General features: G+C 53.9%; 42 protein-coding genes and 4 pseudogenes (2 of these 46 cut by a window edge). 25 read left to right on the top strand and 21 right to left on the bottom strand.

What is annotated here, in order from left to right:
• The 4 genes from livG to EO763_RS00475 form a co-directional block, all read right to left on the bottom strand.
• A protein-coding gene (gene livG / locus EO763_RS00490; protein WP_095700963.1) for a high-affinity branched-chain amino acid ABC transporter ATP-binding protein LivG crosses the window boundary here: on the bottom strand, window positions 1-342 show its start. Its footprint begins 429 nt before the window's first position; 342 of the gene's 771 nt are visible here — the first part of the coding sequence; it begins with the start codon at window positions 340-342; the stop codon falls past the left edge of the window.
• A complete protein-coding gene (locus EO763_RS00485; RefSeq protein WP_161527754.1) occupies window positions 339-1,613 on the bottom strand; it encodes a high-affinity branched-chain amino acid ABC transporter permease LivM in 1,275 nt (424 codons plus the stop codon). Before EO763_RS00485 ends, livG begins: the two co-directional genes overlap by 4 nt.
• Window positions 1,610-2,536, bottom strand: a complete 927-nt coding sequence (livH, locus tag EO763_RS00480; protein ID WP_039275912.1) for a high-affinity branched-chain amino acid ABC transporter permease LivH — start codon at window positions 2,534-2,536, stop codon at window positions 1,610-1,612. Before livH ends, EO763_RS00485 begins: the two co-directional genes overlap by 4 nt.
• Window positions 2,537-2,695: 159 nt before the next feature.
• Window positions 2,696-3,808 (bottom strand): branched-chain amino acid ABC transporter substrate-binding protein, encoded by a 1,113-nt coding sequence (locus tag EO763_RS00475; protein ID WP_044204169.1) that lies wholly within the window; start codon window positions 3,806-3,808, stop codon window positions 2,696-2,698.
• Between the two features lie 404 nt (window positions 3,809-4,212).
• Here EO763_RS00475 and panM point away from each other — a divergent pair, with 404 nt between their 5' ends.
• On the top strand, window positions 4,213-4,659 hold the full coding sequence (gene panM / locus EO763_RS00470) for an aspartate 1-decarboxylase autocleavage activator PanM (protein ID WP_161527753.1): 447 nt from the start codon (window positions 4,213-4,215) through the stop codon (window positions 4,657-4,659).
• 89 nt (window positions 4,660-4,748) lie between these two features.
• Here the strand turns inward: panM and rpoH are convergent, their stop codons facing one another.
• From rpoH to ftsY, 4 genes are all read right to left on the bottom strand, one after another.
• Window positions 4,749-5,606: an RNA polymerase sigma factor RpoH gene (rpoH, locus tag EO763_RS00465; protein WP_039275909.1), complete on the bottom strand. Its 858-nt coding sequence runs from the start codon at window positions 5,604-5,606 to the stop codon at window positions 4,749-4,751.
• Window positions 5,607-5,961: 355 nt separating this feature from the next.
• Complete coding sequence (gene ftsX / locus EO763_RS00460) at window positions 5,962-6,930, bottom strand: permease-like cell division protein FtsX (RefSeq protein WP_161527752.1); 969 nt, start codon at window positions 6,928-6,930, stop codon at window positions 5,962-5,964.
• Entirely contained in the window at window positions 6,920-7,591 is a 672-nt protein-coding gene (gene ftsE / locus EO763_RS00455) for a cell division ATP-binding protein FtsE (RefSeq protein ID WP_010306560.1), read from the bottom strand. The genes ftsX and ftsE overlap by 11 nt, the downstream gene beginning before the upstream one ends.
• 5 nt (window positions 7,592-7,596) lie before the next feature.
• Window positions 7,597-9,072 carry a signal recognition particle-docking protein FtsY gene (gene ftsY / locus EO763_RS00450; RefSeq protein WP_161527751.1) on the bottom strand — a complete coding sequence of 492 codons (1,476 nt, stop codon included), beginning with the start codon at window positions 9,070-9,072 and terminating at the stop codon, window positions 7,597-7,599.
• A gap of 349 nt (window positions 9,073-9,421) precedes the next feature.
• Between ftsY and rsmD the strand changes: the two genes are divergently transcribed.
• On the top strand, window positions 9,422-9,997 hold the full coding sequence (gene rsmD / locus EO763_RS00445; protein ID WP_161527750.1) for a 16S rRNA (guanine(966)-N(2))-methyltransferase: 576 nt from the start codon (window positions 9,422-9,424) through the stop codon (window positions 9,995-9,997).
• A 29-nt stretch (window positions 9,998-10,026) separates the two neighbouring features.
• Complete coding sequence (locus EO763_RS00440; RefSeq protein ID WP_161530308.1) at window positions 10,027-10,302, top strand: DUF1145 family protein; 276 nt, start codon at window positions 10,027-10,029, stop codon at window positions 10,300-10,302.
• 3 nt (window positions 10,303-10,305) lie between these two features.
• On the opposite strand, the gene EO763_RS00435 is transcribed toward EO763_RS00440, so the two are convergent.
• Together EO763_RS00435 and EO763_RS00430 are read right to left on the bottom strand one after the other, a co-directional pair.
• On the bottom strand, window positions 10,306-10,665 hold the full coding sequence (locus EO763_RS00435; RefSeq protein WP_161527749.1) for a DUF2500 domain-containing protein: 360 nt from the start codon (window positions 10,663-10,665) through the stop codon (window positions 10,306-10,308).
• Window positions 10,665-10,985: a DUF1820 family protein gene (locus tag EO763_RS00430; RefSeq protein ID WP_010306578.1), complete on the bottom strand. Its 321-nt coding sequence runs from the start codon at window positions 10,983-10,985 to the stop codon at window positions 10,665-10,667. Before EO763_RS00430 ends, EO763_RS00435 begins: the two co-directional genes overlap by 1 nt.
• A 191-nt stretch (window positions 10,986-11,176) precedes the next feature.
• On the opposite strand from EO763_RS00430, the gene EO763_RS00425 reads away from it, so the two are divergent.
• Window positions 11,177-11,806, top strand: a complete 630-nt coding sequence (locus tag EO763_RS00425) for a lysoplasmalogenase (protein ID WP_161527748.1) — start codon at window positions 11,177-11,179, stop codon at window positions 11,804-11,806.
• A gap of 91 nt (window positions 11,807-11,897) precedes the next feature.
• On the top strand, window positions 11,898-14,252 hold the full coding sequence (locus tag EO763_RS00420; protein WP_161527747.1) for a zinc/cadmium/mercury/lead-transporting ATPase: 2,355 nt from the start codon (window positions 11,898-11,900) through the stop codon (window positions 14,250-14,252).
• A 59-nt stretch (window positions 14,253-14,311) separates the two neighbouring features.
• On the opposite strand, the gene tusA is transcribed toward EO763_RS00420, so the two are convergent.
• Window positions 14,312-14,554, bottom strand: a complete 243-nt coding sequence (tusA, locus tag EO763_RS00415; RefSeq protein WP_010309387.1) for a sulfurtransferase TusA — start codon at window positions 14,552-14,554, stop codon at window positions 14,312-14,314.
• Window positions 14,555-14,787: 233 nt separating this feature from the next.
• Here tusA and EO763_RS00410 point away from each other — a divergent pair, with 233 nt between their 5' ends.
• The gene (locus EO763_RS00410; protein ID WP_039508183.1) at window positions 14,788-15,465 is read left to right on the top strand and encodes a 7-cyano-7-deazaguanine/7-aminomethyl-7-deazaguanine transporter; all 678 of its coding nucleotides are present in this window, start codon (window positions 14,788-14,790) and stop codon (window positions 15,463-15,465) included.
• 355 nt (window positions 15,466-15,820) lie between these two features.
• Entirely contained in the window at window positions 15,821-16,387 is a 567-nt protein-coding gene (locus EO763_RS00405) for a DcrB family lipoprotein (RefSeq protein WP_161527746.1), read from the top strand.
• A gap of 41 nt (window positions 16,388-16,428) precedes the next feature.
• Here EO763_RS00405 and EO763_RS00400 read toward each other — a convergent pair whose 3' ends face one another.
• A complete protein-coding gene (locus EO763_RS00400) occupies window positions 16,429-17,625 on the bottom strand; it encodes an MFS transporter (RefSeq protein ID WP_161527745.1) in 1,197 nt (398 codons plus the stop codon).
• A gap of 140 nt (window positions 17,626-17,765) precedes the next feature.
• Here EO763_RS00400 and yhjD point away from each other — a divergent pair, with 140 nt between their 5' ends.
• Window positions 17,766-18,782, top strand: coding sequence for an inner membrane protein YhjD (gene yhjD, locus EO763_RS00395; RefSeq protein WP_161527744.1), 1,017 nt, complete (start codon window positions 17,766-17,768; stop codon window positions 18,780-18,782).
• Window positions 18,783-18,949: 167 nt separating this feature from the next.
• Entirely contained in the window at window positions 18,950-19,882 is a 933-nt protein-coding gene (gene kdgK, locus EO763_RS00390; protein ID WP_010301193.1) for a 2-dehydro-3-deoxygluconokinase, read from the top strand.
• An 81-nt stretch (window positions 19,883-19,963) separates the two neighbouring features.
• On the opposite strand, the gene EO763_RS00385 is transcribed toward kdgK, so the two are convergent.
• From EO763_RS00385 to bcsE, 6 genes and pseudogenes are all read right to left on the bottom strand, one after another.
• Window positions 19,964-21,466 (bottom strand): M16 family metallopeptidase, encoded by a 1,503-nt coding sequence (locus tag EO763_RS00385; RefSeq protein ID WP_161527743.1) that lies wholly within the window; start codon window positions 21,464-21,466, stop codon window positions 19,964-19,966.
• Window positions 21,467-21,826: 360 nt separating this feature from the next.
• Window positions 21,827-23,119 carry a dicarboxylate/amino acid:cation symporter gene (locus tag EO763_RS00380; protein WP_039491980.1) on the bottom strand — a complete coding sequence of 431 codons (1,293 nt, stop codon included), beginning with the start codon at window positions 23,117-23,119 and terminating at the stop codon, window positions 21,827-21,829.
• Window positions 23,120-23,437: 318 nt separating this feature from the next.
• A complete protein-coding gene (locus EO763_RS00375) occupies window positions 23,438-24,589 on the bottom strand; it encodes a diguanylate cyclase domain-containing protein (protein WP_161527742.1) in 1,152 nt (383 codons plus the stop codon).
• Window positions 24,590-24,957: 368 nt separating this feature from the next.
• Window positions 24,958-26,619, bottom strand: coding sequence for a cellulose biosynthesis protein BcsG (gene bcsG, locus EO763_RS00370; RefSeq protein ID WP_161527741.1), 1,662 nt, complete (start codon window positions 26,617-26,619; stop codon window positions 24,958-24,960).
• 1 nt (window position 26,620) lies between these two features.
• Complete coding sequence (gene bcsF / locus EO763_RS00365) at window positions 26,621-26,839, bottom strand: cellulose biosynthesis protein BcsF (RefSeq protein ID WP_161527740.1); 219 nt, start codon at window positions 26,837-26,839, stop codon at window positions 26,621-26,623.
• Window positions 26,836-28,426, bottom strand: a pseudogene (gene bcsE, locus EO763_RS00360) (cellulose biosynthesis protein BcsE). Before bcsE ends, bcsF begins: the two are co-directional and overlap by 4 nt.
• Window positions 28,427-28,749: 323 nt before the next feature.
• On the opposite strand from bcsE, the gene bcsR reads away from it, so the two are divergent.
• The 7 genes from bcsR to EO763_RS00325 all read left to right on the top strand — a co-directional run bounded on the left by bcsR (window position 28,750) and on the right by EO763_RS00325 (window position 40,680).
• Complete coding sequence (bcsR, locus tag EO763_RS00355; RefSeq protein ID WP_161527739.1) at window positions 28,750-28,959, top strand: cellulose biosynthesis protein BcsR; 210 nt, start codon at window positions 28,750-28,752, stop codon at window positions 28,957-28,959.
• Window positions 28,960-28,961: 2 nt separating this feature from the next.
• The gene (gene bcsQ / locus EO763_RS00350) at window positions 28,962-29,699 is read left to right on the top strand and encodes a cellulose biosynthesis protein BcsQ (RefSeq protein WP_161527738.1); all 738 of its coding nucleotides are present in this window, start codon (window positions 28,962-28,964) and stop codon (window positions 29,697-29,699) included.
• Entirely contained in the window at window positions 29,696-32,395 is a 2,700-nt protein-coding gene (bcsA, locus tag EO763_RS00345; RefSeq protein WP_161527737.1) for a UDP-forming cellulose synthase catalytic subunit, read from the top strand. Before bcsQ ends, bcsA begins: the two co-directional genes overlap by 4 nt.
• A gap of 74 nt (window positions 32,396-32,469) precedes the next feature.
• Window positions 32,470-34,773: a cellulose biosynthesis cyclic di-GMP-binding regulatory protein BcsB gene (bcsB, locus tag EO763_RS00340; protein ID WP_161527736.1), complete on the top strand. Its 2,304-nt coding sequence runs from the start codon at window positions 32,470-32,472 to the stop codon at window positions 34,771-34,773.
• Between the two features lie 6 nt (window positions 34,774-34,779).
• Window positions 34,780-35,895: a cellulose synthase complex periplasmic endoglucanase BcsZ gene (bcsZ, locus tag EO763_RS00335; RefSeq protein WP_161527735.1), complete on the top strand. Its 1,116-nt coding sequence runs from the start codon at window positions 34,780-34,782 to the stop codon at window positions 35,893-35,895.
• Window positions 35,877-39,356 (top strand): cellulose synthase complex outer membrane protein BcsC, encoded by a 3,480-nt coding sequence (bcsC, locus tag EO763_RS00330; protein WP_161527734.1) that lies wholly within the window; start codon window positions 35,877-35,879, stop codon window positions 39,354-39,356. The genes bcsZ and bcsC overlap by 19 nt, the downstream gene beginning before the upstream one ends.
• A 289-nt stretch (window positions 39,357-39,645) precedes the next feature.
• Window positions 39,646-40,680 carry a hypothetical protein gene (locus EO763_RS00325; RefSeq protein ID WP_161527733.1) on the top strand — a complete coding sequence of 345 codons (1,035 nt, stop codon included), beginning with the start codon at window positions 39,646-39,648 and terminating at the stop codon, window positions 40,678-40,680.
• A 300-nt stretch (window positions 40,681-40,980) separates the two neighbouring features.
• Here EO763_RS00325 and ggt read toward each other — a convergent pair whose 3' ends face one another.
• The 3 genes from ggt to EO763_RS00310 all read right to left on the bottom strand — a co-directional run bounded on the left by ggt (window position 40,981) and on the right by EO763_RS00310 (window position 45,268).
• Window positions 40,981-42,774, bottom strand: coding sequence for a gamma-glutamyltransferase (gene ggt, locus EO763_RS00320; RefSeq protein WP_044204089.1), 1,794 nt, complete (start codon window positions 42,772-42,774; stop codon window positions 40,981-40,983).
• Window positions 42,775-42,985: 211 nt separating this feature from the next.
• Window positions 42,986-43,897 (bottom strand): EamA family transporter, encoded by a 912-nt coding sequence (locus tag EO763_RS00315; RefSeq protein ID WP_044204087.1) that lies wholly within the window; start codon window positions 43,895-43,897, stop codon window positions 42,986-42,988.
• Between the two features lie 162 nt (window positions 43,898-44,059).
• Entirely contained in the window at window positions 44,060-45,268 is a 1,209-nt protein-coding gene (locus EO763_RS00310) for an aldose 1-epimerase family protein (RefSeq protein ID WP_103157831.1), read from the bottom strand.
• A gap of 392 nt (window positions 45,269-45,660) precedes the next feature.
• Between EO763_RS00310 and EO763_RS00305 the strand changes: the two genes are divergently transcribed.
• The 9 genes and pseudogenes from EO763_RS00305 to EO763_RS23835 form a co-directional block, all read left to right on the top strand.
• On the top strand, window positions 45,661-46,911 hold the full coding sequence (locus EO763_RS00305) for a valine--pyruvate transaminase (protein ID WP_161527732.1): 1,251 nt from the start codon (window positions 45,661-45,663) through the stop codon (window positions 46,909-46,911).
• 522 nt (window positions 46,912-47,433) lie between these two features.
• The gene (locus EO763_RS00300; RefSeq protein WP_039276651.1) at window positions 47,434-47,952 is read left to right on the top strand and encodes an Hcp family type VI secretion system effector; all 519 of its coding nucleotides are present in this window, start codon (window positions 47,434-47,436) and stop codon (window positions 47,950-47,952) included.
• Window positions 47,953-48,072: 120 nt separating this feature from the next.
• Window positions 48,073-49,925: pseudogene (locus EO763_RS00295) on the top strand (type VI secretion system Vgr family protein).
• 8 nt (window positions 49,926-49,933) lie between these two features.
• Window positions 49,934-50,341 carry a DUF1795 domain-containing protein gene (locus EO763_RS00290; RefSeq protein ID WP_161527731.1) on the top strand — a complete coding sequence of 136 codons (408 nt, stop codon included), beginning with the start codon at window positions 49,934-49,936 and terminating at the stop codon, window positions 50,339-50,341.
• 11 nt (window positions 50,342-50,352) lie between these two features.
• Entirely contained in the window at window positions 50,353-54,732 is a 4,380-nt protein-coding gene (locus EO763_RS00285; RefSeq protein WP_244322037.1) for an RHS repeat-associated core domain-containing protein, read from the top strand.
• Window positions 54,733-54,740: 8 nt separating this feature from the next.
• Window positions 54,741-55,184 carry a DUF6386 family protein gene (locus tag EO763_RS00280; protein WP_103165142.1) on the top strand — a complete coding sequence of 148 codons (444 nt, stop codon included), beginning with the start codon at window positions 54,741-54,743 and terminating at the stop codon, window positions 55,182-55,184.
• Window positions 55,185-55,274: 90 nt separating this feature from the next.
• Window positions 55,275-57,050, top strand: a pseudogene (locus EO763_RS00275) (RHS repeat domain-containing protein); the annotation flags it as partial.
• A complete protein-coding gene (locus tag EO763_RS00270) occupies window positions 57,037-57,366 on the top strand; it encodes a hypothetical protein (protein WP_161527730.1) in 330 nt (109 codons plus the stop codon). The pseudogene EO763_RS00275 and the gene EO763_RS00270, both read left to right, overlap by 14 nt.
• A 303-nt stretch (window positions 57,367-57,669) precedes the next feature.
• Window positions 57,670-57,671 (top strand): annotated as a pseudogene (locus EO763_RS23835) (RHS repeat-associated core domain-containing protein) (its annotated part continues 254 nt past the right edge of the window); the annotation flags it as partial.

Genomic DNA, 57,671 nt, shown 5'->3' with positions numbered 1-57,671 from the left:
TACGCCGCTTTTCAGGTGCTGATGCTGTGCCACCAGCAGGTTCTCGATCACCGTCATTTCACGGAACAGGCGAACGTGCTGGAATGTGCGCACCACGCCCATTCGGGCAATCGCCTGTCCGGGTAACCCTTCCAGATGACGATCGCGCAACATGATAGTGCCGCCGCTTGGGCGATAAAAACCGGTCAGGCAGTTAAAGACCGTGGTTTTCCCCGCCCCGTTCGGGCCGATCAGCGAGACGATTTCGCCAGCATGAATGTCCATTTCAACGTTGTTGACTGCCAGCAGGCCGCCAAAACGCATCATCAGACCTCTGACTGATAAGAGTGGCTGCGTGCTCATGCTTGCTCTTCCTTCTTCGCGACTTTCAACTTCATCTCAGGACGCTTCATCGGCAGCAGGCCTTGCGGACGCCAAATCATCATCAGAACCATCAACGCCCCCAGCAACAGCATGCTGTATTCATTCAGATCGCGCATCAGTTCGCGGGACACGACCAGCAAGATTGCAGCAAGAATGACCGCAAACTGCGAGCCCATTCCACCCAGTACAACGATGGCCAGCACAAAGGCAGATTCAGCGAACGTGAATGACTCTGGGCTGACGAAGCCCTGACGCGCGGCAAACAGCGTACCGGCAAAACCGGCGAACGCGGCGCTGATGGTGAAAGCAGTCAGCTTGATGCGCGTTGGGCTCAGCCCCAGAGAACGACAGGCGATTTCATCATCGCGCAGCGCTTCCCAGGCACGCCCTAACGGCATACGCAGCAGGCGGTTAATCACAAACAGGGTTAACACGACCAGCAGCAGCGCGACCAGATACAGGAAGATGACGCGATCGCTGGGGTCATATTGCAGACCGAAGAAATTGTGGAACGTATCCCAGCCGCCATCGCGCGCACTGCGGCCGAATTCCAGACCAAAGAAGGTCGGTTTAGGGATCTGGCTGATACCGTTCGGCCCACCGGTAATTTCGGTATTATTCAGCAACAGGATACGAACAATCTCGCCGAATCCGAGCGTCACAATCGCCAGATAGTCACCGCGCAAACGCAGCACAGGGAACCCCAGCAGGAAGCCGGACAGCGCCGCTACCATTCCTGCCAGCGGCAGACTTTCCCAGAAGCCCAAGCCGTAATAGTGATTCAGCAACGCATAGGTATACGCACCAATGGCATAAAACCCGCCATAGCCCAATACCAGCAGACCGGACAGGCCAACCACAACGTTCAACCCCAGACCCAGCATCACGTAAATCAGCGTGAGCGTGGCGATATCCACCGAACCGCGCGATACCAGAAACGGCCAGGCGATAGCCGCGATAATCAACGCCGCCGCTACTATCTTCTGCCGTGGCGTACTGCCATCAAAGCTCGGCAGCACCAGTGACGGGGCGGAAAATTTCTTGATGCTTTGCTGGAAGAACGGGCGGATCAACTGGAAGAAGAACACCACGATGCAGCCCGCACCAATCCAATACCAGCGCACTTCATCGGCACCGCGCACCACCAATTTGGTGCCATCCAGCGCCAGTTGCATGCCCATTAAGAACGAGGCCAACACCAGCAGCATGAACGCGGAAACCAACGCATTAAACAGGTTGAGCTGTTTCATACTTTCTCAACCTCCGGGCGACCCAGAATACCGGTTGGCATCACCAACAGCACTACAATCAGCAGCGCAAACGACACCGCATCTTTGTATTCCGTGCTCAGGTAAGCAGACGTCAGCGCTTCGGCTACGCCCAGAATCAGCCCACCGATCATCGCACCAGGAATACTGCCGATTCCGCCCAGTACCGCCGCCGTAAAGGCTTTCATCCCAGCCATAAAGCCGATATAGGGGTTGATAACGCCGTAGAATTGCCCCAGCAGCACGCCTGCAACGGCGGCCATGAGCGCACCAATGACGAAAGTCAGGGAGATCACGCGATCGGTGCTAATCCCTAACAGGCTAGCCATTTTCAGGTCTTCCGCACAGGCGCGGCAGGCGCGCCCCATACGGGAATAGCGAATAAATAGCGTCAGTGCCAGCATGGCGAGGAACGTCACAATCCAGATGGTCAACTGCATGGTGCTAATGGTGGCGGCAAAGCCATTGCTTTCGCCCAGCACCCACTGGCCGGTCACTAGACTCGGCAGCGCAACATCACGCGAGCCCTGATTCAGGCTGACGTAGTTTTGCAGGAAAATTGACATCCCGATGGCAGAAATCAGCGCAATCAGACGCTTTGACGTTCGAACAGGTCGGTAAGCCACCCGTTCGATACTCCAGCCGTAGGCGCTGGAAATGACCACAGCGGCAATGAAAGCGGCACCAATCAGGAGCCAGCCAGCATCGATACCCATCATCATCAGGGCCGCAATCACAATAAAGGAGACGTAGCTACCGATCATATACACTTCGCCGTGTGCGAAGTTAATCATGCCGATAATACCGTAAACCATGGTGTAGCCAATGGCGATCAGCGCATAGGTGCTGCCCAACGTCAGGCCGTTGAACATCTGCTGAAAAAAGTAAAGGAACTGCTCGGACATACCTTAAACCTTAAATGCTGCCCCCCGCGCCTTGCGGCACAGGGGGGCTTCGGTATTGAGGGATTATTATTGGTACACACTCTGCGGGCGGAGAATACTCTTCACGCTGGGAGGCAGACAACGGCATCTTCATCCGTTACTCGCCTCCCAGCGTGATGATTATTTCACTGCGCTGGACGTACCGTCTTTGTGCCACTCAAATACGCCAAATTCAAACCCTTTCAGGTCGCCTTTTGCATCCCAGCTTAATGGTCCCATTACGGTATCCACGGAGTTCGCTTTCAGATCCGCGGCCAGTTTTTCCGGTGCATCGCTACCCGTACGTGTCATCGCGGTGGTCAGCGATTGCAGCGCGGCATAGGTCGTCCAGACAAACGGACCGGTTGGATCCAGCTTCTTGGCTTTCAGCGCATCGACAATCGGTTGGTTAGCAGGAACCTGATCGTAACGCTTCGGCAGCGTCACCAGCATACCTTCAGACGCATCGCCTGCGATGTTGGACAGCGACGAGTTACCCACGCCTTCTGGGCCCATGAATTTGGTGGTCATGCCAGCCTGACGCGCCTGGCGCAGAATCTGCCCCATTTCTGGGTAGTAGCCGCCGAAATAGACGAAATCGACGTTCTCTTTCTTCAGACGCGCAACCAGCGTGGAGAAATCTTTATCACCCGCCGTCACACCTTCAAACAGCACAACATTCGCACCGGCTTTTTTCAGGCTATCCTGAACAGAGCGGGCCAGGCCTTCACCATATTGCTGTTTGTCATGAACCACGGCGATACGCTGCGGTTTGAGGGTTTCGACAATGTATTTTGCTGAGGTTGGCCCCTGATCGGAATCCAGCCCCGTCGTGCGCAGCACCATTTTGTAGCCGCGCGTAGTTAAGTCGGCGTTGGTTGCCGCAGGCGTAATCATGATCACGCCTTCTTCTTCATAGATATCAGACGCAGGTTGCGTGGAGGAGGAACACAGATGGCCAATTACATAACGGATACCGTCATTGATGACTTTGTTCGCGACGGCAACCGCCTGCTTAGGGTCGCACGCGTCATCATATTCAACACCAACCAGCTTGTTACCGTTTACGCCGCCTTTTGCGTTAATGTCTTCAATGGCCTGACGTGCGCCAATGAACTCCATATCGCCATACTGTGCAACGGGGCCAGACATGGCACCCACAACGGCAACCTTAATATCGGCAGCGCTGACCGCGTGACTCAACGCCGCAGCCATACAACCCATCAGCAATACTTTACCTTTACTGAATTTCATTCTTTTTACCCCATCTGTCATTATGGATATTGCCGAAAACCTGACCGCCTTCTGCCATAACCAGCTATTTTCTTATAAGTAAGAAAGGCTTAGGTTATTATTAGTAATGATTTCTAATAAGGCTTTATTTTTCATATTATTAAACAGGAATATTATGCTGCAAATCAACTCACATTGTCAGAAACAAGCGGAGCAAACAGCACAAAATGCCAGATGCAAAAACCAGCATTCAATTTATATATAGTCAGATATTCTGCTTTGTGCATTAATTGTTGATGGATTACTCGAAAAACAAAGAATGAGAAAAACATTTGCCCTATTAACCATAACACTCAAATTACACAACTGATCCACTACAAAACAACTACATTATTCTTCACTCATATGATGGAGTGCCGATAAAAATGAAACTAACCGTTGAATGTCTCACCCGATTCAGCCCTCAGGATAAAATTGATCTGGCAAAAATTTGGCCGCATCAGAACATTGGTTTACTCGAAGAAGGGCTCATGCTCGATCGGCGATTATTTGCCGCCCGTTTTAACGATCGGTTGTTAGGCGGCGTGCTGGTCGAGATTGAAGGGGAATATGCAGAACTGAGCGATCTGATGGTGCGTGAAGTCACGCGGCGACGTGGCGTAGGGCAACTTTTGCTTGATGAAGTGCGACGTCAGCTTCCTGATGTTAAAGAGTGGTGGCTGGCAACGGCCGATCATGCAGCGATCAAAGAGGAAGTGCTGGCGCGATTTATGGTGTCTTGCGGCTTTTCACCCGTATCCGGTGGATGGCGCTATATTCGCAGAAAAGAAACACCTCTGATTCTTGACGAACTCAACCCAGAGAAACCCTAAACACAGTTCTACGGCCTGAGATTCACATCAGACAAAAACAAAACGACCGGGCATTACCCGGTCGCTACAGAAAGAGAGGATAAAAGCGATTAGGCTTCTATCGCCGCTCGCAGTTTTTTCATCGCATTCTTTTCTAACTGACGCACACGCTCTGCGGAAACGCCGTATTGATCGGCCAGTTCCTGCAAGGTGGATTTGTTGTCATCATCCAACCAGCGGGCGCGAATAATGTGCTGGCTGCGTTCGTCCAGCCCTTCCAGCGCGTAGGTGAGCTTATCGGCCGCATGCGTTTCCCAGTTATCTTCTTCAATGCCATCAGCAAAGTCAGACGATTTATCCTGTAGGTAAAGCATCGGCGACATCGCCTTGCCGTCGTGCGAATCTTCTTCCGGCGTCGGATCGAACGTCATGTCCTGCGCCGCCATGCGGGATTCCATCTCGCGCACATCTTTGCTGGTCACGCCAAGTTCACGCGCCACCAGTTCGACTTCATCCTGATTAAACCAGCCAAGGCGCGTTTTTGACTTACGCAGGTTAAAGAACAGTTTACGCTGTGCTTTGGTGGTCGCGACTTTCACGATACGCCAGTTACGCAGTACGTATTCATGAATTTCGGCTTTGATCCAATGCACGGCGAAAGAAACCAGACGCACGCCAACTTCAGGGTTAAAGCGACGTACCGCCTTCATCAGGCCGATGTTCCCTTCCTGAATCAGGTCCGCCTGCGGCAAGCCGTAGCCGGAATAGTTACGGGCAACGTGAATAACAAAACGCAGGTGTGACAGAATGAGGTGCTTAGCCGCATCCAGATCGCCCTGATAATGCAGCCGTTCAGCCAGCGCCCGCTCTTCCTCCGCCGTCAGCATCGGATAGGCATTGGCGGCACGAATATACCCTTCCAGACTGCCCTGGGGAACTAAGGTGAAAGTTTGCATATCTTTGGTCATTCAACCCTCTCAGTTGCTCTACTCGTCATATTGCAGTCGGCTATCTTAGCACTGCTTCACCGCATCGTTTTGCGCGAAGATGGCAAAACGCAGCACCTTAAAGATTACTTTTATTAAAAACCTTAAAACCGGATTACTTAAATCCTAAAATCTGTCTATTCAGACTGTGATTTCGCTCGCAAGTTCCTATCATTTTATTCACCTCATGCCAGAGATCAAGCAGGAGAAAAACGAGTCACTCACACACGCTAAACCGAAGGGAAACACAGCGAGAAGAACAAAGAAGAGATGTCGCTGAGGAGATTTCCCCTGCAATACGGTCTGAATTACAGGGGATAATTATACCAGAAAACGCCTACTGTGGTGTAAAACGGCGTAAATGTTGCACGGTTGCCAGCCAGGCGGCCAACCAGCCAATCATGCCAGCAATGAGCAACAGCAACAGGGATTCATCCCAGCTCAATCCTTTGACGGCAAACGTCGTACCGAACACAGCGGCAACCTGTGCCACCACCGCATCCAGCTTCCAGACCAGCGCCTGCGATAAAATCAGCGACAACACCGCGCCGCCCACACCCATTGCCGCCCCACCATTCAGGAATGGACGCAGAATAAAGCCGTCCGTCGCACCGATCAGCTTCATCACATTGATGGTTTCACGGCGGCTGAAAATACTCAGGCGCACGCTGTTGCCGATCACCAAAAAGACGGCAACAATCATCAGGACACCAATCGTCGCGGAAATTTGCCCAACCAGAGTAGTCAACGCCACCAGCCGCGCAAACCAGCTGTCGTCCATCCGTACTTCATCCACGCCCTGCGTCGCCGCCACACGGTCGCGTAACGTCGTCAACGTGTTGGAATCCTGAAAGCGCATTTTCGGCGTGATAATCGCTACTGCTGGCAGCGGATTCTCTTCCAACATATCCAGCGCGCCGCCAAAACCGGACCAGTTGCGGAACTCGCCCATCGCTTCATTGCGCGACAGATAATTGACTTTATCGACGCCGTCTTCAGATTGAAGCTGCGTGATAACCGCCTGCGCCGCGTTGTCATCCAGTGATTTATCCAGATACACCGTCAGTTGCGGCGAGGGATACCACTGCGTGGCCGCCTGACTGACGTTTTTCCAGACCAGATAGCAGATGCTGGGCAACGCCAACGAAATAGCGATGACCATCACGGTCAGAAAGGTAGCCAGCGGCTGGCGCAGCATATCAGCCAGCGTATTGGTCCAGGCATAGCGCCACTGTTCCTGCCAGCCGCCGCGCAGCGCTTTCGCTTTTGCGACAGGCTTTTTCGCATTACGGACATTATTCGCCATTATGGTTTCCCCCCACCATGCGGCCATCCGACAGCGTCAGCACACGGTAATTACGGCGGGCGATAAGCCCAGTATCATGCGTCGCCATCAGGACCGTGACGCCAACACGATTAAATTCTTCAAACAGGCGCAAAATGCCTTCTGACAGCGCTTCATCCAGGTTGCCGGTCGGCTCATCCGCCAGCAACACCGCAGGTTTGTTCACCACCGCGCGCGCAATGCCAACACGCTGCTGTTCACCGCCGGACAGCTGGATAGGATAGTTCTTCGCTTTATCCAGCAGGCCAACCTTGTCCAGCGCGGCGGATACCCGGCGACGGATATCCTCACTGCTGGCGCCCGCGATGATGAGCGGCATCGCGACGTTGTCATAGACCGTGCGTTCCATCAACAGGTGGTGATCCTGAAAGATCATGCCGATCTGGCGTCGCAGGAACGGGACTTCGCGTTTTTTCAGGCGGCTGATATTGTGACCGCCAAACAAAATCTGACCCGCGCTGGGACGTTCAATGCCACAAATCAGTTTCAGCAGGGTACTTTTCCCTGCGCCGGAATGGCCGGTCAGGAACGCCATTTCCGCTGGGCGCAGATGGAAATCCACCCCTTGTAATGCCTGACGCCCACCGAGGTAAGCTTTACTGACCTGTTCAAAACGAATCATCCGTTTTAATCCTCTCGGGCAAAAAGTGCCTCAATAAAATCGTCGGCCTTGAATGGCCGTAAATCTTCAATACCTTCACCTACCCCAATATAGCGGATAGGAATAGCGAACTGGTCGGCAATGGCGAAAATAACCCCGCCTTTCGCGGTACCGTCCAGCTTAGTTAAGGTAATTCCCGTCAGCCCAACCGCTTCATTAAACAGCTTGGCCTGACTCACCGCGTTCTGTCCGGTGCTCGCATCCAGCGTCAGCATCACTTCATGCGGCGCGTCTTCGTCTAGCTTTTTCATCACGCGCACAATCTTTTTCAGCTCTTCCATCAGGTGCGCTTTGTTCTGCAAGCGACCCGCGGTATCCGCGATCAGGACATCAACGCCGCGCGCTTTCGCTGCCTGAATCGCATCGAAAATCACCGATGCTGAATCCGCACCCGTATGCTGTGCAACCACCGCCACGTTATTGCGCTGTCCCCAGACTTGCAACTGCTCGACCGCCGCCGCACGGAAAGTATCCCCCGCCGCCAGCATCACGGACTTGCCCTGCGCCTGGAACTGGCGTGCCATTTTCCCGATGGTGGTGGTTTTACCCACGCCATTAACGCCAACCATCAGAATGACATACGGCGTTTTACCTTCGATATTCAGCGGGGCGTCCACCTTAGCAAGAATCTCCGCCATTTCTTCTTTCAGCTTCACAAAAAGCGTATCAGCATCTTTCAGTTGGCGGCGGCTGGCGTGCTCCGTCAGGCTGCCGATGATTTTGCGGGTCGTCTCGACCCCGACATCCGCAACCAGCAGTTGTTCTTCCAGTTCGTCAAACAGATCGTCGTCGATTTTCTTACCGCGAAACAATCCGATAAATCCTGAACCGAGGTTCTGGCGCGTTTTTACCAGACTGCGTTTCAGGCGAGCGAAGAAACCTTCTTTCGTCGGGCGTTCCTGCTCTTGCGCCACAGCCGGAACATCATCTGGCTGTGCCTGCTCTGGTTCTTCGTATTCTTGCTCTTCCTGCTGCGCAACGTCCGGCTCAGCATCAGTCACCGTCGTGCTTTCGGCGATCTCGGTGTGCACGATCGGATCGACGATATCCCGATCGAAACCGTCATGATCGATCGCGTCACGATCGTCTGTTTCAGAAACAATGGATTCAGAAGCATTAGCTTCTGGGGCGGAAATGGTTGATGCCTCTGCCGCTGCGGTAACCTCACGCTCGGCGACCGGTTGGGCCAATTCTTCCGCTTCAACCTTGACCTTTTCTTCAACGACAGACTTTTCCAGAACAACAGGCGCTTCCGGCAGCACTGGCTCCGGCGCGTGTTCAACGGTCTGCTTAGTTTGTTCAACGGCCTGCTGAGTTGATGCTGCAATATCCGACTCTGCCGCTGACGGCTGTTCTTCGACAACCGGTTGCTCTTGTTGTTTTTCTTCCTGTTTCCCTAATCCCAGCCAGGAAAAAAAACCGCGCTTCTTTTCTTTTGACATGTGCGATCGCGCTCCACGCTGCTCACCGCAGCGAATCAATCAATGAAAATCATATTTAAACAACAAGTTTAACACTTTCCTGCCGACAGCAACACGCGGCCAACGGGGGCAATGGCAGACAATTCTCCGCGCTGCCGACAATCTTCGTAACGAAAGGCAATGTCCGTAACGAAGTGTGTCAAACACCGTACGTGATCGAAAGGCCGCAGACAGCACAAAATTTTGGGTTAAGCGCCTTAACATCCATCTTAACATTCCCTCTACACGTAACCGCCGCTAGAATAGCGCCAGAAATTTCCTGCCCGCATCCACACCATGATGATGCGGCACAACAATAACCCTGTGAGCTATGGCTAAAAAAAATGCATCGTCAGCCGCCGGACAAATCCGAATCATCGGTGGTCAATGGCGCGGCAGAAAACTTCCGGTTCCTGATAGCCCCGGTTTACGTCCCACCACCGATCGCGTGCGGGAAACGCTGTTTAACTGGCTGGCTCCCGTCATTCAACAGGCGCGCTGTCTGGACTGTTTTGCTGGCAGCGGCGCGCTCGGGCTGGAAGCCCTTTCTCGTTATGCTGCGCACACCACATTATTGGAGATGGAGCGTGCAGTCGCGCAGCAGTTAACGCAAAATCTGGCGCTGCTTCGGGCGGAAAACGCCGAGGTGGTCAATACTGATGCCCTGAGCTGGCTGGCGAAGCTGGGCACACCGTTTGACGTTGTGTTTCTCGATCCGCCGTTTCGCAAAGAACTGCTGAACAATACGCTTGCTCTGCTGGAACAACAGGGCTGGCTGGCACCAGACGCGTGGATTTACGTAGAAACAGAGGCGGAAAATGCGCAGCTGACTATCCCGGAGAATTGGCAACTGCACCGTGAAAAAATTGCGGGCCAGGTCGCCTACCGTTTATACATCCGTCAGTGATCTTCGCAGTGACGTAAGGGTAAGAGATGATTTTGATTAACCTTGGCAGATTATTGATGCTGGGCGTGTGGGGATTTTTGTTGCTTAACCTGATTCAGCCGTTTCCCAAGCCGTTGAATATCTTCATGACCGTGGCGATGGTGTTTATGATCCTGATGCATGGTTTTCAACTGCTGCTGTTAAAATCCAGCCAGCCGAAAGACAGTCCCGCGCTGACCCGCGCGCTTCAGGCACGCATTTTCCTTTTTGGCGTGTTTGAACTGCTGGCGTGGCAGAAAAAGCAGCCTAAGCCACCGAAGCCGTAATCGCTACTTCTGCTGGGGCATAAAGCGAATAAAGCGCGTGCCCTTTAGCTGCAACGAGCCCTGCATGCCGGTATCAAGCGGGTGATAATCCGCGTGCTCAAGGCGCAGCGTGATAGTCGCACCGCCGGTAATCGGCCTGAACGTGACCTCATAAAGCATATCTTCTACAACCATCACCTGATGTTCGCGCGCCCGTCGACGACTGCGGGGAAATTCGCGTTTGTGTTTCACCTCGGCGGCAACAATACGCAGCGGAGCCGCGTCATTCTGCGCTTCCCGCTGACGTTGGCGTCGATATTGCCGCGCCGCCAGCACCAAAATCGCACCAACGGCCAAGGCCAACAGCCAGGGAAAATCATTCATCAGGGTTTCTTGCCGGGAAGATAAGGGAACGCGGCAACGTTATCGCCTAAATCAGAAATACGAGCGCTGCCCTTTTCCGTCACGGCATCAATGCGAATAATCGCCTGTAGAGGGATGAAACTGCGGCTAACGCCAGAGAATTCCGTTTTCAGTTTCTCGGTTGACGGGTCAACCAACACCGTAGACTGGCTATCAAACACGAAGTCGGCAATTTCAATAAAACCGAACAGGCTGCTCTGCACCAACTCACGCACGTAAAGCTGGTAATTCTTACCGTTATTTATAAATTGAATACGATAAAGCGCGGATTCATTACTCATTCAACACAATGCTCCCTTCAAGACTTCACGGCGCCCATCTACAATAAAAACAGGCGATAACATAACATGAAGCTCACAGAAGTCGCATCCGTCTCCCCCCGTGTTGTTTAACTTCCCCACAATCCCCTACACTGAACAAAGAACGGTTTATTTTTATTCTGACACAAACAAAAACACAAAAAGGACACGCTATGCTTTGGTCATTTATTGCTGTGCTTTTTTCTGGTTGGTTGTATGTAGACGCCAGCTACCGTGGTCCAACATGGCAGCGTTGGTTATTCAAACCCGTCACGATGCTACTGCTGCTGGCTCTGGCCTGGCAGACGCCGCTGCTTGGTGTGCCGGGCTATCTGATTGTGCTGGGGCTGCTGGCCACGCTGGTCGCAGACACCCTGCTGTTGCTGCCGACTCAGCGCCTGCTCTACGCATTTGGCGCTTATTTCCTCTCCCATCTGCTGTACACCATTAGCTTTTTTACCGGACAGATTTCGCTCACGTTCTTCTGGCCACTGGCATTAACGCTCGTCATTCTGGCCGCGATCCTGATCGCCATTATCTGGGGACGGTTGGACGCACAGCGCTGGCCTGCTTGCGCCTTTATCATCATGACGACGCTGATGGTCTGGATTGCTGGTGAGCGCTATTTTGCGCTGGGGACAAACGCGAATTTCTCCCTGCTGACGGGCACCGTATTGCTGTTTATCGCCCATGCGGCCTGGCTGATTCACCATTACCGTTTTCCGTTCCGCGCCCATCAGGCGATTGTCGCGGCGGGCTATTTTGGCGGCCATTTCCTGATCGTTCGCTCCCTCTATTTCTGACGTTCGCGGCGCTCACGAAAATCTGGCTAAGCATTAAGCGGCGGTGTAAAGTTCCTGATGAGAATGTAAGTCACTAACAACGGAGGAAGATATGCACTCTCATCAGCATAACCACAGCGCTGAGAAATCAGCCTGCTGCAATAACAGCGTTCACCACGCGCCACGCAGCACCAAAAGCTGCTGCAACGAGCACACGCAGCATTCAAACCACGCCGACCACAGCTGCTGTTCAACCAAACACACGTCTGACGCCGTAGTGCAGAGCGCGTGTGGCACAGATCAGTCGTCGTCAGACAGCGGCGGTAGCGCGGATTCAGACGACCCCGACGGCGGAGACAGCGACAGGCCCCGATCCCACCAGCGTTTCAGCTGGAAAATCAGCGGGATGGATTGTCCCAGCTGCGCACGTAAAATTGAAAATGCAGTAAAAAATCTCACCGGAATTGAACAGGCCAAAGTGCTGTTCGCCACCGAAAAATTGGTTGTTGATGCCAACACCGATATCCGACTTCAGGTTCAACATGCCGTTCAGCAAGCGGGTTTCACCTTGCAGGACACCGCACTCCCTCTCGCTCCACCCGACACCTCGACCGTACGTCGTTTTGTACATGAATATGGTTTCTTAATACTTTTCACTTTGCTGGCTGCTGCAAGCTGGGGACTTTCCCTGCTAAGCGAGCGCAGCGGGCAGATCGCGTTTATCGCGACCACGATTGTCGGGCTGATTCCGATCCTGAAAAAAACGGTGCAGCTCATTCGCACGGGTACCCCTTTCGCGATTGAAACGCTGATGAGCGTGGCTTCCATTGGAGCGCTCTTGATTGGCGCCACCACCGAAGCCACCGTCATCCTGCTGCTGTTTATGCTGGGCGAACATCTGGAATCTTACGCGGCAAACCGCGCACGACGGGCCGTAACAGCGCTGATGGCGTTGCTTCCCGAAGATGCTACGGTCGTCGGCAACGGGCAGCGACGCCTCGTTCCCGTCGCCAGTCTGGTTCCCGGTGACGTGATTGAAGTCGCGCCCGGTGGGCGGCTCCCCGCCGATGCGGAGCTTTTGAATAGCGACGCCAGCTTTGATGAAAGCGCGCTGACCGGTGAATCGGTTCCCGTTGAACGTACGCCCGGTGAAAAAATTGCCGCAGGCAGCCTGTGCGTCGATCGGGTTGTACAGCTACGCGTGGTGTCACAGCCGGGCAACAGCGCTATTGACCGCATTCTGCAACTGATAGAAGAAGCGGAAGAACGCCGTGCGCCGATAGAGCGCTTCCTCGATAAGTTCAGCCGCTACTACACGCCAGCCATCATGCTGCTGTCGCTGCTGGTGATTCTGGCACCGCCGCTACTGCTGGCGCAGCCGTGGCAAGAGTGGATTTATCGCGGCCTGACGCTGCTGTTAATTGGCTGTCCGTGCGCGCTGGTGATCTCAACGCCTGCGGCGATTACGTCGGGGCTAGCCGCCGCAACGCGTCGTGGGGCGCTGATTAAAGGTGGTGCGGCGCTGGAATCGCTGGGCAGCATCAAAACTATCGCGTTCGATAAAACAGGCACGCTGACAGAAGGCAAGCCTCAGGTGACGGACGTGTTACCCGCAGTGGGCATTAGCGAAACGGCGCTGCTGACGCGAACCGCTGCGGTGGAATCCGGTTCGCACCATCCGCTTGCCAAAGCGATCGTCCAGCATGCGTTGTCCACGAGCACATTCCTGCCAATGGCGGAAAACCGTAAAGCACTAGCGGGTGTCGGTGTTGAAGGCACGATAGGCGGCAAGCGGATTCAGGTCAGCGCGCCGGCTCGCATCACGCCCGGTTTACTTGATGTAAGTTGGTTGCAACGGATTGATGCGCTGGAGAACGAAGGGAAAACCGTCGTGGTGGTGCAAGAAGACGACAAGCTGCTCGGCGTGCTGGCACTGAGCGATACATTGCGCCACGATGCACGTGAAGCGCTGGATGCTTTGCAGCAGTTAGGGATTCGTGGCGTCATGCTCACGGGCGATAATCCCCGCGCGGCGGCAGCCATTGCGGCGACATTAGGGATCGATTACCGCGCCAGCCTGCTCCCTGCTGACAAGGTCACGGCAGTCAGCGAATTGAGCAAGCAGCATCCCGTCGCGATGGTTGGTGATGGCATCAACGACGCACCGGCAATGAAAGCGGCAACGATCGGGATTGCGATGGGAAGCGGTACCGATGTGGCGCTGGAGACGGCCGATGCCGCCTTAACGCACAGTCGCCTGACTGGGCTGGCCGCCATGATTAGCCTGTCGCGGGCAACGCAGCGCAATATCCGTCAGAACATTACTATCGCGCTGGGGCTGAAAGCAGTATTTCTGGTTACCAGTATTCTGGGTATTACCGGACTGTGGCTCGCCGTGCTGGCGGATTCCGGCGCAACCGCGCTGGTCACCGCCAACGCGCTACGGCTGTTGAGAAAACAGGACTGATAGCGGTCTACGGTGCGCGGTGCAACACCGCGCACCTGCGGCTTGAAGTATGACGGGTATTACCCTTTGCGCAGCAGATACCGATAGGGAACCTGCTCGGTCTCCTGTGCCAGAAGCTCATGCTCCATGTACACGCAAAAACCGGGAATATCGCGGGTGGTGGCCGGATCGTCGGCAATAATCAGCAGCGTTTGCCCGGTTTCCATCTGGCGTACCGTCTTACGCACCATCATTACAGGCTCAGGGCAGCGCAGCCCCTGCGCATCAAGGGTTTTATCCGGGTTGGTAAAGGGATCGGTCATCAACGTTCTCAGTGCTGGAATCAAAAAACCGCCTTAGTTTACGCTGAGGATTTCCCGACGCAAGCGACGACAACGTTTGCGCAGAAAACAACCATCTTTTTCTGGCAAAACACATGGTCGTAGCGAAATAATTGCATTAGCGAAGCAATTGCGTATTATGCCGCCGCGTTGCAGCATAAATCTGCACGTTATCTCTTGGGTTCCCTAACCCCAATAACCAAAAAGGTCACATTATGTATCGTTTTACTCCCCAGCAGCGGCTTACGGCGCTGATCTGGCTATCGTTGTTCCATGTCCTGATCATTACGTCGAGTAATTATCTGGTCCAGCTCCCGGTATTGATTTTCGGTTTTCATACCACCTGGGGCGCGTTTACCTTCCCGTTTATTTTTCTGGCAACTGACCTGACGGTTCGGGTTTTCGGTGCGCCGCTGGCGCGTCGTATCATTCTGACCGTGATGGTGCCTGCGCTGGTGATTTCCTATCTGGTGTCGTGCCTGTTTTATCAGGGTTCGTGGCAATCATTCGAGGCGTTAAGTCAGGTGAATATTGTCGTGGCGCGTATCGCCTGCGCCAGCTTCATGGCTTATGTTCTCGGCCAGATTCTGGATGTTCACGTCTTCAACCGCCTGCGCCAGAAGCGTGCATGGTGGGTCGCGCCGGCTGTGTCGACCGTGTTTGGTAATTTCAGCGATACGCTGGCCTTTTTCTTCATTGCGTTTTACCGCAGCACCGATGCCTTCATGGCGGCAAACTGGGTTGAAATCGCGATGGTGGACTATGCCTTCAAGCTGCTGATCAGTCTGGCGTTCTTCCTGCCGATGTACGGTGTCATGCTGAACATGGTGCTTAAACGTCTAAGCGAGCAGAAAGACTCAGCCGACTACCGTTCCGTCAGCAGCCACCATTAATGGCAATCGGGCGGCTATTCACGCCGCCTGAGGTTGCTGACAAAGTCCATCGAGCGGTAGTAACGGATAGATCGTAAAGACGCTGTAAACACATCCCTGTGCGCTCGGCTTGCGCCATCCCTGGCGCAAACGCTTTACTCTTCTATTCCGTTACTCCCGTTGTCGTTATGCAAATAGGTTTGTCAACAGTCGGTGGCGGCTATTCACGCCGCCTTTTCTCATCAAATCACTCATCGTTTTGTAAAAATAACGCAGGTACTAACAACGGTTTGCAACAACAAAATGCTTGTTTTTGCTATCTGAATAGGGTGCCATACTGTTATTACCTGTTTCAAAAACGAGAGAAAGGGATCCCATGTCGAATGTAATCAAATACCTCGGTGTCGGCTTGCTTGTCGGCCTGCTTGCTGCCTGTGATGGCAAAACGGATGACGCAGCAAAAGCTGGCGCACAAGATAAACCTGCCGCAGAAGCCAGCGCAGGTCAGAATATTGAATTAATGAATGGCAAGGTGGCATTTACCCTGCCAGCCGATATGCGTGATCAAAGCGGTAAAGTTGGTACGCAAGCGAACAACATGCACGTTTACGCCAATGACAATGGACAGAAAGCAGTCATCGTGATTCTGGGCGACAACACCACAGAAGAGTTGACCGTGCTGGCACAGCGTCTGGAAGACCAACAACGCACGCGTGATGCCAATCTTCAGGTCGTCACCAACAAAACCATCGACGTTGACGGCAAGAAGCTGCAACAGCTCGACAGCATTATCACCAGCAGCGGACAGCAGGCTTATTCCTCTGTCGTGCTGGGCAAAGTGGAAAACCAACTGCTGACCTTGCAGATCACGCTGCCTGCTAGCAATCAGCAACAGGCACAGAGCGAAGCAGAAGGCATCATCCACACCCTGAAGCTGAAATAATCGGTGTTATCGTCTAACAGTAGCCACTGAAGTGGCTACTGTTATTCGATGGCCGTGCGCTGGGTCAGTCGCCACGTCAGTGCCAGACCGCATAGCCCCAACAGCGCCGCCGCCAGGTAAATAGAGGCGATACCGGTATAGGCCATCAGCACGCCCGCCACCGGTCCGACGATGCCCAGCGACAGGTCAAGGAATATGGTATAGGTTGCCAGCGCGCTACCCTGATTCTGCGGCGATACAGCTTTAACGGCGACAACACCTAATGCTGGGAACACCAGAGAGAAACCCGCCCCCGCGAGGAATGCACCGACTTCTGCCATCAGCGGCTGCGTCGCCCCCCAGACCAACAGCAACCCCACGATCTCAACCACAAAGCACGCCATCGCCACGCGCAATCCGCCAAATCGCTGAATACTGTTAGGAAACACCAATCGTGCACCGACAAAGGCAACGCTGAAAATGGTCAGCGTCAGCGCCGCACCTTCCCAATTCCGGTCAGCATAAAACAGCGTGATGAAGGTGGCGATCACACCAAAACCCGCAGAGGCGATCGCCAGAATAATGCCGTAAACCCAGACTTTCCCCAGCACTTCGCGGAAGGGAATCTTTTTCCCCGGTGCGACCTGCACCGCCGGGCGCGGTAGCGCGAGGACAATCGCCACGGCTGCGATCAGGATAATGCATACGGAAAGCAGCTTTAGCCCACCGATATGGTTGAGCCAAACGCCGAGCGGTGCGCCAATTGCCATCGCGCCATAAGTCGCAATGCCGTTCCATGAAATCACACGCCCAATATGTCGGGACCCCACCACACCAACGCCCCAGAGCGTTGCACCTGTACCCGCAAAGCTCTGTCCGGCACCGAGCACAATACGCCCGAGGCACAGTAACAACAGCGTAATCACGGGCGAGGCGTCGCTAAAGGCGGCCAGCAGGTAAAACATCCCGCTCAGCATGACGCCAGCTAATCCCCAGACGACGATTTTCTTCGGCCCTTTTTCATCGGCGCTGCGACCCGCGTGCGGGCGGCTTAATAGCGTAGAGAAATATTGCAGGCTGATCACCAGCCCAGCCCAGAATGCGCTATAGCCAAGATGATCATGTACATATCCCGGCAGCACCGCCAACGGTAGGCCGATATTCAGATAGCTGGCGAAGTTGAACGCCACAATCGAAACAATACGTAAGTTGAGACGCAGACCGCTCAGCGCCGGTTCGGATGGGGAAGGTGTTGGCATGGAAAATTCACTCGCTTAACGTCCGTGTATGACGTACGTTCAAAAAAACATCGAAAAGCAACATTGTTATATTGTTGGTTATAATCAAACTTATATCTTGTCTCTATCCATAAACTAATCCTGAACACAGGAGAAACGCAATGCCTGTACCGGCAGATCCGGATCGCCAGTCAACATCGTCAACCCCAGAAGGGGACAAATCACCGCAGAAAAACCTCTCATTTCTGGGCAAAAGCAAACGTCTGGCCGCGCGGATTCAGGCGATTCCCAGCGTGGCGCACCTGATTCGCGCGGGCGAACGTTTCAACGATCGTATGGGGAATCAGTTTGGCGCGGCCATTACCTATTTTTCCTTTCTGTCGCTGATCCCTATCCTCATGGTGTCTTTTGCCGCCGTGGGCTTCGTGCTGGCTTCTAATCCCGATCTGCTGACGGAGCTGATTAACCGCATCGTTAACAGTATCAGCGATCCCAATCTGGCTAACACGCTGAAAAGTACCGTCAACACCGCCGTTCAGCAGCGTACCACCGTCGGGATTACCGGTTTGCTGATCGCACTCTATTCCGGCATCAGTTGGATGGGAAACCTGCGTGAGGCGATTCGCGCCCAATCGCGCGACGTGTGGGAGCGTAACCCGAAAGATGAAGAGAAGATTTACTTTCAGTACACGCGGGATTTCCTGTCGCTGACCGGTCTGGTTATTGCGCTCATTATTACGCTTTTCCTGACCTCCGTTGCCGGCACCGCGCAGAACATGATTGTGACCGCGCTGGGGCTAGATGGCATCGAGTGGCTGCACCCCGCGTTAACGCTGATTGCCCTGTCAATCTCCATCTTCGCCAACTATCTGTTATTTCTGTGGATATTTTTCGTTTTACCGCGCCATAAACCCAAACGCAAAGCGCTCTTTCGCGGCACGCTGATCGCCGCCGTGGGCTTTGAAATCATCAAATTCGCGATGACCGTCGCGCTGCCTAAACTGGCTAGCTCACCTTCCGGTGCCGCGTTCGGTTCGGTCATTGGCCTGATGGCGTTCTTCTATTTCTTCGCTCGTCTGACGCTCTTCTGCGCCGCTTGGATCGCAACGGCAAATTACAAAGGCGACACCTCGTCAGATCAGAATGAGCAGGAGAAAGAACCGTCCTCCGATCGCTAAAAGCAGCGTGAAAGCACTGGTTTTCCGATCTGCGTCATGAAAAAATAAAACATCGTTTCAAGGCTATTGACTCAGTCTCGCGTAATGTTGAGACTGACGTTAATTTCCGCATTTTTTATCCCCAATAACATCAGGTGCAGGGTACCTTTTCAAACAGGCCAAAAGTGATGACAACTACTAACATTGCCGTAATCGGCGAATGCATGATCGAACTGTCGCAGAAGGGCACGGATCTTAACCGTGGATTTGGCGGCGATACGCTGAACACTGCCGTTTACATTGCCCGTCAGGTAAACGCCGATAAGCTGGGCGTGCATTACGTGACCGCCCTCGGCACCGATAGCTTCAGTACCGAGATGGTGGCTGCCTGGCAGAAAGAAGGGGTGAAAACCGACCTGATTCAGCGACTGGACAACAAGCTGCCCGGTTTATACTTCATTGAAACCGACGATACTGGTGAGCGTACGTTCTACTATTGGCGTAATGATGCCGCTGCCCGCTACTGGCTGGACAGCCCGGAAGCAGAAAAAATCGGTCAATCACTGGCACAATTTGACTATCTCTACCTGAGCGGCATCAGTCTGGCGATTCTGAACGCCGAAAGCCGTCAGCGTCTCCTCGCCCTGCTGCGCGCCTGCCGCGCCAACGGCGGTAAAGTGATTTTTGATAACAACTATCGCCCACGCCTGTGGCAGAGCAAGGAAGAAACGCAGCAGGCCTACACCGACATCCTGTCCTGTACCGATATCGCTTTCCTGACACTGGATGACGAAGACATGCTGTGGGGCACGAAGCCGCTGGAAGCGGTGCTGGATCGGACGCACGGTTTGGGCGTTAACGAAGTGGTCATCAAACGCGGTGCTGATTCCTGCATCGTGTCAGAACGCGGGCAAGAATTGGTTGATGTTCCTGCAATCAAATTGCCAAAAGAGAAAGTGGTCGATACCACCGCCGCAGGCGACTCTTTCAGCGCAGGTTATCTGGCAGTACGTCTGAATGGCGGTAGCACGCAGGAAGCCGCACAGCGCGGTCACCTGACAGCCAGCACGGTCATTCAATACCGCGGGGCGATTATCCCGCTTGAGGCAATGCCTGCATAAACAGGATGCCGCGTGATATAAGTTAAAGGCCGCAATCGCGGCCTTTTCTATTTTCTGATTAAAGACTTACTGATTAATAACTTACTGTGCAGCGGGCGCCGTTTCCTGCGGTTTTATTCCTTCAGGTGCTGCCGCAGCAGCGCTGGCAACAGGCTCGACGGCCGGCGTCATAATCTGGTCGTAGGTTTCCTGCAACGCTTTCATATTCGCTTCGGGTTCACCCGGCTGCTGGATCAACAGCATCGTCGTATCTTGTACCAGTTGCTGGTGCAGTTCCTGATTCAGGATATCGAGCGTTAAGGCGGACAGATAAGTCTGGCGCAGTTTCTGGTACTGCTCGGGAGCAATATCCACTACACCATTCTGCTGGGATCGCAAGCGCTGATCCATCAGGATGTCTGTGCTGGTACGCGCATAGGTGGCAAACAGCTTGTTCAGTTCGTCCGTCTTGCGCGCAATCAGCGCATCAAACTCTTGTTGTGTCAGCCCTTTTTCACGCAACGTCGCCAGCTCACGCGCCATAAACGTCACACCCGGCTCGACGCTCTCACTATTCGGTACATCCATATGAATTGCGCACTGAGAACGGGTATAAAACACATTGCAGTCGAAGCGAAGGTTGTTGCCCTTCAGTGAACTCTTCTCCAGCGCCTGCTGTAGATGCCAGAACATCGCTTCCCGCGTCATATCGCCCAGCCAGTAACGAACCAGCGCCTGCGATTCACGAATCGGGTGCCACGGGGCATCCCACATTAGTGATAACGTATCCTGCTGGACGTTGTTATTCATCAGGCTGATCGCCTGCGGCGGTAGCGGGCTTAATGTCGGCAACGGCGCTGGTGCTTCACGTTTCCCTTCCAGCGGGGAGAAGACTTTCCCGATTTGCTCGATCACGCTGCGGTTATCCACATGACCGACGATGTAGAGCGTCATCGCATCTGGCGTGTACCAGGTTTTATAAAACTGCTGGAGCTGCTCGCCATTTAACGGCGGTTTGACGTCCTGGGCAGGATCGTGCGCCAACAGGGGTGAGCCTTTCAGGCGGTAGCGCCAGCTTGGATCTTGTGGGTTAACCGGAAAGGTTGCCACTTGATCGGGTACCTTCAACGCAGCCTGTAGGCTTTTTTCGTCGAACGTCATCTGACCTGCGCTTTCCGCCAGCCACGTCAGTGCTTCTTTCAGCAGTTCGGGGCGATTATTCGGTAAACTCAGGTTATACGACGTGAAGTCGTACGAGACAATGACCGGAGGTAGAACGCGTAAGCTGTTAGCCTCCCGCGTCAACATGGAAGGTCGCTGAGCGGCGGACAGTTTATCGCCGGGCGCTAAGGCCAGACGGGGAAGAAAATGGGCAAAGCCTACCTGCTGAGCGTTTTCCAGCAGCGACCCAGCATTAACAACCAGACGCAGCTCAACCCGATCGCCGGGGCGCTGTGGCGTGGTTAATAACTGCCAGGTAAAACCATTATCAAGCTTACCCTGCTGCCAGGCAGGATCGGGCTGTAGTGCTTCAGCCTGCACGCCGCTGCTGACCACGGCCAGCAACAAACCACCAACGAAAAGCGCCTTTTTGGTGCCCTGCATGTGAACCCCTACTCATAGCTATCCAACATAATAATGTGGTTATTGTTGATCATTATGGTGGCCTTGCGTCTGCCACCGCACACTCTCGTGGATATATCACGGAAAAAATTAAAGACGCGAAGTGTACCATTCCCTTAGACCGCGCGCTTTTGTCTATGTCACTCCAGAAGACGAAATAATCTGCAAAAAAGGTAAAAATAGTCATATTTAACAATATTTTTACGTTTCATGGCGGGCAAGAAAAGGAAGGGAAACAGTTTGGTTCGACGTATCGGCAGGCAAAAAAATTCCCCACGGGGCGCTAGCGCCGTGGGGAATTAGTATAGAACACTATGCTGGTACTATAACGGCATCCTGGAATTATGACTGCGCAGTTGGTGTAGCTGCGTTATCGTTCTTGTTGGTGCCAGACAGCTCAGCATCCAGTTTCTTCTCATCCAGCTCGCGGCAGTATTTCGCTACCACGATGGTCGCCACACCGTTACCAATCAGGTTAGTCAGCGCACGGGCTTCTGACATGAAGCGGTCAATACCCAGAATCAACGCCAGACCAGCAACGGGCAGGTGGCCCACGGCAGACAGCGTTGCCGCCAGCACGATGAATCCACTTCCCGTCACGCCCGCTGCACCTTTAGAGGACAGCAGCAGCACCACTAGCAAGGTAATCTGATGCCAGATATCCATGTGGCTGTTGGTCGCCTGAGCGATAAATACCGCGGCCATTGTCAGATAGATGGAGGTGCCATCCAGGTTGAACGAGTAGCCGGTAGGAATCACCAGACCCACGACCGATTTTTTACAACCGACCTTCTCCATCTTCTCCAGCATACGTGGCAGCACGGATTCAGAAGAGGATGTACCCAGTACGATCAGCAGTTCTTCACGGATGTAGCGGATGAATTTGAAGATGCTGAAGCCCGTCGCTCTGGCAATACTGCCCAGCACCAGGAACACGAACAGCACACAGGTGATGTAGAAGCAAGCGATCAGCTGTCCCAGTTGTATCAGCGTACCGACACCATATTTACCGATGGTGAAGGCCATTGCACCGAACGCACCCAGCGGAGCCAGTTTCATGATCATGTTAATGACGCCGAAAATGACTTTCGAGAAGCTGTCGATTACGTCAAAAATCACTTTGCCTTTTGGCCCTAAGCGGTGCAGCGCAAAGCCGAACATCACAGCAAACAGCAGAACCTGCAAGATATTACCGCTGGCAAACGCCCCAACCACACTCGCTGGAATCACGTCCATCAGGAACGGAATCAGACCCTGCTGCGAAGCCTGTTGGGTATAAACCGCCACCGCAGACGCATCAAGCGTGCTTGGATCGATGTTCATGCCCACGCCAGGTTGCACCACGTTGACCACGACCAGGCCGATAATCAGCGCAATCGTACTCACGACTTCAAAATACAGCAGGGCGACTGCACCAGTACGACCGACCGACTTCATACTTTCCATGCCTGCGATACCGGTGACTACCGTACAGAAGATAACCGGCGCAATAATCATTTTAATTAATTTAACAAACCCATCGCCCAGCGGCTTCATTTGCTCACCAAGCTGGGGGTAGAAATGCCCCAACAGTATCCCTATTGTAATGGCGGCAAGAACTTGAAAATAAAGACTTTTAAAAATTGATGTTTTCATACATACGTCCTATGGTGGGGAAAACACAGGAGGGGAATAGGGTACGAAAATGCCGCCTGTGATTGCGCCGGAAAGTAACATTGCAATAACAAGCTGAGAATGTTTTATAAGTTTAGTTTGTGAACGATAGGTTAAAAACAAGAGCTGAATCACGTCAGCAGGAATGATAAAGAAACATCAGTGCAATTTACTTGTAACAGATGCACATTTTTACAGCAGACAAACTCCCTTTAAAAGCCCTCAAAGCCCCGCCATACGGGGAAGCAGCATTCAGGAAACCGATCTACGAAAAATAACATTTGCGTTACCTGTAAATACTCAGGAAGGCATGGTGAAATGATGAATACCGCATTTTTTATCACGCCGCGCCAGCTGCATAGCAAAGCGTGCCTGTGATAAAAGCAGCGCCGCGTCCTCGGGTCGAGGATCGGTAACGGTGAGGATACCCACGCTGGCAGCCCGCACAGGCTGCGAGCCCGCAGGTAAAAACGGTGAATTAATCGCCAGTATCACGTTTTGCACCCAATCTTGCGCCTGTCCCGCGGATTCCAGCGTCTTCCCAATGATAGCGAACTCATCACAATCGAGACGCGCCAGATAGATGAGCGCTGCCTCATTTTGTTCTTCAATCGCCGCGCTGAGCTGCTTCGCTAGCGTGTCTACCTTGCCCTGTTTGCTGGCGGAAGAATCAAGTCCGAAAACCAGCAGACTGAACGGTGTTGCGTCGGCCAGACGCTGTTCAAGGCGTCGCATGAAGTGTGCGTTGTCTGGCAGCCCCGCCCCTTCCGTTCCGGCGGAAAGCGACTGCGCCAGCAGTTGTTGATTGCGGTTATAGCTGCGCACCAGCGCGCCCAGCTCATCATCCTGATGCCAGGGCGGCAGCGTAAGTTGACGGTGGAGCATGTCGTCCGGCGGTAGATTCTGTAACTCGACAATAATCCCACGCAGCGGGTGTATCAGCAGGCGGTTAATGCACCAGGTAATGGCGATCGACATAATCAACGCCAGCAGCAGATACGTCGCCAGCATGGTTGAAAAGGTGCTGACGATAAATTGATACATCCGGTAGGAATCCGCCTGCAACACCAGATGCGCCAGCGGAGCCGAATACTGCGTCTGTGGCGGTGAATAAAGCGGAATAGAGATACGGATCGGCAGCTTAAAGACCCGTGCGATCCAGTCTGGCACCGGACGCTCTTTCGGGAAATTCGCGTGCAGCGTCTGGAAATCATCCGGCAGTAGCACATCTGCCCGGCTCAGAAAAGCAACCGGTAATAGGCTATCCAGAATATTGCCCGCCCGCCGCACTTCCCCTTGTAACACCGCATCTGTCAGCGGTTGGCGCACAGAATACGCGATGCTCTCCAGTTGCTTGGCATAATCTTCACGGCGCTGATGAACGAAGTGAAAGAGCTGTATGACGATAAACAGGCTGATCGTCACCAGTGCCACGGCTGACACGGCTGTCATCTGTTTAATCGTTAATGAACGTCTGAGCCGCAAGCGCTTTCTCCGTCAACCTGTTATGCAGACCTGAATACCTGGCCCACCAAACCACAAACAGGTGAGCACTATACAACGCGAAAAATGCGCACGCGTTACACCCAGCAACGCGATTTACACGCGGCAAATAGTATAAGGCAGCTTATCGCCGCCTTAACGCTGTTTTCTGCTGATGTTCGGGGGATTTCATCTTAATCCTAGGCTACCTTTGGCAACAGCGGTAACGCGGCCTCAGAATAGGGGATATCCCCTGCATAAGCTAGCGCGGTCATTCGGGGAACAGACAAGGGAATCGGGCAGGATTCTCGCCTGCCCGATAACGTGATGGGATGACGTTATTGCGGGTAAGGCACCCAGTCTCCGCCGTTCAGGCGAATATAAGGTTTTCCCTGATATTGCATCACGATCGCGTTCTCATTTTCCGAGATCGCTTCCGTTTGCGGCAGTGCGTTCGTCAGCGTTTGCCAGTCAACAGAAGGCGCGGTGAACACCTTGCCGTCGACCATGCGCGCCACCAGTTCTGAAATCGCCAGATAGCTGCTCGGAGACGTAATCTCCAGCGCGTCGCCCTGATGCGGCGCCTGTAGGCCAAACAGTTTCACACCGACCGGAATATGCGTGATGCTCGGGCTAGGAATATCGCGCAGCCCGGACATTTGCATTTTATCCCCAGCCAGCGCCGCGCCGTGCTCCGGCACCACAATCACCATGACTTTGCGGCCGGATTTTTGCAACTCGTCAAAAAACGTATCCAGTTGGTCAAACAGCGTTTTCGCGCGTGGTGCATAGTCTGCCGACTGGTTCGTACCCACAAAGCGGTTACCGTCATGGAGTGGAATCAGGTTAAAGAAGGTCGCGTTACGCGTCGTCGTCGCTTTACCCCGTTCGCCCAACCAGCGATTTAACAGCTCCAGATCGTTATAAATTGGCTCGCCGTCGAACGACGTAATCTGGTGACTGATGCCCTCCTGCGACAGCATCGGGATCTGAATATCACCCTCTTCACGCACCTCACGCAGGTAATTCCCAAAGACGCCGGAATGGTCGAGCATCAGTTGCTCTTCAAAGCCCAGCTTCACCAGATTACTGAACAGGTAACACTGCTGGTTCACTGGCTGATACAAATCGGTGTGGGACTGCTGGCCGCAGCTTGCGCGCAGCAGGCGAATGGATGCAGGCCCGCTATACGCAGTGGCAGAGTTAAACTCACGGAACAGGATATCGAACTTCTTCCACAGCGGATGGTTTTCCAACTGCGCCACTTCCAGATCCGACCATGACAGCGAACAGATATTAATAATCAGCAGGTCAAAAGGCTGCGCATCCTGCGGCAATGTAGCCGGGAATGCCGTGGTTCGTGCTTTTTCTCGTGTATAAAACTGGTCCAGATAAGCCGTCAGGTTCGCGTTCGTTGGCGGTAAGGTGGCCTCGGGTAACGCAGCGTCTCCGCCCGTTGGGGACGACGCCGCTGACGATGTTGATGCCGTTGATATCGCTGGCATCAGCGATACCGCCGGGCCCGCCAGATTGACGATGTTTAACCACGCCAGCGCCGCTACGGTAAACACCGTAATACGAATCCACTGCGCGAAGAACAGATAGGCCACGATAATGACCGCCGCCGCCCCAACCATTTGCCAGTTAATAAAGCGATTGAACAGCTCCAGCAAATAGGCGGCGCTAAAGCCCGCAACCTGTGACCCCTGACTGAGAATACTGTTGATGCCCGGCAGCCAGGTATCGTGGTAAAACAGCCCGATACCGAGCGGGATGGCGATAATATGACGCCAGCGGTGCAGCGTAACGTTGGGAATCGGGAACAGCAAAAACGCCAAAAACACCAGATTAAGCAGCGGATGAAAATTCAGGTAGCCAAACCATAACAGGGCAAATTTCAGCAAGAAATACACATTCCAGGCACCGAGCCCACGCCAGTAGCGCCATGTATTCTGCTGTTGTGGCGTATGCGGTTGCTGCTTACGTGATTTGTCGTCCATTTTATTTTTTAGTCTCTGCTGAAGTCGGCTGGGTTGAGACCGTCTTTGTTGAAGAAGAACTACGCATCCAGACACTCGCAGGCTTCAGGTAGCGCGGCGACAATAGCCTATTTTTCCAATACTGAAGCCAGTGGGGAATCACACGGTGCGCCAGGTAGCCAAGCGTAAAAAAGATGACCGAGCTCAACAACACCAGTTGAACGATATCAATCAGGTTCATGACGGTTCTCCCGGTGCGCGGGCCCGTAAATTGGAACCCAATAGATCAGGCTCCAGTAAATTAATAGCAACAGGCTCACGCCGCGGCGTCTGGCTACGCGGTGCCGATTCGGCCTGCTGCAAGTGGACATAATCGTTAATCTGCCGCTCCTGCTCCAGCGTATCGTCCTGCACCAGCGACTTCACTTCTGCCAGAATCTGTAAGTCTTGTGACCAGACAATCCGATTGCTGAACACTTCATCCACCGGCAGACGGAAAATAGATTTCAGCGCGATATCCAGTTCATTCAGACGGCAATTGGACAGGAACAAAAAAAGACGACCCTGCGCGATCGTGACGACATCACCAAAGCGTCGCAGTGTACACAGCGTCAACGCCTGCGCCGCCCGTACGCCCGGCACGGGGCGCAATGCGACCAGCACACCCTTGCTGCCTTCTGGCATCAGCGTGCTATCAATCAACATCTGCACAGACTGCCGAAAGGTCTCAGGAGGCTGATAGCCCTTAATCTGTAGCGGCCGCATGGTGGTCAGCAAGACCTCGACATCGACAGGAACATGCTTGGTAAAGCGCTGTCCCTGCACGCTTTCAACTCGCGTCAGGAAACGGGATAGCGGTTCTGAATGCGAGACAATACTATTCGCGCCACATGCCAATAACAGGCGCTCGTCGCTGGCGCGCAGACAAGGCTTCATTTCTCGCACCACAATCTTCAGTAATTCACCGCGCTGCCGCCGCAGGCTATGAACCTGTTTGACGAGCGTATCGACCTGGCTGGTTTGATTGAGCGCAAAAACGAGGGTAGCCGAGTTCGTCAGCATGCCGGTTTGTACCAAAATGGCGTTGTCGTCCAGTAGCTGCCAGTTTTCTGACAGCGCAGGTGCGCCTTCCATCACGCTCTTTTCCATCAGGAACAGCCCATCATCATCCAGAGACGGCGTGAGGGTTAGCTCCTCTTCCTTCAGCATGTGCCACCCGTCACTGTCGGATTGCAGCATCTGCACCTTATTCGCCCGTACGCCTCTTTCCGTTGCCCACCATGACACCAGATACTGTGCGCGATCCTGTTGCCATTGCAGGCTAGCCAAACCGTAGAGCCCGCGATGTTGAGAAATCAGCATATTCCTCAAACGGGTTACGCCGCTGCTGTGGCTGATAACGACCAGCGTACACTGGCGTTGATGCAGCCATGCCGCCGTATCATCCACCCAACGCTGGAGCCTTTCTGGCGAGATATCCCGCCACAGGCTGGCAGGAGCATAAAGCACCAATAGACGGTTTTTGGGGCGCAGTGCGCGCATTACATCATCGGTTAAATTCAGCAACGCGGCTTTATTTTCTGGAAGTGAATAGCAAGCGGCAGGATTTTTTTTCGGCAGTAAATAACGCCGTCAGCAGCGCATCAGATCGTTCTCCACAGCCGATTAACGCCACTCTCGCATCGTTATTTTGGCTGTGCATGACTTGTTGGCAAAATAATGCGGCATCAACCTGTCGGTCAACATTAACCCAATAAAAGCCAGCCTGCTGGAGCGTAGCCAGCTCATCCCAAAGGTGACGAATACCTAATGAAAAGTTCTGCTTCATAGACTGATTTTCTTTTTCGTTAATGGCGGCAATCCACCAGTCAAAATAAACTCTAGCAGCCCCTTGCGGGATCACAACTGTCCGCCATGAATTATTCCTATCCTTTGATAAATCAGCTCATTACTATTTTTGGCTATTCACATTGCAATCATAAATTCATTGCTATAGTTAATTGGCACACCTGACTCCTGATTAAAGGCAGCAGAGGCGTAACCTTTCATCTGCCAGACTGCCTGTTATGGGTGCAAAAAGAAGCACCTCATCTGCCATTCAGATGCTCTTCTTTCTCAATGATAATGGATAGCCTATTTCAGAGGCATGGGATGAATAACGAAACGGCTCGTATAGATACCAGCACTCGCGCCAATTTTACCGAGGATGCAAGAACCGATGACGATCTACGAGTTCTCAGTCAGGCGTTTTCTTTACCTGAAATAAACTATGTCGATATCGCTCGTCAGGCGCGTCTCAGACAAATGATGGCTCGCTGGCCGCTACTGGATGAATTAAAAGAACCGGCTGGGAGCGACTGACGATGCCCGTAATTGCATTGCAGGGAATTCGCGGAGGCGTAGGCACCACTTCGATCGCCGCTGCACTGGGATGGGCCTTCCAACGCCTGGGCGAATCCGCGCTGGTGATTGATTTTTCGCCGGACAATTTGCTGCGCATTAACTTTAATATGCCGTTTGAACAACGCCGCGGCTGGGCGCGGGCCGAAGCCGACGGCGCGCCGTGGCAGACCGGTGCCATGCAGTATCTCCCCGGACTGGATTTTCTGCCATTTGGTCGCCTGAACGCGCAGGAAGTCGCGACGCTCCAACAGCATTACCACCAGCACCCCGCACTCTGGCAAAACAATCTGGCACAGCTCAGTGCTGCGGGTCGACATCGCTGGATACTGATCGATGTACCGGCAGACAATAGCCCGCTCACGCGACAGGCGTTAGCCACCGCGAATACCGTTTTTCAGGTGGTGGTGGCGGATGCCAACTGCCATTCACGCTTACACCAGCAGGCGTTGCCACGTCAGTGCCATTTTCTGGTTAATCAATTTTCTACTCTCAGCACGCTCCAGCAGGATTTACACCAACTCTGGCTGCACACGCTGTCACACCTGCTGCCGCTGGTGGTACACCGTGACGAAGCCTTGGCAGAATCGCTGATGCTGAAACAGCCGTTGGGCGAATGCCGCCCGGACAGCGTGGCAGCAGAAGAGATCATGACGCTGGCAAACTGGTGCCTGATTCACGTTAAGGAAAGTGGCGTATGAGCGGGATTCTGCGCCTCTTTCTCGTTCCGCCCGCCAGACAGGCGATACAGCAGCGCTACTGCGGCTATCGCCAGCAGGGTGCCTCCGCCTTTGCGGCATTTCTCGCCACGCTGTTTGCGATACTCGGCTGGATCTTCCTGCGGCTGGAGTCTGAGGGCTGGCAACAGATTCGCGTGCAGCGAACCTACTGGTTCCCACACATTTCACCTCAACGCCCGCGTCCGGCCGATATTCTTCGCTATCTGACGCAGGGCATTTGGCTGCTGACCATCAAAAACGGCCAGTTACCGACATCACGCCGCAATTATTTCTCCGCGCTACCGCGCTGGCGGCAACGCTACATGAACGCGCTACAAGGGCTGTTTACCCGCTTTAGCCACGCAAATACTGACGATCGCGAAGACCATGAGTCCCGTCCTGCCAAGACGAGCCACGTACAAAGGCTGGTGACAGTGATACTGAGTCTGCTGTGCGCAGCGCTAGCGCTCCTGTGCATCACACAGCCGTTTGATTTGCTGTCTCAGTTTATTTTTATGGCGCTGCTGTGGGGGATCGCCATGCTCGTTCGCAACATGCCAGGACGCATGCCAACGCTCATGATGATCGCCCTTTCTTTCACCGTCTCCTGCCGTTATCTGTGGTGGCGCTACACCGAAACGCTGAACTGGGACGATCCGCTGAGCCTGATCTGCGGCCTGCTGCTGCTGGCGGCGGAAACCTATGCCTGGGTCGTGTTGGTTCTGGGTTATTTCCAGACGATCTGGCCGCTTAACCGTCACCCGGTTTCGCTGCCGGAAGACAGTAAAACGTGGCCAACCGTCGATCTCATGATCCCGACCTACAATGAACCGCTGAGCGTCGTGAAACCGACGGTGTATGCCGCGTTGGGCATCGACTGGCCTAAAGATAAGCTCAACATCTATATTCTGGATGACGGCGGGCGCGCCGAATTTAAAGCCTTCGCTGAAGAAGTCGGCGTCCATTACATCGCCCGCGTCACGCACGAACATGCCAAAGCTGGGAACATCAACAACGCCCTGAAACAGGCGGAAGGCGAGTTTGTCGCCATTTTTGACTGCGACCACGTCCCTACCCGCTCCTTCCTGCAATTGACCATGGGCTGGTTCTTCAAAGACAAAAAGCTGGCGATGCTGCAAACGCCGCACCATTTCTTCTCGCCCGACCCGTTCGAACGCAATCTGGGACGCTTCCGCCGCACGCCCAATGAAGGCACGCTGTTCTACGGTCTGGTTCAGGACGGCAACGACATGTGGGATGCCACGTTCTTCTGCGGTTCCTGCGCCATCCTGCGGCGTAAACCGCTGGATGAGATTGGCGGCATCGCGGTCGAAACGGTAACGGAGGATGCCCACACGTCGCTGCGCCTGCATCGCCGTGGCTACAGCTCGGCATATATCCGCATTCCGCAGGCCGCTGGATTGGCGACCGAGAGCCTGTCGGCCCACATCGGGCAACGTATTCGCTGGGCGCGCGGGATGGTGCAAATCTTCCGGTTGGATAACCCGCTATTCGGCAAAGGGCTGAAGCTCGGGCAGCGGCTGTGTTATGCCAATGCCATGATGCACTTTCTGTCTGGTATTCCTCGACTGATCTTCCTGACCGCGCCGCTGGCCTTTCTGCTACTGCACGCCTACATCATTTTCGCCCCAGCGCTGGCGATCGCGCTCTACGTGTTGCCGCATATGGTGCACGCCAGCCTGACCAACTCACGCATTCAGGGTCGCTACCGCCACTCTTTCTGGAGTGAGATTTATGAAACTGTGCTGGCGTGGTACATCGCCCGCCCCACCACCGTGGCCTTGTTTAACCCGCATAAAGGGAAATTCAACGTGACAGCGAAAGGTGGGCTGGTGGAAGAACAGCATGTCGACTGGGTGATTACGCGGCCTTATCTGGTGCTGGTGCTGCTGAATATTGCCGGGGTAGTGTATGCCGGCTGGAGACTGATTTACGGGCCGCCGGAAGAGATCATGACAGTGCTCATCAGCCTGCTCTGGGTCATGTACAACATGACCATTTTAGGCGGAGCCGTCGCGGTTGCTGTAGAAGCTAAGCAGGTGCGCCAGGCACACCGGGTGGAAATGTCGATGTCCGCCGCTATTCTCCGTGCCGATGGGCATCTTTTCCCCTGCGTGCTGCGCGACTATTCCGATGGCGGTGTGGGCGTTGAAGCCCGCGAATCAGGCATTCTTCAGGTCGGGGACAACGTCTCGCTGTTGCTAAAACGTGGTCAGCAGGAATACGCCTTCCCTTTCAGCGTCACCCGCGCGTTCGACAACAAAATTGGTCTGCGCATGGCCAACCTGACCATTCGCCAGCATATTGATTTCATTCAGTGTACGTTTGCCCGCGCCGACACCTGGGCGCTCTGGCAAGACAGCTTCCCGCAGGATAAACCCGTCGAAAGTCTGGTTGATGTGCTGGCTCTCGGTTTTCGCGGCTACCTGCGTCTGGCGGATTACGCGCCGCCCGTCATACGCAACATTATCCTCGCCTTCCTCAACACCGTGGTGTGGGTTGTGTCATTCATCCCGCGCTATGTGGGGAAACACCCCGCAACAGACCAGCCAGACGCTGCGCTGCCTGAAAAAGCCGTACATCAGGGCAAGACGCCGTCTGCCCATGAAACGCGATTTGCACAAGAGAACCTGTTTACAGCAAAGACAGTGGCTTGATTGCCATTCACAGGCCGTGATCAACGGTCTTTTTCCTGATAACGAGAAAGACCCTTAACATTGATGATGACACGATGACGAAAAAAATAATTTGGTTCACCGCATTGGCTTTAGGCGTCAGCTCATTATCTCAGGCTGTCACCGCGCCACAAGTACAGGCACCGGGTGTGGAGAATGGTCTCCAGCCGCCCGCTTCTGTAACGTCCAGAATTCCGATGACACCACCGCCGGTCAACGCCGCCGTGCGTAACGTGGTGATGCCGTTTGCGCAAATCGCGCCGGCTCCGGGCACCTTTGCGTTGCGCGGTGTCGATCCCGACGGGCAGATTGAATTCAGTGTTCGTAGCGATGAAGTGGTGACGCAGGCTTCGCTCGACCTCGAATTTACCCCGTCACCCGCGCTGATCCCCACCGAGTCGCATATCAAGGTTTACCTGAACAATGAGCTCATGGGCGTCACCACGATTAGCAAAGAGCAGGTGGGGAAATCCAACCGCGTGCGTATTCCTATCGATCCGCGCTACATCACGGACTTTAACCGCCTGCAATTGGTGTTCGTCGGCCATTATCAGAACATCTGCGAAAACCCAGCCAGCACCAGCCTGTGGCTGGATGTCAGCAAAGCCAGCGCGCTCAACCTGCAATTCCAGAAGCTGACACTGAAGGACGATCTGTCGCCGTTCCCTGCACCGTTTTTTGACAGCCGCGATACCCGCCCGCTAACGCTGCCCATCGTCTTTGCCGGCCAGCCGGATCTGGTGCAGCAGCGTGCCGCCGCAATGCTCGCCTCCTGGTTTGGCAGCAAAGCACAATGGCGCGGGCAGTCTTTCCCTGCCCTCTTCAACCAACTGCCGAATAGTCACGGTATTGTATTTGCCACCAACGATAAACGGCCGGATTTCCTGCGCGATTCCCCCTCTGTGAATGGGCCAACGGTGTCTATCATCAGCCACCCCAACGATCCTCATGTGAAACTACTGCTGGTGCAGGGGCGCGATGATAATGAACTGCTTACCGCCGTGCGGGGCATCGCACAGGGGAACGCGCTGTTCCGTGGGCAAAGCGTCACTATCGATAAGGTCGAACAGCTCGCCCCACGCCAGCCGTATGATGCACCAAACTGGGTACGCACCGATCGCCCCATGACCTTCGCCGAACTGCAACAATATAACGAACAGTTGCAAACCGACGGCATTGTTCCCCGGCCAATTTCACTGACCATGAACCTGCCGCCTGACCTGTTCCTGATCCGCAGTCAGGGCATCGATATGCGTCTGAAATATCGCTACACCGCGCCGCAGATTCAGGACGGATCGCGCCTGAGCATCAATCTGAACAACCAGTTCGTACAGGCCTTCTCGCTGGCGCCGGAACAGGACCAGAATTCCCTGTTGATGCGCCTGCCGCTCACGCAGGGGCTATGGGATTCCGACAAGAACCTGTCAATTCCGGCGCTGAAACTAGGTACCACCAACCAGTTGCGCTTTGATTTCAACTACACCACGCTGCTTTCCAGCGGCACGGCCGACCGCTGTGAAACCTATACGCCAGTCGTCAATCACGCCGTCATCGACAGCAATTCGACCATTAATTTCTCTGGCTATCGCCACTTTATGGCAATGCCGGATCTGCGCGCCTTTGCCAATGCTGGCTACCCGTTCAGCCGACTGGCTGACCTGTCACAAACGCTGGTGCTGGTGAACAAACAGCCACAACCGGCTCAGGTCAGCGCGCTGCTGAATGCCATCGGCAACATTGGAGCACAGACGGGTTACCCGGCGCTGGCGGTGCGGCTCAGCGATGACTGGACAGAGATAGACAAACAGGACAGCGATATTTTGATGATCGGCGCTATCCCGCCTGAACTGCACGACAGCAGCAAAATCAACCTGCTGGTCGAGCAAACGCAAAGCTGGATTAAGCAGCCGATACGCCAGACCGCTGTCCTCGACATGGGCTCACCTGAATCTGACGCAACGCCAGACAGCAAAACCACCGTCAGCAGTGACGGTGCGATGTCGGCGATTATCGGCTTCCAGTCCCCATATCACGATCAGCGTAGCGTCGTCGCACTACTGGCCGATAGCCCGCAGGGCTATACGCTGCTCAACAACGCGCTGATCGACAGCGAAAAAAGAGCCTCGCTGTTTGGTTCCGTTTCCGTCATCCGTGAATCGGGCATCAATAATCTGCGCGTCGGTGACGTTTACTACGTCGGCCACCTGCCGTGGTGGGAACGTATCTGGCACGCCTTGGCGCAGCATCCTGTCTGGCTGGCTATCATGTCCACCATCACCGTCATTATTGTTGCCTGGTTGCTGTGGCGTGGCCTGAAATTCTTCAGTCGCCGTCGCCTGTCACCGGATGAAAGGGACTAACGCACCATGCCGCGCGCACTGCGCTACCTGATCCCCACGCTGCTGTGGCTATGGGCTTCCCTGGCCACTGCCGCTGTCTGCGACTGGCCAGCTTGGGAGCAGTACAAACAGCATTACATCAGCGAGGAAGGACGGGTGATTGATACCTCAACGCCCAATAAAATCACCACGTCCGAAGGGCAAAGCTATGCCATGTTCTTTGCGCTGGTCGCCAACGATCGCGTGATGTTTGATCGGCTGCTGAAATGGACGGAGGACAACCTGTCCGCAGGCGATTTGCGCGCGAATCTGCCCGCCTGGCTGTGGGGAGAGAACACGGATAAGCAGTGGACGGTGCTGGATCCGAACTCGGCTTCCGATGCTGACCTGTGGATTGCCTATAACCTGCTTGAAGCTGGCCGACTGTGGAAAGAAGCACGCTATCAGACGCTGGGCACCACGCTGCTCGCGCGCATCGCCAAAGAAGAGGTAGTGACGATTCCGGGACTGGGCGTGATGCTATTGCCCGGCAAAGTGGGCTTCGCAGAGAAAGAGAGCTGGCGCTTGAACCCCAGCTACCTGCCGCCGCAGTTGCTGGCACGATTTGCGCCGCTGGACGAGACGTGGAAAGCCATGCAGCGCACCACGCAGCGCCTGCTGTTGGAAACCGCGCCGAAAGGGTTCTCGCCTGATTGGGTCATCTGGCAAAAAGACAAAGGCTGGCAGCCCGATACCACCAAACCCAATATTGGCAGCTATGACGCCATTCGCGTCTATCTGTGGGCGGGGATGATGGCCGACAGCAGCAGAGGAAAAGCCGACTTGATCAAACAGTTTCAACCGATGATTCAACAAACGATCCAGCAAGGGCTACCGCCCGAAAAAGCGGACACCGCGACAGGTGCCGTCACCGGACAGGGATCGGTAGGCTTTTCCGCCTCACTGCTGCCGATGCTATCCCGTCAACCGGATGCGCTGGCCGTCCAGCGCCAGCGACTCAGCGACAATCCACCGGGGGACGATGCGTATTTCTCCGCCTCTCTGACACTCTTTGGTCAGGGATGGGATCAGAAGCGCTATCGCTTCACTTCACAAGGCCAACTCTTACCGTCTCGGGGCAGCCAATGCACAACAACACCGTAAACTGGCTGCACCTCCTCCCGTTATTGCTGGTTACTGCGCCGCAGGCATACAGCGCGGAAACCGCATCGCCAGAGCAATTTCTGATGGAACAGGTGCGTCTGGGAGAAGCCAGTAATAAAGACGATCTCGTCCGCCAGTCGCTCTATCGACTGGAACTGATCAACCCGGATAATCCCGAGGTTATCGCTGCAAAATTACGGCTGGTGCTGCGTCAGGGCGATCAGGCGCAGGCACGCCAGCAGTTGGAAAGGCTGAAGACTGTGGCGCCCAACTCCGCGCTCTATCGTCAGGCAGAAATAACGCTGGCGCTGACGCAGGAAACTGCGCGTCAACAGTTACAACAGGCGCGTTTACTGTCTACCGCCGGGCGTTACCCAGAAGCCAAAGCGCAGTACGACGCGCTCTTTCACGGCGAGCCGCCCACGCTCGATCTCGCCGTGGAGTATTGGCGTCTGGTTTCTCGTTTGCCGAATCAGGAACCCGTCGCGATTAAGCAACTGGAAGCGCTGGATCAGGTTTATCCTGACAACGTTCCGCTGCGCATGGCGCTGTCACGCCTGCTCTTCAGCCAGGATCGCAACGAGCAGGCCTACCCTTTACTGAAACAGCTGTCTAACGATCCCGTAGGACGTAGTCAGGCGGCGTCGCTATGGCTGGAAATTATTGGCCGGATGCCGGTCACGCCGCAGAGCGTGGCGGAACTCAACCGCTTCCTGACGGTATTTGATGACGGTGAACAGGCAGAAACCGCGCGCAAAGCGCTCAACCGTCAGCAGGGAATGTTGGCCGACCCTACGTATCAGGCCCGTCTCCGCAGTCTGGCGGTGGTGGAAAGCGGCGGGGGCAACCGCGCCACGCTCGGTGAGCTCAATCAAGCGCTGGCCGCCACACCCAACGACCCTGAGCTGATCGGCGCTGTGGGTCTGGTTTACCTGCGCGCAGGCGATCGGGCAAAAGCACTGGTACAGTTCCAGAAAGCATTGCAGGCGGATACTGATCGCCTCAACAGCGGTAAATGGGAAGGGCTCATCCAAAGCACGCAATATTGGACCACGATTGCGGAAGGCGACAACGCGCTAAAAGCCAACAACCTCCCGCTGGCGCGGCAGAAATATCAGCAGGCACGCCAGATGGATAACACCAACGCCTATGCGCTAATTGGTCTGGGTGATGTCGCCGTTGCCAGTAAGAATGATGCCGCCGCACAGCCGCTCTATCAGCAGGCCTTGCACCTTGAACCCGGCAACGACAACGCCTTGCGCGGCCTGGTCGGGATTTATCAGCGGCAGTCGCCGGAAAAAGCACTCGCTTACCTCAACGGCCTGTCACCCAGCCAGCAGAATGCGATGCGGGAACCGCTTGCCGCACTGCGGCTCGATATCCTGAAACAGCAGGCGGATCGGCTTTTAGAACAGCAGCAGTGGGCGCAGGCGGAGGAGAAGTATCGTCAGGCGAACCAGCAGGATCCGAACGATGTGTGGCTGGCCTATCGCTATGCACAGACGCTACGCCAACTGGGAAAAACGCAGCAGGCGGACAGCGTGGTACAGCGTGCGACGTCCATACCCCCGACCAGCGCGGAAAAAAATTACGTTTACTCACTTTACCTGTCATCGACCAATCGCGATGAGCAAGCACTCGCTCACCTGAACACGCTTCCCGCAGCGCAGTGGAGCGACGATATGCGCGACTTATCTCAGCGCCTGACGATGCAGACCACGCTGGCAAAAGCGGAAGCCATGCGCGACGCGGGTGATGAATCCGCCGCTATCGCTTTCCTCCGCCAGCAACCGGCTGACACCCGCATCGATCTCCTACTAGCAGACTGGGCGCTGGCTCGGGGTGAATACGCTACGGCGCTGGCAGATTATCAGCGCATCCGCACGCGAGAGCCGCAGAACCCCGATGCGCAACTGGGTGAAATCGATGCGTTTATCGCGCAGGGCCAGCAAGATGACGCACGCCAGCGCCTGAACCAGCTTCCAATGCAGGCGGCTGATACGCTCAATGCGCAGCGGCGCGTCGCCAACGCCTGGCAAGCGGTCGGGGATCCGCAAAAATCGACAGCCCTTTTCCGCCAGCTAAAAATCGACGCGCAGAAAGAGCCTGTCGGTCAGACCAAGGCTCTGGTCTATCGCGATGCGGCACGCGTTGAACAACAGCAATCTCAACCTGAACAGGCACAGCAGGACTATAAACAGGCGATGGTTGCTAGCGGCATCACGCGCGCTCTGCCGCAAAGCGACGATGACTACACCCGGCTGACGCGCAATCAGGCAGGGGACGACTGGCTGCAACGCAGCATCCGTGCCGATGCCGCAGACCTGTACCGCAAGCAGGATATTACCGTCACCCTTGACCACGATTACTCGAGTTCGAGCGGTACCGGCGGCGTTTCCGACCTGAGCGCCCACAACACCATGCTGCAAGTGGATATGCCCCTGTACGACGGTCGCGCCTTCTTCCGCACCGATACCGTACAGATGGACGCTGGCTCCTTCTCAGCGGACAGCAACGGTGCCTATAGGGAAACCTTCGGCACCTGCGCCACGCAGGACTGCTTCGACGGCAAATCGCAGAAAGCCACCGGAACCAGCGTCGCCGCAGGTTGGAAGAACGATCGCTGGTCAGCGGATATCGGCACCACGCCGCTCGGCTTTGATGTCGTCGACGTTGTCGGCGGCGCAAGCTACAGCGGTGACTGGCGGCAAATCGGCTGGACGGCGACGGCATCGCGCCGCCCGATCTCCAGTTCACTACTCGCCTTCGGCGGCACCAAAGACCCAGGCACTGGCATTACCTGGGGCGGCGTGCGTGCAACGGGCGTCAGCCTCGGGCTGAGCTACGATCGGGGCGAAGCGCACGGCATCTGGAGTGATTTCAGCGTCCACCAGATTACGGGTAAAAACGTGGCCGATAATGACCGCGCCCGCGCGATGGCAGGTTATTACTACAAGCTGATTAACGAGGATAACCGACGCGTCACGGTCGGCCTGAACAGCATGTGGTGGCGTTACCAGAAGGATTTAAGCGGTTACTCGCTCGGTCAGGGCGGCTACTACAGCCCGCAGCAATACTTCTCGCTGGGCGTGCCGGTGAACTATCGGCAGCGGACGGAAAACTGGTCGTGGGAACTCGGCGGATCGCTATCGTGGTCTCGGTCTTCAACCAAATACCAGCATCGCTACCCGCTTACCGGCCTGCTTGGCAACGTAACGCTGACCGACAGAGACGATGGCGAACAGGGCAGCAACAGTTCCGGCTTCGGCTATACGGCGCGCGCCATCGTCGAACGCCGCCTCAGCTCACACTGGACGCTGGGTGTCGGTATCGACATTCAGCAAGCGAAGGATTACACCCCAAGCCACGGCCTCATCTACCTACGCTACTCCGCCTCCGGCTGGCAAGGCGATCTCGACAGCCCACCGCAGCCGCTAACGCCTTACGCGGACTTTAAGTAACCTTCCCCCTGATTGGGTTTCCAGAACAGCGGAAACCCAATGATTAAGAATGAACAGCATGTCAAAATACAGTCTTATTAGTTTTACTGAATATAAAATTCTCTAGGCTGTTTTATATTATTATCGTAATCAGGAATTAAAAATAAACTAACATTGGAAATATAAAAACCCATAAGCCTTGGGATTGAATATAAAAATAGACTCGCCATTGAAAAATAACACGAGTATGATTTGTGCCCTTGCCAAGCGCTCTCGGCAATAAATACACACATCAATGGAGTGAAACACGATGTCTTTTTTCATGCAGTTACGTACGCTTTTCCTTTTCATCATAACCCTCTGCACACTTCCTGCCCTCGCGCAACCTTCATCCTCTGGGCTAACATGCGGGATTTATACAAATGACAGTGGTGTTAAAGCTTATGTAATAAACTCACAGGTACTACAGAAAAAATATAAAAACGAATACATTACGTCACGTTATACTTTGGAAAATGGCAAGGTTAATATAATATCAACCGACAGCTTGAATCCACCAGAAATAAATGAATTAATTGAAGAAAAGGAAGTTAAAAATTTTAATGAAGAATATGTATTAACAGAAAATAAAAATTGCGAAGAGGAAATTGGGATACCGAAAAGCGAAATTGGAAAAAAATGTTGGAGTGATATGAACGCATGTTCTTGGTCATTAGTGGAAAGTGATGTAAAAACACTTAAGCAATTATGCCGAGACAACTTTTACGTAGCCTGCCAGCATTGGGATAATCGTGTTTTTTTCGAGGAAAGAATAAAAAAACGTCCAGTGTCAATAGAAGATATAAACATAGATATACCACAACCATCAGAACCAGAATGGATTGAAACCCTTACGGAGTCATGCAGGTCTGGGCTGTCAGAAAAGATGTGTAATGAGGCGGCTAGATCATTGTGGAATAGTGGACAATATCTTGCTGCGCGAGACGCATTACAACTGGCTTGCAATACGCGTATGTGGGACAACTCTGTGTGCCAACAAGCAGATGATTTACGTTCACTCACAGAAAATGATATTTCCTCATCGGTATCTGGTTTACCAGTAGGGCATTATGCAACACGCGGTGGTGACGTTGATTTTATTATCACCAAAAATGGCACGGTAATAATAAAAGGAAGCCCATCGGTTAAGGCGCATATCGATAATGGCCTGATTCGTATCCCTCGCGATCTGCAAGAAGAAGCTATCGACCGCAGAAGTGATTTCCTTTTCCGTCGTGCGGGGGAAAATAAACTGATCAGCCTTGATATTTGGAATACGTTCAAAGTCTACGAATTGCAGAACTAAGCGACATCATCGTAGAGCCTTTTTCTACTATACCCTAAATAATTCGAGTTGCGTGAAGGCGGCAACCGAGCGAATCCCCAGGAGCTTACTCAGGTAAGTGACTGGGGTGAGTAAGGACAAATTGGCTAAGCCAATTTGAACGCCGTTTACGGCGGCCCTTCAGGGCGAGGCTCAGAGATGAGCCGAGTATTGCCAATGCACAAGCAGCTTGAAGTATGACGGGTATATCTTAATCATTCGCAAAGACGAAAGCTCTGAACGTCAGGGCAAGCAAATCACTTACCCTGATATTCATTTAAATCAATACCCTATCGCTGCCCCGGCTGGGCGGCGGATATCATTTGCGCCGTACAGGTAACCTTCACGCACTTTCCCGGATACCGCCGAGTCATTGCCTGAATCCGCAGGCGTCACGCCCGCCGCACCCGGTAAGCCAACCAAAATCAGCTCTGCTGCGCCCCAAGGCGTCTGTTCCACCATCTTGTAGCCGCGCTGCTTCAGCAGGTTCAGCGTATCCGCAGACAGCCCACGCTGTTCGTAATACACCTCGTCCGGTAGCCACTGATGATGGATACGTGGTGCGTCCACCGCTTCCTGCGGTGCCATGCCGTGATCGATGATATTCAACGCCGTTTGCAGCGTGATGGTGATAATGCGCGAACCGCCGGGCGAACCGAGCACCATGAAGACTTTTCCGTCTTTCGTCACCAGCGACGGGCTCATGGACGAAAGTGGGCGCTTACCGGGGGCGATCGAATTACGTTCCCCTTGCACCAATCCGTACAGGTTTTTCTCGCCAACTTTCACGGTAAAGTCATCCATTTCGTTATTGAGGAAGAAGCCCGTACCCGGCGCAATCACCACCGAACCAAAACGCCCGTTAACAGTATAGGTCGTGGACACCGCATTGCCCTGATTATCCACGATGGAGTAGTGCGTCGTTTCCGGTCGTTCGTGCGGGCCAATCCCCGGCTGCACGTTTTCGGACGGCGTCGCGTTCTCCGGTTCGATTTTTTTGCGAATTTCAGCAGCGTAATCCTTACTCAACAAGCGCTCGACGGGATTACTCACAAACGCCGGATCGCCGAGGTAGGTGTTGCGGTCCATGTACGCGTGGCGCATCGCTTCCGTCAGCACATGCACGGTGGCTGCCGAGTTAAAGCCCGTCGATTTAATGTCGTAACCTTCGACAATATTGAGAATTTCACACATCGTGACACCACCGGAGCTGGGCGGTGGCGAAGAGACAAATTGATAACCGCGATAGTTACAGGTTATCGGTGCCGTTTCGGTAATGCGATAATTGGCAAAATCAGCCGCGGTCAGCATTCCGCCGCCCTGCTTTGCCGCTTTCTCCACCGTCTGCGGGATTGTGCCCTTGTAGAAAGCATCCGGCCCTTTAGCGGCGATCGCCGCCAGCGTATTCGCCAGATCGGTTTGAACTAGCTTATCGCCGGGCTGCAACGCACTACCGTCAGGACGCAGGAAAATGCGCGCCGCTTCAGGATCGGCTTTGAAGCGCTTTACCGTGGTGTCCAGAATATCGGTGTCTGCTCGCGTCAGTTCAAAACCTTCACGCGCCAGTTTAATCGCGGGTGCCATCACCTGTTCGCGCGTCAATTTGCCGTATTTTTGCAGCGCGGTATCCAGCCCCAGCACCGTTCCCGGTACGCCAGCGGCCAGATAACCGTACAGGCTCGCATCCTTTTTCACGCTCCCATCAGCATTCAGGTACATGTTGGCGCTGGCCGCCGCTGGTGCGGTTTCACGGAAATTGATAAAGGTGTCTTTTCCATCGGCCAGATGGAGCGTCATAAACCCGCCGCCGCCGATATTGCCACAGCAGGGGTTCACCACCGCCTGCGCATAGCCCACAGCGACGGCAGCATCAATCGCATTCCCGCCCATCTTCATAATATCGACGCCAATCTGTGAAGCCAGATACTGCGAGCTGACCACCATGCCGTTTTTCGCTTCCACCGCAGGGGCCGATGCCGCCTGCACGGTTCCACTTACCAGCAGTGCCGCCATACTCAGTGACAACCGCCATTTTCCCGATGCTATCCTTCCCAAGGTTGTGTTTTTTATTCTCATGAAGACCTCTTTATCCCATTGATTTTACTGATTGCGTTATCTCTGCGCTCTTGCGAAGCCAATTTGCAAAGTCCGCGCCAACAAACGGCAGCGGCTTAACACATTCACCAGCAGCAGTAAGAAGCGTAGGAAAGGCATGAGAAATTGCGAAAATAACCGCTTATCTTTGCGACGCTGCACGATAAATACGCCCCATTGTGGGACATCAGGCTCATAGCTGTCGCACGGACCGCCATAAACGCAGCCGCGCACCAAACACATTCACCAACAGGCCGACCATAATCAGCACCGCGCCCACGATCTGTAGTAACGAGAGAGATTCACCCAGAAAAACGGCGGCGCTGACCAGTCCAACCACCGGCACCAGCAGCGACAGAGGGGCCACACGCCAGGTTTCATAGCGCGCCAGCAGGCTTCCCCAAATCCCATAACCAATAATGGTTGCCGCAAACGCCAGATAAACCAGAGATAATATCGTCGGCAGTTGGATGGCCGTTAAACTATGGACAATCGCATCCCTACCTTCAAACAGCCAGGAACTGATGAAAAACGGTGCGACAGGCACCAGCGCTCCCCACACCACCAGCGACATGATGCGCACATCGCTGTTTTTACTCATGATCACTTTATTGATAATGTTGCCCACCGCCCATGACAGTGCCGCCGCCAGCGTCAGTAGCAGCGTGGTGGTGGTCATTCCAGATGACATTTGCAGCGTTGTGCGCCCTTCTGCCAGCACGACCATCCCTAGCGCCGCCACCAGAATGCCGACAACGTGATTCCAGCGCAGCTTTTCGGATAGTAAGACCGCGCCAACCAGCAGCGTAAAAAAAGCCTGAGCCTGTAGTACCAGCGAGGCAATCCCAGCAGGCATGCCCAGCTTGATGGCGAGGAACAAAAAGCCAAACTGACCAAAGCTGATCGTCATGCCATAGGCGAGCAGCCATTTCAGGGGAATACGTGGGAAAGGAACAAAGAAAATAGCCGGGAGCGCCACCAGCGAAAAACGTAGCCCTGCCAGTAAGAAAGGCGGCATGTCGTTCAGCCCAACCTTGATCACCACGAAGTTCACGCCCCATAGCACGACAACACACAGCGCGAGCAGCGCATCTTTCAACGACATTCTCATCCCCTGATCAAATACGTAACAAATACCGTCTTCAAGGTACGCGTAAAATGAAAATACGGATAAGAAAAGATAATTATGACGTTACGTGACAATGACTAAACGTAACCATGATGTGGGATAGCCGACCACCCGAATTCGTGGTCGGCAAGATAGCGTTTATTCGATGGCGATCGGTTTTTCCGTCAGCGTGGTTTTATTGTCACCCTGAATGGCTTTCACTTTCTGCTCCGTTTTCTGTACCGCATCTGCGCTACTCAACAGGCTGTACGTCAACTCAAACGTCGTGCTCTGGCCGGGCTGTAACTTTTTGACCCGCCCTTGTTCGCGTTCAATCGTGACTGGATAGGCGTAGTTAGTACCGGGCTCGATCCCCGTGACATAGCCCTGTTTTTCCGTGTCCGTGTTTTTCCACAGCGTCAGCAGCGGCAGTTGATGGGTGTCAAAGGCAATCGACACGCCCTTATCTCCCGCCTTGTTCACCAGCGCCGCCAGCGTTTTACCCTGTGCATCCGTATACGGCGTGATGTTAAACACCATTTCATCAAAGTCTTTTGTCGGCCCTTTGTAGGTTTGCCAGGTTGCCAGACCCGCTTTGGCATGGTCATTAAACGGAGAAATGTCTTTTACCGGTGCGATGAAACGCGCACCTTCTTCCAAAATCGGCGTGCCGAAATTGCTGTGGTAGATAATCTGATAGTCACGCGGGTAGTCGGCTTTGTTGGTCAGCACATCGTGCACGGTAAACGACTCGCTGCCGGGGACGTAACGCAGCTCGGTCCAGGTTTCCAGATTCGACTTCTTAAAGCTGTTTTCCTTCAGCAGACCGCGCACCGTAATGGTATGCGGCGCTTTATCACTGACTTCCACCACCACTTTTGACGCTGGCGTGTTGCCCGCACGGCCATGCAGGGTATAGATCATGCCCTCGCTGACAACCGGGTGCCCCGTCCATTCGAAGCCGCAGCGCACCATCATCTCATTGAAACCTTCCAGCCAGCCCAATCCATTTCGGCTTTCCAAATTGATGGTATTCGGGTTGACGACCTCATCAACCGGCGAATCCCACCCTAAACGGATGTTTTTGCCTGTTACATGCAGCAAGTTCATCCCTCGCGTCGGGCTGAGAGCAATTTTCAGGCCGTCCTGGCTGGTAATTGTGATCACTTTACTGCCTTCCTGACGTCCGCCGTGCAGGACTTTTTGCTCAATGCTGAAATGCTGATTTTGTATCTTCAGGGCATCACTGCCAATTTGCCAGTTTCCCTTTTCCACACTGCCTTCAGCATCTGTCAGCACAAACGTCTGTGCCGATAGTTGCCATGATGTCAGCGCCAGTGTAATGCCTATAGCCAGTAATTTTTTCATGTTAACCATCCCTCTCTGCTGAATTGTTTTAGCTAATGCGAGCTAAAGACTACAAATCAGCAGATGGTCAGAATGTGATAGCTATCACCAGATGGAAAAATTCGGCATTGTCGCGTTATTTATCCAATTAGCATCACTAATTCACTATGAATGGCATCTATAATTGCAGAATTATTGAGACATCGATCGGTAAAAGCTGACATCGTTTCAGCAAAATAAAGCCGACCGTCTGAAATCATTTCCACGCCCATGCTCACCTCAGCAAATTATTCTGAATATTAAACGCTATGCGGGATAAAAAATTACCGGGCTATTTTTTGACCACATTGCACCCTATTGGCGCAAGCGCTATGGTTGCCGCTAACCTGTGTACGACCACTGATAACTAAACTATGAACTTTTCTCTTTTCGGTAAGAAATTCACACGTCACGCTGGCATCACCCAATTAATGGACGATCTGAACGAAGGGCTGCGTACGCCAGGCGCCATCATGCTGGGCGGTGGCAATCCGGCGCATATTCCGGAGATGGATAGCTACTTCAAACAGCTGTGTCAGGATATGCTGGAACAAGGGAAATTAACGGAAGCGCTATGCAACTACGACGGCCCGCAAGGTAAGGATACGCTGCTTAAGGCGCTGGCCGAGCTGCTGAGTAATGAATTAGGCTGGCAGATTGGACCACAGAACATTGCGCTAACAAATGGCAGCCAGAGTGCGTTTTTCTACTTATTTAACCTGTATGCTGGTCGCCACAGCGATGGCAGCCTGAAAAAGGTGCTGTTCCCGCTGGCACCAGAATATATCGGCTATTCGGATTCCGGGCTGGACGACAACATGTTCGTCTCCGTTCGTCCTCAGATCGAGCTGTTGCCCGAGGGGCAATTTAAATATCACGTCGATTTCGATAACTTGTCGATTACCGATGATATCGGGCTGGTCTGCGTATCCCGCCCGACCAATCCAACTGGTAACGTGCTGACCGACGACGAGCTGATGCGTCTGGATATTCTGGCGCAGCAGCACAAGATTCCCCTGCTGATTGATAACGCCTACGGCGTGCCTTTCCCCGGCATCATCTTCAGCGATGCCACGCCGCTGTGGAACCCGAACATCATCCTGTGCATGAGCCTGTCCAAGCTGGGTCTGCCCGGCTCACGCTGCGGTATCGTCATTGCGGATGAAAAGGTGATTTCCGCCATCGGCAACATGAACGGCATCATTAGCCTGTCTCCGGGTGCAATCGGACCGGCACTGGCGCATGAGATGATTCAGCGTGGCGATCTGCTGCGCTTATCTAACGACGTCGTCCGCCCGTTCTACCAGCAGCGTGTAACAGAAACCATCGCAATCATTCGCCGCTATCTATCGCCCGAGCAGTGCCTGATTCATAAGCCGGAAGGTGCGATCTTCCTGTGGCTGTGGTTTAAGGATCTGCCTATCACGACAGAAATTCTGTACCAGCGCCTGAAAAAACGCGGCGTTCTCATGGTGCCGGGCCACTACTTCTTCCCCGGCTTAGATCAGGACTGGCCGCACGCTCACCAGTGCATGCGCATGAATTATGTGCCGGAGCCGGAAAAAATCGAGCGCGGTATTGCGATTCTGGCGGAAGAAGTAGAAAAGGCGATGCAAGAAGGCTAATTCGCCACAAAAATAGACTCGTCATTAAACGAAATACGGTGGGGCAAAGCACCGCCCCACTATTTTTTACTGCGCACTTGCAGCATGCTAAGGCCAGGCATTTCCCTCTTTTTATTCACTCTCCCAGTTTTTGCCATCCCGTTCTTACCGTCCACCACATTAGTCGACTAACGATTAGCCAGTTGAATTATGTTTTGCATTTTTAATCGGTAATAACATTTATTTACCCCCAATCAATAGTTAACCCCTTCAAAAAAGACGCCAATCTCACATATCTAATCAAAATTTTCAGAATAATTGCGCATTCTGCGCAACTTCTTGCTCACTTTCTGGTTGAAATCACTTTTTGCGCAATGGATGCCGTTTTTTCACGAGGTCTGCGCAACTTTTTGCTCAAATTTTGCTTAAGTAAAATTTGAGTTAAATTATTTTCTATTAAAAACAACAAGATAAAACTTGGCATGTGAATTGCTATACAGAGCGTGAAGTTATTCAACTCGTTCAACAACAAGGAGCAAGACTATGCCAACTCCATGCTATATCAGCATCGAAGGGAAAACTCAGGGCAACATCACCGCGGGTGCTTTCACCTCTGACTCTGTCGGCAACATCTATGTGGAAGGCCACGAAGATGAAATGCTGGTGCAGGAATTCAAACACATCGTCACCGTACCGACCGACCCGCAGTCCGGTCAGCCATCTGGTCAGCGTGTGCACAAACCGTTCAAATTCACCGTGGCACTGAACAAAGCGGTTCCACTGCTGTACAACGCGTTGTCTACCGGTGAAATGCTGCCCACCACCACCCTGAAGTGGTATCGCACCTCGGTGGAAGGCAAGCAGGAGCACTTCTTCTCTACCATCCTGACCGATGCCACCATCGTGGATATCGACTGCAAAATGCCACACTGTCAGGACCCGTCAAAACTGGACTACACCCAGCTGATTGAAGTGTCGCTGGCCTACCGCAAAATTGACTGGGAGCACACCGTTGCCGGGACTTCCGGCTCTGATGACTGGCGTGCACCGGTCGAAGCGTAATTTTGTTGTATTCAACCCGGGCTTGTCCCGGGTTTTTTGCGTGCACTGCCCTGAGGTCTGATTCTCCCAGACCTGAGTGCAGACAACACGGTTTTCATCACGGGACGCGAGGGAATAAACGTGGCAAACAGTACAGGATTACAGTTCACGGTAAAGGTCGGCGCATTGCCTGCCCCGACGTTTGCCGTGGTGGATTTTCAGCTCAGCGAAGCGCTTAACCAGCCGTTTGCCCTGTCGCTGAATCTGGCGAGTGCCTTGCCGGATATGGATTTTGGTACGGTGCTTGACCAGCCGTGTGAGTTGATGGTGTGGTATGAAGGCATACTCCAACGGCGAGTGAGTGGCATTGTCAGCGCCTTTGCACAGGGCGACACCGGCTTTCGCCGCACGCGCTATCAGGCGGAAGTCCGTCCGGCGTTGTGGCGGCTGGGGCTGCGTACCAACGCCCGCATCTTTCAGGCGCAAAAGCCGGAAGTCATTATCGGTACGTTGCTGGAAGAGTCTGGGATTACCGACTACGCCTTTGCGCTGCGCCATGAGCACGCGCCACGCGAATACTGCGTGCAGTATCGGGAAAGCGATTTAGCCTTTATCACCCGTCTGGCCGCTGAAGAGGGGATGTACTTCTTCCATGAATTTGAGGAAGGCAAACACCGCGTCGTCTTTGCGGATGATGCCGGGGCGCTCAGCAAAGGCTCTGAACTGTTTTTCAACCTTGCCACACAGGGTCTCAGCGAAGGGCCGTACGTAAACCGCTTCCGCTATGCCGAAGCCGTCAGTACCGCAGAAGTCGCCCTCAAGGATTACAGCTTCAAAACCCCGCCTATGGTCTGCTGCACAGCAAGATGAGTGGCGAGCTGACGCACCAGCGCGAAAGCTATCAGCACTTCGACTACCCAGGGCGCTTTAAACAAGACCCGAGCGGCAAGGCCTTTACCGGCTACCGGCTGGACGCACTGCGGGCGGGTGCCATGACCGGTTCCGGTGAATCCAATGCCGCTGAACTGATGCCCGGCAGCAGTTTTGCTTTAACCGAACACCCCAACCCGGCACTCAATACCGGCTGGCAACTGGTGGCCATTACCCACAGCGGGCAGCAGCCGCAGGCGCTGGAAGAAGAAAGCGGCGGCGAACCGACCACCTACAGCAACAGCTTTGAGGTCATCAGTGCCAAAAGCACCTGGCGTGCTGACCTGCCCTACAAACCGATGGTGGACGGCCCGCAAATCGCCACCGTGGTCGGCCCGGCAGGTGAAGAAATTTACTGCGACCAATACGGGCGCATCAAACTGCAATTTCCGTGGGACCGCTACGGCGCGAGCAACGACCAGAGTTCCTGCTGGGTGCGCGTCAGCCAGGGCTGGGCCGGTGGTCAGTACGGCCTGATTGCCATCCCGCGCATCGGCCATGAGGTGATTGTTAGCTTCCTTGAAGGTGACCCCGACCAGCCGATTGTGACCGGCAGAACCTTTCATGCCACCAACCCGGCACCGTATCCGCTGCCCGCCAACAAGACGCGCACCTCAATCCGCACATCAACCCACAAAGGCGCGGGGTTCAACGAACTGCGCTTTGAAGATCAGGCTGGGCAGGAAGAAGTGTTTATTCATGCCCAGAAAGACATGAATACCGTGGTGCTCAATAACCGCAGTACCTCGGTGAATGTGGATCACAACGAAAACATTGGCCGCGATCAAACGGTTGTCGTACAGCAAAATCAGACGGTCTCCGTCATTGCCGATCAGATTACCGAGATCCAGGGGGAGCAAACGGTTGTGGTGAAAAAAAACCGGAGCACTGTCGTGGAAGACAACGAAACACTGAGGGTGACGAACGATATCTTTATCCATGCCGAAGACGGCAGCATTCAGATTGGTACGGGTGCTGGCTATATCTCAATCAAGCACAGCGGAGATATTGAGATCGTCGGGAATAACCTAACGCTGAACGGCACCCGTATCGATTTGAATTAAGGATGACTATGTATCAGATGAATGAAGGGACGCTGGCTATCCCCGCCGATTGGCGCGATGAATCACTCCATGTTTTTGTTCTGCCGGGCGATGCCATCAACCTGGTTGTCAACCGGACTCCGATTGACTTCGGCCTGACAGCAGAGACGGTTTATCAGCAGACGTTGGACCAGTTTGCGGCACACCTAAAAGGGTATGAAGAGCGCAACGTTTGGGCATTGACGCTGGATGGGCAACCCGCACACGGACTGGAATATACCTGGCGGTCACCAGAAGGGCCGATGCATCAGGTTGTCGTGATGCAGGTACGCGGTGAGTTATTGCTGACGTTTACCGTAACCGTGGCGGGCGAGCTCAGTGCGGAGCAGAAAACGGCGATGCTGGCGGTGGTCGAGACCTTTAAAGCCACTGCCTGAAAGGAGTCATCATGCTGAGTGATATTCTGAACCGTGTTGCCCGCGTGGGGGCCATGCATGCAGGCAAAGGCCCGACACCGCCGGCCGGTCGTCCTCAACCGGGCCAAGGAAAAGCACCGACATCACCGGGCAAAACCATCAAGCACAAAAGTTTTCTCGGTGCGCTGGCTGGGGCTATCGCAGGGGCGGTTGTAGCAGCCGTAGCCTTTGCCGCAGCGGCTGCCGTGGCAGGTGCCATTGCCGTCGCTGTTGTCGGGACGGGCGGCATGGGGGCGGCGCTGGTGGTGGGTGCCGTCAAACTTGCGGTGGGGTTTGGTGCAGTCAGCCTGCTAGGGGGACTGATTAGCAGCGTCTCCAGCAAAGTTTCTGCCATGGTAGACAGCGGCGCCCCGCCGTTTGGGCCCGTCGATTCTGGCTCAGACACCGTGTTTGCGGAGAAAAAGCCCATTTCCCGTGCTGAGGTTGATACGGTAGCCTGCACCAAACACAACTCGCCCCAGTTGATTGCGCAAGGCAGTGAAACCGTCTACGTCAATGGCTCGCCAGCAGCACGTATCGACGATAAAACCGTCTGTGGTGCCACCATCAAAGAAGGGGCATCCACCGTCTTTTTTGGCTCCGGTCAGCAAACCTGTCTGGATATTAGTGACGAATTCAGCTGGTGGGAAAAAGCGCTGCTGATAGCCGTGGAATTTCTGGTACCACCCAGCCGGGGCATGTTCAAAGGGCTAGGGAAGCTATTTACACGTGGGCCAACCGCGGTGCTCAAAGGCATTCGCATGGGTGCGTTAAGAACGGCGGTGGGGCTACGGAGAGCGGCTCGGTGTGCCAGCAAAGGGTTTAAAAATAGCAAAGGGTTGGCACGTATTAAGGAAGCCACTCGGGGCTTTCTAAAAGATCCGGTCTATATTCCCAGCGGGGATGTGATCGAGATGCGTCTGGATCTCGAACTGGGGCAAACACTTCCTCTGCTTTTTGAGCGCACTTACCGCTCTGCCGCCACCCATACCGGCCTGCTAGGACGCGGCTGGTATGACACCTGGAGCGAAACCGCATACGTCAGCCACGACGGCCTGAATACCCACGTCGTTATCACGCTGGCACAGGGATACGACATTGATTTCACCTTCCATCAGGATGTGCAGGCGGTATTTTGTCCGCTCTATCCGGCCTTTACTCTGCATCGGCGGGCAGAGGGATTCAGCCTGTGGGATCGTGACAGCCTCACCTGGCGTGAGTTCGATGTGCCTCAGGGCGATCGGCTGCTTCTGTCGTCCGTGCGCGACCCGCACGACAACCGCATTACCCTGATCCGCGATCCAAAAGGCTATCTGCGCAAGGTGCAACACAGTGATGGTATCGAGCTGCTGCTGGTATGGCGGGGAGATTACCTACACCAGATACAGCGCATTGATGCCGGACAAAAAACCGTACTGGCCGAATATCGGCAGGATGAACAGGGGCGACTGATTGAGGCCGATGCCACCCATGCCTATCACCTGTTCTACGACTATGACAACGAAAACCGACTCACGCGCTGGCATGACAACGACCAGACCTGGGCGCGTTACGAGTATGACTATCAGGGTCGCTGCGTTTACACCACCTGTGCCGACGGCTATCTGACGGCGCATTTTGAGTATCTCGACGATCGCGTAGTCATGACCGACGGATTAGGTCAGCGCAGCGAATTTGGCTTCAATCACCTGCACCTGATGAGCTGGGAAAAATCCCCGTTAGGGCACGTCACCCGCTACGACTACGACAACCACGGCAACCTGCTGCGTGAGATTTCCCCGGCGGGCCGGGTGGTTGAATTCACCTATCTGGACGATAGCGGTCTGGTGAGCACATTCACCGACGGCAGCGGTCATGCCTGGGCCTATGACTACGACGACGCTCAGCGGTTATGCGGTATCACCGACCCACTGGGGCGCATCTGGCAATGGGCGTTCGATGAGGTGGGCAACCCAGAGAAGCTCACGGAGCCGGATACTCGCGAAGTACGATTTACCTGGAACCGCCACGGCCTGCTGACGCAGGTGAGCGATCAGGCGGGCGAGGTTCAGGCACGGCTGCGTTACGATCATCGCCAGCGACTGTTGAGTGCCAGCGATGCGCTCGGGCGTACCCAGCAGCTACGCTATGACCAGCAGGACAGAGTCGTGCAGTGGCAGCGGCCAGACGGAGCACAATTCCGTCTGGGATACCGCCGTGCAAGCTGGAAGCTGCCGGAGCAGCTGATACGCCCCGACGACAAACAAGAACAACGCCAATACGACAAACAAGAACAACGCCAATACGACAAGCATAACAACCTGCTGAACTATACCGACGGCAACGGCGCGGTATGGGCACAAACCTACGGCGCGTTTGATTTGCTGACGTCACGTACTGACGCAGCAGGCCGTACCTGGCAGTACGAGTATGACAAAGAAAGCCAGCAGCTTGTCTGCGTGATTGCCCCTGATGGCAACCGCTGGCAGTGGTGGCTGGATGCGGATGCGCGGGTTATCCGCGAACGGGACATGGCGGGTACGGAGACCCACTACGGCTACGACGAAGACGGCCACTGCATCGCCATCCGTAATGGCGAAGGCGAAACCCGCCACTTCATGTATGACGGACGCGGGCTGCTTATCAAAGAAACCGCGCCGGACGATACCCTGCATTATCGCTATGACGCCGCAGGCAGGCTTATCGAAGTCACCTCCGCGACCAGCCACGTCCAACTGGAGTATGACCTCCGTGACCGGGTGATACGGGAGTGGCTGAACGGCGCCCTGCTCACCCGGCAGTTTGACGATACCGCACGCACCGTAACGCGGACGCTAGCCAGAGAAGATGAGCGCGATGACGCATTGACCAGCACGTTCAGCTATAGCGCAGCGGGTGAACTGCAACAGGTACATTTGCCGGACGGCGCGGAGCTCACCCTTGCTCATGATGCCGCCGGGCGGGAGTCCTCCCGTTCAGGCGGGGCGTTTGTCCAGCACCGCGAATATGACGTGATGGGCTGGCTGACGCGCGAAATGAGCGGTCAGCAGCAGGATGGTCGTTTGCACGCTTCACAGACTAGGGAATATCTGTATGACGGAGCTGGCAATCTGGCCGGTGCCCGCCATAACCGCGAGGCGGCAGGTTACAAACTGGACGCGACCGGACGGGTGCTGTCCGTCCTCAGCGGTGGCGCAGGGCGTGCGGTCGAAACCGACGAAGCTTACCGCTACACCCGCAACGGCCTGCCGCAGGAGACCGCCCGACTCACCGAGTGGCAGGCGGGCAGGCTGACTCAGCACGATGATACCCACTACCAGTACGACAAAGCCGGACGGCTCATCCGTAAACAGGTGGTTCAGCCGGGCTACCGTCCTCAGGTGTGGCACTACCGCTGGGACAGCCGTAACCAGCTCCGGGTTGTCGACACCCCGACAGGCGAGCGCTGGTTCTACCGCTACGACCCGTTCGGGCGACGCACCGGCAAACGCTGTGAGCAGACGCAGGACGATATCCTCTACCTGTGGGACGGCGACCAGATAGCCGAAGTGCGCCATTACCGCAGCGGTGAACGCGTTGCCCGCCGCCACTGGGTACACAACGGCTGGGAGTTGCTGGTTCAGCAGCGCCAGAATGCTGATGGACGTTGGGAAACCGATTTTGTCACCAGCAGCCAGAACGGTGAACCGCAGGCTCTGTACCGACCCGACGGTACCCTGCGCTGGCAGGCACCCAAAAGCACCCTCTGGGGCCAGCGACAAGGCTCCACGGAAGACTCTGCCGACCCAGGCCTTGCCTTTGCCGGACAGTACCGTGACACCGAAAGCGGGCTATGTTATAACCGTTTTCGGTACTACGACCCGACTGGTGGATGTTATGTCTCGCCGGACCCGATAGGGATAGCGGGGGGTGAGAGTAACTATGGGTATGTGCCGAATCCGAATACGTGGGTTGATCCGTTTGGGTTGGCTGGTTGTGAAAACATACTGCGTCCTAGTAAACCTAAAATTTTAAGTAAAAGTAATTTATCTTCAACCGAGAGAAATTACTTAGAACGTCAGTTTATGAAAAAGAAAAATGCACTTAATAGAGCTGCTAAAAGGGGGGAATTAGTTTGGTCTCCTGGTACTCATGATGTCAGAATATCGTCGGTACAGAGTTCATATAGGAAGGCTGTTTCTGAACGTTACGAACGAATGTTTGGTAAATCACCAGATCTCTCAAAACTGAATGCCGATCACCCAGTTGATTTAATTGTTGGTGGTTCTGCAACACAGAATTTACAAATGCTGAATGAAACCATTAATAAAAGTGTTGGTAGTGCTCTTAAAAATGCAGGAAGAAAAGCAGGGCTTCAACCTGGTGATAAAATAAGCGCTATAATATTTAATTGAGGCATGAGATGAATATTAATTTCAAAATTTTTACTGATACAGCTACGGTAGTTGTATTTGATTTGCAATCACTTAAGCATAGAGTTACTGATACGCCAGATTGGTGGAGTATCGAAGATGATGAAATAGATGAAATCAATAATGGGAATGCTGTTTTTTTAAATTTAGGCAGTGATGGCGAATATTCAATAAATATCGTTGAATCTTTAAATGATTATAATGGTTTTGCATATATAAACGCACCTTCGGGAAATATATTTATTGGCGCTGGTGAGGATACTACTGGTGGTGATCTGGAACCAGATGACATAAACAGTGTGTCGGGTGATTTTATAAATGTTCTTCCGGGTAGTTATTCTGTGAGATTCAAAAAAGTGGACAGTGAAATATATTTATCCTTTTCGCCATCGAAAGAGAAGAGAAACAAAATAGAAGCATCTATTAGGTTATAAAATAAAAAGCCGGAAGCGATCCCCACGATCCTTCCGGCTTTATTATTTAACCGCTCGTCTGATTACGCCGTTATCGCCGCGGACACCACCCGTAATGGCGAAGGCGAAACCCGCCACTTCCTGTATGACGGACGCGGGTTGCTCATCAAAGAAACCGCGCCGGACGATACCCTGCACTACCGCTATGACGCCGCAGGCAGGCTTATCGAAGTCACCTCCGCGACCAGCCACGTCCAACTGGAGTATGACCTCCGTGACCGGGTGATACGGGAGTGGCTGAACGGCACCCTGCTCACCCGGCAGTTTGATGATACCGCACGCACCGTGACACGAACCCTGGCCGGGGAAGATGAGCGCGATGGCGCACTGACCAGCACGTTCAGCTATAGCGCGGCAGGTGAACTGCAACAGGTGCAGCTACCGGACGGCGCAGAGCTCACCCTTGTCCATGACGCCGCCGGGCGGGAAGCATCTCGTTCAGGCGGGGCGTTTGTCCAGCACCGCGAATATGACGTGATGGGCTGGCTGACCCGTGACATGAGCGGTCAGCAACAGGACGGGCGTCTGCACGCCTCACAGACGCGGGAATATCTGTATGACGGCGCGGGCAATCTGGCCGGTGCCCGCCATAACCGCGAGGCGGCAGGCTACAAACTGGACGCGACCGGACGGGTGCTGTCCGTCCTCAGCGGTGGCGCAGGCCGCACGGTGGAAACCGACGAAGCTTACCGCTACACCCGCAACGGCCTGCCGCAGGAGACCGCCCGACTCACCGAATGGCAGGCGGGCAGGCTGACTCAGCACGACGACACCCATTACCAGTACGACAAAGCCGGACGGCTGATACGCAAGCAGGTGGTTCAGCCGGGCTACCGTCCTCAGGTCTGGCACTACCGCTGGGACAGCCGTAACCAGCTCAGAGTCGTTGACACCCCGACGGGCGAACGCTGGTTCTATCGTTATGACCCGTTCGGGCGGCGCACCGGCAAACGCTGTGAGCAGACACAGGACGATATCCGCTACCTATGGGACGGCGACCAGATAGCCGAAGTACGCCATTACCGTAACGGTGAACGCGTTGCCCGCCGCCACTGGGTGCACAACGGCTGGGAGTTGTTGGTCCAGCAGCGCCAGAATGCTGATGGACGCTGGGAAACCGATTTTGTCACCAGCAGCCAGAACGGTGAGCCGCAGGCCGTCTTCAATCCACAAGGCGAACTGCGCTGGCGGGCACCGAAAAGCACCCCCTGGGGGCAGTGGCAGAGCCATCTTGAGGAAAATATCGACCCAGGCCTTGGCTTTGCCGGACAGTACCGTGACACCGAAAGCGGGCTATGTTATAACCGTTTTCGGTACTACGACCCAGCAGGTGGATGTTATGTCTCGCCGGACCCGATAGGGATAGCGGGGGGTGAGAGTAACTATGGGTATGTGCCGAATCCCAATACGTGGGTTGATCCGTTTGGGTTGGCTGGCGAAAATGTATTTATACATTATACAGATAAAGCTGGATTTGAAAGTATACTGAAAACTGGAGTTCTTAGGCCGAACGCCGCAGGGAAAGTATATGTAACAGATATTTTGATGTCTCCTAAAGATGTTATGAGAGATATTCTAATTAATGATCCCTTCCATGCAGGACGTGGTGACTATGCAATCATTTTTAAAGCAGACTCAGTCCAAATGAGTAATATTAGGCAATCTTCCATGCTTGAATACATTCATTCTGGTAAGATAAAATTAAACGATGTTTTATACTCTGGAACCAATCCATACTCAATAACATCTAATATGAATTATGAGGCTAGGAATAAGCTAACCCTCAATCAGATAGGTATGCGAGGTAAATGCGGTGTTAGAAAATGAGAAAAAAATAATCATTACGCAGGATGAGATCAGTGCATTAAAAAAGCTCATTATGTATACTAAATTCTCTTGCAGTGATGTCGAATCACTTCAATTTGCTGGCAGTTCTGCTATAAATTCATTATTCGATAAAATTATCGAGGCTGATTATCTTGGAAAATATGAGAAAGAATTTTATAGTCAAAGAAATATAGATAATGAGGTTTTCTTAAAAGAAAAAATGGAAAGATATAAAAACAAATCAATTAATAAATTAAGTGAGGAACTATTAAGTAAAGCATTTAGAGAGTGTATTCATCCATTCCCCTCGAAATAATTTTATTAATAGTGATGGACAGCCCGACTCTTCAACCTGCGGCCTTTAAGTTTAATGGTTGAGAGTCTGCTGCTATGCGCGTGCAGCACCTTCTAGCTAATTGTGGTGGGCGATTTATTTCTTCTCAAAAACATGGAGAAACCATCTCCTTTTCAATCGCTGCCATTCCCCATTTACTTCATGCTTTAAAATCAGCAAGTAATATAAAAAGCTAATTTTAAAAGAATATTTTAATGATAGAATACCCATAGGCATGATGTTTTTGCCAGCGGTAGTCTGTACGTATTCTACTATCACGCTTTGCA

Origin of the sequence: Pectobacterium odoriferum, assembly GCF_009931295.1 — a bacterium.
In the GTDB taxonomy this organism is placed as follows: Bacteria; Pseudomonadota; Gammaproteobacteria; order Enterobacterales; family Enterobacteriaceae; genus Pectobacterium; species Pectobacterium odoriferum.
The sequence above is the reverse complement of the archived record's forward strand: the minus strand, read 5'-3'. Positions and strand labels throughout refer to the sequence as shown.

What these genes read in the sequence shown, in the direction of transcription:
- bcsF (WP_161527740.1), bottom strand. Translation starts at nt 26,839, where the DNA reads ATGAACCTGATTGATATCGTTCAACTGGTGTTGTTGAGCTCGGTCATC.
- EO763_RS00430 (WP_010306578.1), bottom strand. Translation starts at nt 10,985, where the DNA reads ATGAGTAATGAATCCGCGCTTTATCGTATTCAATTTATAAATAACGGT.
- EO763_RS00285 (WP_244322037.1), top strand. Translation starts at nt 50,353, where the DNA reads ATGCTGAGTGATATTCTGAACCGTGTTGCCCGCGTGGGGGCCATGCAT.
- EO763_RS00400 (WP_161527745.1), bottom strand. Translation starts at nt 17,625, where the DNA reads ATGCCAACACCTTCCCCATCCGAACCGGCGCTGAGCGGTCTGCGTCTC.
- EO763_RS00420 (WP_161527747.1), top strand. Translation starts at nt 11,898, where the DNA reads ATGCACTCTCATCAGCATAACCACAGCGCTGAGAAATCAGCCTGCTGC.
- bcsZ (WP_161527735.1), top strand. Translation starts at nt 34,780, where the DNA reads ATGCCGCGCGCACTGCGCTACCTGATCCCCACGCTGCTGTGGCTATGG.
- EO763_RS00475 (WP_044204169.1), bottom strand. Translation starts at nt 3,808, where the DNA reads ATGAAATTCAGTAAAGGTAAAGTATTGCTGATGGGTTGTATGGCTGCG.
- rsmD (WP_161527750.1), top strand. Translation starts at nt 9,422, where the DNA reads ATGGCTAAAAAAAATGCATCGTCAGCCGCCGGACAAATCCGAATCATC.
- bcsG (WP_161527741.1), bottom strand. Translation starts at nt 26,619, where the DNA reads ATGGACGACAAATCACGTAAGCAGCAACCGCATACGCCACAACAGCAG.
- rpoH (WP_039275909.1), bottom strand. Translation starts at nt 5,606, where the DNA reads ATGACCAAAGATATGCAAACTTTCACCTTAGTTCCCCAGGGCAGTCTG.
- EO763_RS00385 (WP_161527743.1), bottom strand. Translation starts at nt 21,466, where the DNA reads ATGCAGGGCACCAAAAAGGCGCTTTTCGTTGGTGGTTTGTTGCTGGCC.
- ftsY (WP_161527751.1), bottom strand. Translation starts at nt 9,072, where the DNA reads ATGTCAAAAGAAAAGAAGCGCGGTTTTTTTTCCTGGCTGGGATTAGGG.
- ftsX (WP_161527752.1), bottom strand. Translation starts at nt 6,930, where the DNA reads ATGGCGAATAATGTCCGTAATGCGAAAAAGCCTGTCGCAAAAGCGAAA.
- livH (WP_039275912.1), bottom strand. Translation starts at nt 2,536, where the DNA reads ATGTCCGAGCAGTTCCTTTACTTTTTTCAGCAGATGTTCAACGGCCTG.
- bcsC (WP_161527734.1), top strand. Translation starts at nt 35,877, where the DNA reads ATGCACAACAACACCGTAAACTGGCTGCACCTCCTCCCGTTATTGCTG.
- EO763_RS00325 (WP_161527733.1), top strand. Translation starts at nt 39,646, where the DNA reads ATGTCTTTTTTCATGCAGTTACGTACGCTTTTCCTTTTCATCATAACC.
- EO763_RS00485 (WP_161527754.1), bottom strand. Translation starts at nt 1,613, where the DNA reads ATGAAACAGCTCAACCTGTTTAATGCGTTGGTTTCCGCGTTCATGCTG.
- kdgK (WP_010301193.1), top strand. Translation starts at nt 18,950, where the DNA reads ATGACAACTACTAACATTGCCGTAATCGGCGAATGCATGATCGAACTG.
- EO763_RS00290 (WP_161527731.1), top strand. Translation starts at nt 49,934, where the DNA reads ATGTATCAGATGAATGAAGGGACGCTGGCTATCCCCGCCGATTGGCGC.
- bcsQ (WP_161527738.1), top strand. Translation starts at nt 28,962, where the DNA reads ATGCCCGTAATTGCATTGCAGGGAATTCGCGGAGGCGTAGGCACCACT.
- EO763_RS00435 (WP_161527749.1), bottom strand. Translation starts at nt 10,665, where the DNA reads ATGAATGATTTTCCCTGGCTGTTGGCCTTGGCCGTTGGTGCGATTTTG.
- EO763_RS00300 (WP_039276651.1), top strand. Translation starts at nt 47,434, where the DNA reads ATGCCAACTCCATGCTATATCAGCATCGAAGGGAAAACTCAGGGCAAC.
- EO763_RS00315 (WP_044204087.1), bottom strand. Translation starts at nt 43,897, where the DNA reads ATGTCGTTGAAAGATGCGCTGCTCGCGCTGTGTGTTGTCGTGCTATGG.
- bcsB (WP_161527736.1), top strand. Translation starts at nt 32,470, where the DNA reads ATGACGAAAAAAATAATTTGGTTCACCGCATTGGCTTTAGGCGTCAGC.
- ggt (WP_044204089.1), bottom strand. Translation starts at nt 42,774, where the DNA reads ATGAGAATAAAAAACACAACCTTGGGAAGGATAGCATCGGGAAAATGG.
- EO763_RS00305 (WP_161527732.1), top strand. Translation starts at nt 45,661, where the DNA reads ATGAACTTTTCTCTTTTCGGTAAGAAATTCACACGTCACGCTGGCATC.
- ftsE (WP_010306560.1), bottom strand. Translation starts at nt 7,591, where the DNA reads ATGATTCGTTTTGAACAGGTCAGTAAAGCTTACCTCGGTGGGCGTCAG.
- EO763_RS00410 (WP_039508183.1), top strand. Translation starts at nt 14,788, where the DNA reads ATGTATCGTTTTACTCCCCAGCAGCGGCTTACGGCGCTGATCTGGCTA.
- EO763_RS00380 (WP_039491980.1), bottom strand. Translation starts at nt 23,119, where the DNA reads ATGAAAACATCAATTTTTAAAAGTCTTTATTTTCAAGTTCTTGCCGCC.
- bcsR (WP_161527739.1), top strand. Translation starts at nt 28,750, where the DNA reads ATGAATAACGAAACGGCTCGTATAGATACCAGCACTCGCGCCAATTTT.
- tusA (WP_010309387.1), bottom strand. Translation starts at nt 14,554, where the DNA reads ATGACCGATCCCTTTACCAACCCGGATAAAACCCTTGATGCGCAGGGG.
- EO763_RS00310 (WP_103157831.1), bottom strand. Translation starts at nt 45,268, where the DNA reads ATGAAAAAATTACTGGCTATAGGCATTACACTGGCGCTGACATCATGG.
- yhjD (WP_161527744.1), top strand. Translation starts at nt 17,766, where the DNA reads ATGCCTGTACCGGCAGATCCGGATCGCCAGTCAACATCGTCAACCCCA.
- EO763_RS00280 (WP_103165142.1), top strand. Translation starts at nt 54,741, where the DNA reads ATGAATATTAATTTCAAAATTTTTACTGATACAGCTACGGTAGTTGTA.
- EO763_RS00405 (WP_161527746.1), top strand. Translation starts at nt 15,821, where the DNA reads ATGTCGAATGTAATCAAATACCTCGGTGTCGGCTTGCTTGTCGGCCTG.
- EO763_RS00375 (WP_161527742.1), bottom strand. Translation starts at nt 24,589, where the DNA reads ATGACAGCCGTGTCAGCCGTGGCACTGGTGACGATCAGCCTGTTTATC.
- bcsA (WP_161527737.1), top strand. Translation starts at nt 29,696, where the DNA reads ATGAGCGGGATTCTGCGCCTCTTTCTCGTTCCGCCCGCCAGACAGGCG.
- panM (WP_161527753.1), top strand. Translation starts at nt 4,213, where the DNA reads ATGAAACTAACCGTTGAATGTCTCACCCGATTCAGCCCTCAGGATAAA.
- EO763_RS00425 (WP_161527748.1), top strand. Translation starts at nt 11,177, where the DNA reads ATGCTTTGGTCATTTATTGCTGTGCTTTTTTCTGGTTGGTTGTATGTA.